At 61.9% G+C, this 57,171-nt stretch carries 51 protein-coding genes and 3 pseudogenes (2 of these 54 only partly in view); 32 read left to right on the top strand and 22 right to left on the bottom strand.

Annotated features, from left to right (window positions below; genetic code table 11):
• The 4 genes in view from OYT13_RS18745 to OYT13_RS18730 are tightly spaced (at most 34 nt apart) and all read right to left on the bottom strand, a layout consistent with a single transcriptional unit that may run on beyond the window.
• Positions 1-218, bottom strand: partial view of a type I restriction endonuclease subunit R gene (locus OYT13_RS18745; RefSeq protein ID WP_268566803.1) — the start only. The gene continues 2,863 nt to the left of window position 1, outside the view; 218 of the gene's 3,081 nt are visible here — the first part of the coding sequence; its start codon is at positions 216-218; the stop codon falls past the left edge of the window.
• Positions 219-224: 6 nt separating this feature from the next.
• Positions 225-1,268 (bottom strand): restriction endonuclease, encoded by a 1,044-nt coding sequence (locus OYT13_RS18740; protein WP_268566802.1) that lies wholly within the window; start codon positions 1,266-1,268, stop codon positions 225-227.
• 34 nt (positions 1,269-1,302) lie between these two features.
• Positions 1,303-2,631 (bottom strand): restriction endonuclease subunit S, encoded by a 1,329-nt coding sequence (locus tag OYT13_RS18735; RefSeq protein WP_268566801.1) that lies wholly within the window; start codon positions 2,629-2,631, stop codon positions 1,303-1,305.
• Entirely contained in the window at positions 2,621-4,177 is a 1,557-nt protein-coding gene (locus OYT13_RS18730) for a class I SAM-dependent DNA methyltransferase (protein ID WP_268566800.1), read from the bottom strand. Before OYT13_RS18730 ends, OYT13_RS18735 begins: the two co-directional genes overlap by 11 nt.
• Positions 4,178-4,281: 104 nt before the next feature.
• Here OYT13_RS18730 and OYT13_RS18725 point away from each other — a divergent pair, with 104 nt between their 5' ends.
• The 4 genes and pseudogenes from OYT13_RS18725 (at position 4,282) to OYT13_RS18710 (ending at position 7,885) form a co-directional block, all read left to right on the top strand.
• Positions 4,282-5,208, top strand: coding sequence for an endonuclease NucS domain-containing protein (locus OYT13_RS18725; protein WP_268566799.1), 927 nt, complete (start codon positions 4,282-4,284; stop codon positions 5,206-5,208).
• A gap of 41 nt (positions 5,209-5,249) precedes the next feature.
• Positions 5,250-5,679, top strand: a pseudogene (locus tag OYT13_RS18720) (DUF3293 domain-containing protein).
• Positions 5,680-5,794: 115 nt separating this feature from the next.
• A complete protein-coding gene (locus OYT13_RS18715) occupies positions 5,795-7,144 on the top strand; it encodes a PDDEXK-like family protein (protein ID WP_268566798.1) in 1,350 nt (449 codons plus the stop codon).
• A 129-nt stretch (positions 7,145-7,273) separates the two neighbouring features.
• The gene (locus tag OYT13_RS18710; protein ID WP_268566797.1) at positions 7,274-7,885 is read left to right on the top strand and encodes a 3'-5' exonuclease; all 612 of its coding nucleotides are present in this window, start codon (positions 7,274-7,276) and stop codon (positions 7,883-7,885) included.
• Between the two features lie 185 nt (positions 7,886-8,070).
• Here OYT13_RS18710 and OYT13_RS18705 read toward each other — a convergent pair.
• Positions 8,071-9,185 (bottom strand): IS3 family transposase gene (locus OYT13_RS18705; protein ID WP_268566796.1). Its coding sequence is split into 2 segments (ribosomal slippage): positions 8,071-8,927 and positions 8,927-9,185, totalling 1,116 coding nucleotides; the frame shifts between segments, so codons are not numbered across the junction.
• A gap of 99 nt (positions 9,186-9,284) precedes the next feature.
• On the opposite strand from OYT13_RS18705, the pseudogene OYT13_RS18700 reads away from it, so the two are divergent.
• Positions 9,285-9,401, top strand: a pseudogene (locus OYT13_RS18700) (transposase); the annotation flags it as partial.
• 228 nt (positions 9,402-9,629) lie between these two features.
• Here the strand turns inward: OYT13_RS18700 and OYT13_RS18695 are convergent.
• Positions 9,630-10,643: an IS110 family transposase gene (locus tag OYT13_RS18695; protein ID WP_268566701.1), complete on the bottom strand. Its 1,014-nt coding sequence runs from the start codon at positions 10,641-10,643 to the stop codon at positions 9,630-9,632.
• A gap of 64 nt (positions 10,644-10,707) precedes the next feature.
• On the opposite strand from OYT13_RS18695, the pseudogene OYT13_RS18690 reads away from it, so the two are divergent.
• Together OYT13_RS18690 and OYT13_RS18685 are read left to right on the top strand one after the other, a co-directional pair.
• Positions 10,708-11,690, top strand: a pseudogene (locus tag OYT13_RS18690) (IS3 family transposase); the annotation flags it as partial.
• A gap of 161 nt (positions 11,691-11,851) precedes the next feature.
• Entirely contained in the window at positions 11,852-12,574 is a 723-nt protein-coding gene (locus OYT13_RS18685) for a LysR substrate-binding domain-containing protein (protein WP_268566795.1), read from the top strand.
• A gap of 47 nt (positions 12,575-12,621) precedes the next feature.
• On the opposite strand, the gene OYT13_RS18680 is transcribed toward OYT13_RS18685, so the two are convergent.
• Positions 12,622-13,380 (bottom strand): IclR family transcriptional regulator, encoded by a 759-nt coding sequence (locus tag OYT13_RS18680; protein WP_268566794.1) that lies wholly within the window; start codon positions 13,378-13,380, stop codon positions 12,622-12,624.
• A gap of 243 nt (positions 13,381-13,623) precedes the next feature.
• On the opposite strand from OYT13_RS18680, the gene OYT13_RS18675 reads away from it, so the two are divergent.
• From OYT13_RS18675 to OYT13_RS18655, 5 genes are all read left to right on the top strand, one after another.
• Complete coding sequence (locus OYT13_RS18675) at positions 13,624-14,937, top strand: MFS transporter (RefSeq protein WP_268566793.1); 1,314 nt, start codon at positions 13,624-13,626, stop codon at positions 14,935-14,937.
• A 7-nt stretch (positions 14,938-14,944) separates the two neighbouring features.
• Positions 14,945-15,964: a ketopantoate reductase family protein gene (locus tag OYT13_RS18670; RefSeq protein WP_268566792.1), complete on the top strand. Its 1,020-nt coding sequence runs from the start codon at positions 14,945-14,947 to the stop codon at positions 15,962-15,964.
• Positions 15,961-16,713 (top strand): SDR family NAD(P)-dependent oxidoreductase, encoded by a 753-nt coding sequence (locus OYT13_RS18665; RefSeq protein ID WP_268566791.1) that lies wholly within the window; start codon positions 15,961-15,963, stop codon positions 16,711-16,713. The genes OYT13_RS18670 and OYT13_RS18665 overlap by 4 nt, the downstream gene beginning before the upstream one ends.
• A 37-nt stretch (positions 16,714-16,750) precedes the next feature.
• Positions 16,751-17,659 (top strand): polysaccharide deacetylase family protein, encoded by a 909-nt coding sequence (locus OYT13_RS18660; RefSeq protein WP_268566790.1) that lies wholly within the window; start codon positions 16,751-16,753, stop codon positions 17,657-17,659.
• Between the two features lie 108 nt (positions 17,660-17,767).
• Entirely contained in the window at positions 17,768-18,886 is a 1,119-nt protein-coding gene (locus tag OYT13_RS18655) for an NADH:flavin oxidoreductase/NADH oxidase (RefSeq protein WP_268566789.1), read from the top strand.
• 81 nt (positions 18,887-18,967) lie between these two features.
• On the opposite strand, the gene OYT13_RS18650 is transcribed toward OYT13_RS18655, so the two are convergent.
• The 4 genes from OYT13_RS18650 to OYT13_RS18635 all read right to left on the bottom strand — a co-directional run bounded on the left by OYT13_RS18650 (position 18,968) and on the right by OYT13_RS18635 (position 23,396).
• Positions 18,968-19,777: a fatty acid hydroxylase family protein gene (locus OYT13_RS18650; RefSeq protein WP_268566788.1), complete on the bottom strand. Its 810-nt coding sequence runs from the start codon at positions 19,775-19,777 to the stop codon at positions 18,968-18,970.
• Positions 19,778-19,859: 82 nt separating this feature from the next.
• Complete coding sequence (locus OYT13_RS18645; RefSeq protein ID WP_017233933.1) at positions 19,860-21,242, bottom strand: MFS transporter; 1,383 nt, start codon at positions 21,240-21,242, stop codon at positions 19,860-19,862.
• 130 nt (positions 21,243-21,372) lie between these two features.
• Positions 21,373-22,638, bottom strand: a complete 1,266-nt coding sequence (locus tag OYT13_RS18640; protein WP_017233932.1) for an iron-containing alcohol dehydrogenase — start codon at positions 22,636-22,638, stop codon at positions 21,373-21,375.
• Positions 22,635-23,396, bottom strand: a complete 762-nt coding sequence (locus OYT13_RS18635) for an alpha/beta fold hydrolase (RefSeq protein ID WP_083902299.1) — start codon at positions 23,394-23,396, stop codon at positions 22,635-22,637. Before OYT13_RS18635 ends, OYT13_RS18640 begins: the two co-directional genes overlap by 4 nt.
• A gap of 314 nt (positions 23,397-23,710) precedes the next feature.
• Between OYT13_RS18635 and OYT13_RS18630 the strand changes: the two genes are divergently transcribed.
• Positions 23,711-24,346, top strand: a complete 636-nt coding sequence (locus OYT13_RS18630; protein WP_017233930.1) for a GntR family transcriptional regulator — start codon at positions 23,711-23,713, stop codon at positions 24,344-24,346.
• Positions 24,347-24,404: 58 nt separating this feature from the next.
• Here OYT13_RS18630 and catC read toward each other — a convergent pair whose 3' ends face one another.
• The 4 genes from catC to OYT13_RS18610 all read right to left on the bottom strand — a co-directional run bounded on the left by catC (position 24,405) and on the right by OYT13_RS18610 (position 27,965).
• Complete coding sequence (gene catC, locus OYT13_RS18625; protein WP_017233929.1) at positions 24,405-24,680, bottom strand: muconolactone Delta-isomerase; 276 nt, start codon at positions 24,678-24,680, stop codon at positions 24,405-24,407.
• 116 nt (positions 24,681-24,796) lie between these two features.
• Entirely contained in the window at positions 24,797-25,633 is an 837-nt protein-coding gene (gene pcaD, locus OYT13_RS18620) for a 3-oxoadipate enol-lactonase (RefSeq protein ID WP_261938089.1), read from the bottom strand.
• A 154-nt stretch (positions 25,634-25,787) separates the two neighbouring features.
• Positions 25,788-26,933: a muconate/chloromuconate family cycloisomerase gene (locus OYT13_RS18615; RefSeq protein WP_268566787.1), complete on the bottom strand. Its 1,146-nt coding sequence runs from the start codon at positions 26,931-26,933 to the stop codon at positions 25,788-25,790.
• 105 nt (positions 26,934-27,038) lie between these two features.
• Positions 27,039-27,965, bottom strand: a complete 927-nt coding sequence (locus OYT13_RS18610; protein ID WP_026131948.1) for a LysR family transcriptional regulator — start codon at positions 27,963-27,965, stop codon at positions 27,039-27,041.
• 182 nt (positions 27,966-28,147) lie between these two features.
• On the opposite strand from OYT13_RS18610, the gene catA reads away from it, so the two are divergent.
• The 10 genes from catA to OYT13_RS18560 all read left to right on the top strand — a co-directional run bounded on the left by catA (position 28,148) and on the right by OYT13_RS18560 (position 39,063).
• Positions 28,148-29,083: a catechol 1,2-dioxygenase gene (gene catA / locus OYT13_RS18605; protein ID WP_017233925.1), complete on the top strand. Its 936-nt coding sequence runs from the start codon at positions 28,148-28,150 to the stop codon at positions 29,081-29,083.
• A gap of 107 nt (positions 29,084-29,190) precedes the next feature.
• Positions 29,191-30,549, top strand: a complete 1,359-nt coding sequence (locus OYT13_RS18600; protein WP_268566786.1) for a Rieske 2Fe-2S domain-containing protein — start codon at positions 29,191-29,193, stop codon at positions 30,547-30,549.
• Positions 30,546-31,034, top strand: a complete 489-nt coding sequence (benB, locus tag OYT13_RS18595; protein ID WP_017233923.1) for a benzoate 1,2-dioxygenase small subunit — start codon at positions 30,546-30,548, stop codon at positions 31,032-31,034. Before OYT13_RS18600 ends, benB begins: the two co-directional genes overlap by 4 nt.
• A 40-nt stretch (positions 31,035-31,074) precedes the next feature.
• Positions 31,075-32,097: a benzoate 1,2-dioxygenase electron transfer component BenC gene (benC, locus tag OYT13_RS18590; protein WP_268566785.1), complete on the top strand. Its 1,023-nt coding sequence runs from the start codon at positions 31,075-31,077 to the stop codon at positions 32,095-32,097.
• Positions 32,094-32,867, top strand: a complete 774-nt coding sequence (gene benD / locus OYT13_RS18585) for a benzoate diol dehydrogenase BenD (RefSeq protein ID WP_017233921.1) — start codon at positions 32,094-32,096, stop codon at positions 32,865-32,867. The genes benC and benD overlap by 4 nt, the downstream gene beginning before the upstream one ends.
• A 172-nt stretch (positions 32,868-33,039) precedes the next feature.
• Positions 33,040-34,002 carry an AraC family transcriptional regulator gene (locus OYT13_RS18580; protein WP_268566784.1) on the top strand — a complete coding sequence of 321 codons (963 nt, stop codon included), beginning with the start codon at positions 33,040-33,042 and terminating at the stop codon, positions 34,000-34,002.
• A 201-nt stretch (positions 34,003-34,203) separates the two neighbouring features.
• The gene (locus OYT13_RS18575; protein WP_268566783.1) at positions 34,204-35,667 is read left to right on the top strand and encodes a benzaldehyde dehydrogenase; all 1,464 of its coding nucleotides are present in this window, start codon (positions 34,204-34,206) and stop codon (positions 35,665-35,667) included.
• A gap of 81 nt (positions 35,668-35,748) precedes the next feature.
• A complete protein-coding gene (locus tag OYT13_RS18570; RefSeq protein ID WP_268566782.1) occupies positions 35,749-37,479 on the top strand; it encodes a GMC family oxidoreductase in 1,731 nt (576 codons plus the stop codon).
• Between the two features lie 63 nt (positions 37,480-37,542).
• The gene (locus OYT13_RS18565; RefSeq protein ID WP_268566781.1) at positions 37,543-38,487 is read left to right on the top strand and encodes a transporter; all 945 of its coding nucleotides are present in this window, start codon (positions 37,543-37,545) and stop codon (positions 38,485-38,487) included.
• A gap of 117 nt (positions 38,488-38,604) precedes the next feature.
• Positions 38,605-39,063, top strand: coding sequence for a YaiI/YqxD family protein (locus tag OYT13_RS18560; protein ID WP_017233919.1), 459 nt, complete (start codon positions 38,605-38,607; stop codon positions 39,061-39,063).
• Positions 39,064-39,094: 31 nt separating this feature from the next.
• Here the strand turns inward: OYT13_RS18560 and OYT13_RS18555 are convergent, their stop codons facing one another.
• Positions 39,095-39,967 carry a LysR family transcriptional regulator gene (locus tag OYT13_RS18555; protein WP_026131947.1) on the bottom strand — a complete coding sequence of 291 codons (873 nt, stop codon included), beginning with the start codon at positions 39,965-39,967 and terminating at the stop codon, positions 39,095-39,097.
• A 302-nt stretch (positions 39,968-40,269) separates the two neighbouring features.
• On the opposite strand from OYT13_RS18555, the gene OYT13_RS18550 reads away from it, so the two are divergent.
• From OYT13_RS18550 to OYT13_RS18525, 6 genes are all read left to right on the top strand, one after another.
• Positions 40,270-41,547, top strand: a complete 1,278-nt coding sequence (locus OYT13_RS18550; RefSeq protein WP_268566780.1) for an efflux RND transporter periplasmic adaptor subunit — start codon at positions 40,270-40,272, stop codon at positions 41,545-41,547.
• Between the two features lie 2 nt (positions 41,548-41,549).
• Positions 41,550-44,687, top strand: coding sequence for a multidrug efflux RND transporter permease subunit (locus tag OYT13_RS18545; RefSeq protein ID WP_268566779.1), 3,138 nt, complete (start codon positions 41,550-41,552; stop codon positions 44,685-44,687).
• Complete coding sequence (locus OYT13_RS18540; RefSeq protein ID WP_286798697.1) at positions 44,684-46,144, top strand: efflux transporter outer membrane subunit; 1,461 nt, start codon at positions 44,684-44,686, stop codon at positions 46,142-46,144. Before OYT13_RS18545 ends, OYT13_RS18540 begins: the two co-directional genes overlap by 4 nt.
• Positions 46,145-46,254: 110 nt before the next feature.
• A complete protein-coding gene (locus OYT13_RS18535; RefSeq protein ID WP_017233914.1) occupies positions 46,255-47,148 on the top strand; it encodes a LysR family transcriptional regulator in 894 nt (297 codons plus the stop codon).
• Between the two features lie 148 nt (positions 47,149-47,296).
• A complete protein-coding gene (locus OYT13_RS18530; RefSeq protein WP_017233913.1) occupies positions 47,297-48,064 on the top strand; it encodes a LuxR family transcriptional regulator in 768 nt (255 codons plus the stop codon).
• A 269-nt stretch (positions 48,065-48,333) separates the two neighbouring features.
• Entirely contained in the window at positions 48,334-48,594 is a 261-nt protein-coding gene (locus tag OYT13_RS18525) for a DUF4148 domain-containing protein (RefSeq protein WP_017233912.1), read from the top strand.
• A gap of 212 nt (positions 48,595-48,806) precedes the next feature.
• On the opposite strand, the gene OYT13_RS18520 is transcribed toward OYT13_RS18525, so the two are convergent.
• The 6 genes from OYT13_RS18520 to OYT13_RS18495 all read right to left on the bottom strand — a co-directional run bounded on the left by OYT13_RS18520 (position 48,807) and on the right by OYT13_RS18495 (position 54,686).
• Positions 48,807-50,318, bottom strand: a complete 1,512-nt coding sequence (locus tag OYT13_RS18520; protein WP_268567900.1) for an efflux transporter outer membrane subunit — start codon at positions 50,316-50,318, stop codon at positions 48,807-48,809.
• A 17-nt stretch (positions 50,319-50,335) separates the two neighbouring features.
• Entirely contained in the window at positions 50,336-51,301 is a 966-nt protein-coding gene (locus OYT13_RS18515) for an efflux RND transporter periplasmic adaptor subunit (protein WP_017233910.1), read from the bottom strand.
• Positions 51,298-51,507, bottom strand: coding sequence for a DUF1656 domain-containing protein (locus tag OYT13_RS18510; protein ID WP_017233909.1), 210 nt, complete (start codon positions 51,505-51,507; stop codon positions 51,298-51,300). Before OYT13_RS18510 ends, OYT13_RS18515 begins: the two co-directional genes overlap by 4 nt.
• Complete coding sequence (locus tag OYT13_RS18505; protein WP_268566778.1) at positions 51,504-53,513, bottom strand: FUSC family protein; 2,010 nt, start codon at positions 53,511-53,513, stop codon at positions 51,504-51,506. Before OYT13_RS18505 ends, OYT13_RS18510 begins: the two co-directional genes overlap by 4 nt.
• A 3-nt stretch (positions 53,514-53,516) precedes the next feature.
• Positions 53,517-53,990, bottom strand: a complete 474-nt coding sequence (locus OYT13_RS18500) for a MarR family winged helix-turn-helix transcriptional regulator (RefSeq protein WP_017233907.1) — start codon at positions 53,988-53,990, stop codon at positions 53,517-53,519.
• 180 nt (positions 53,991-54,170) lie between these two features.
• Entirely contained in the window at positions 54,171-54,686 is a 516-nt protein-coding gene (locus tag OYT13_RS18495; protein ID WP_268566777.1) for a MarR family winged helix-turn-helix transcriptional regulator, read from the bottom strand.
• A 180-nt stretch (positions 54,687-54,866) separates the two neighbouring features.
• Here OYT13_RS18495 and badH point away from each other — a divergent pair, with 180 nt between their 5' ends.
• The 3 genes from badH to aliB form a co-directional block, all read left to right on the top strand.
• Positions 54,867-55,634, top strand: a complete 768-nt coding sequence (gene badH / locus OYT13_RS18490) for a 2-hydroxycyclohexanecarboxyl-CoA dehydrogenase (protein ID WP_017233905.1) — start codon at positions 54,867-54,869, stop codon at positions 55,632-55,634.
• 108 nt (positions 55,635-55,742) lie between these two features.
• Positions 55,743-56,525 carry a 2-ketocyclohexanecarboxyl-CoA hydrolase gene (badI, locus tag OYT13_RS18485; RefSeq protein WP_017233904.1) on the top strand — a complete coding sequence of 261 codons (783 nt, stop codon included), beginning with the start codon at positions 55,743-55,745 and terminating at the stop codon, positions 56,523-56,525.
• Positions 56,522-57,171, top strand: the 5' portion of a protein-coding gene (gene aliB, locus OYT13_RS18480; protein ID WP_017233903.1) for a cyclohexanecarboxyl-CoA dehydrogenase. 523 nt of this gene lie beyond the right edge of the window; only the first 650 of its 1,173 coding nucleotides appear in the window; it begins with the start codon at positions 56,522-56,524; its stop codon lies beyond the right edge, outside the window. Before badI ends, aliB begins: the two co-directional genes overlap by 4 nt.

Raw genomic sequence — 57,171 nt, 5'->3', positions numbered from 1 at the left:
TTGAGAACTTGGCGAAGCGCATCCTCCCGTGCCGACTGTGGAATGGCTGGGTTCAATCGATTGATCGCATTGCGCAGTCGATCGGCAAGTAGCACCTGACGGTAGTCGCTCCGTTCCGGCGAGTCGCTATCGGGAGCGATTTCGGGGCCGTAAAGGTGCGTGTATCCGATGTCGCTGAGCCAGTCGATGGCTTCTTGTTCGAGTTGATCCTCTGTCATCCCCGTTCACTCCTCTGGGTTCGCTACGGTCCAGATCCGCTTCAGCGGAAGTTCTGCCCGAATGTCTTGATCTATCTTGTCGTAGTTCTCGAGAAGCTGCTCAATCAGGTCGTCCCGGTTCCAAATTCTGACCTTAAAGAACTGTGTGGGTAGTTCTTTAAGCACCGTCGCCTTGAATCCCGACCATGACACAAACAAACCTTGATCAGCGCTAACACCTTGCATCGCACCGATGAGCTGAGTGAACTCCGGTCGATCGGATGGCGTGTCGCCAGACTTTACCTGCACGCAGATGCGTGGGCGGTCAAACCCGAATGCACCACCGGCAGCCAGAATATCCACGCCTTTGTCCGGCCCTTCCGGGCTGAGATAGGTGGTGAAGCCCTGAGCCTTAAGAATTGCTTCGACTAGACGGGCCATGCCGTGCCCCTTGAACTTCTGCGTGATGACTTTGGCGATGGCGTCCCGCCCGACCTCTTCAAGGTCGACCTCGGCGTCCTCCGTCGCTAAACCGTTACTCTGCTCTTTGGCCGTGACGGTGGGCTGCGTCGACGGCACTGCCTCCCATCCCTTTTTGCCCATTGCACGAACGCGCTTTTCGGCGTCATTTCGCTTGATCTCGCAAACAGTCAGGAACGCACCAAAGGAATACAAAAGGTCCTGATCGAAAGCGCTCCGCGGAACATCGGTGTTCAGCCACTGCACCTTACGGTAGTGCCGGTACATGACCGGGGCCGTCAGGTCGAATTCGTAGCCGCCCAGAATCTCACCAATCGCAATGGTTCCACTGTGCTTCTTCGGCACGATCACCCAATCGCCGACCTTCATCCCCAACGCAAACGCCCAAACTTGCCCTGACCAATTGATGACGCGCCGGACCGGCTCACTCGGGTAATGCTCCAACATCAACGCTTTAATACTGGCGTAGTCGGAAGCGACAGCGAGGTTCGTTTTCGTCAGCGCATCCCATGTGAGGTAAATGCGGTTGTCTTCGAAGAACCGTTGCTCGTGTTCTGCATATTTACCTGCACGGACCAGCCAAAGAGCCATGATTGTCGTCTTCTTCTAGTGAGTCTTGGTTCTCTTACGTTGCGTCGTTCACCGTCGCCTCGGGATCGGGGAGACGCAGTTGACCAGAAATTAGGCGGGGGAGAAGCGTGTCGCGGAGTTTGGCGAGGGTCTGAATTTGACTTAGGTTACGATCGAAACGGTCCCGTAGCGGTTGAACGAACGAATCGAATGCATGCAATACGTTTGCCGTTGGCAGGATCAACTTCAGTCCGGCAAGTTTGCTTCGGCTCAATTCCGTTTGCCCAGTTGAGCCCTCGCCCAACTGCTCTATCTCTGACTGGCGCCGCAGCATTGCCAGCCCAATGTAGTTCGGCGTGACCGTTGCGCCAGCACGAACAACAGTGACATGGGAGTCGACAATGGCCGATTCCTCTACACTCAGGAGCTGAGCAACTCTTCCAAGCGTTCCTACCCCCGTGGAATTGACGAGAATGTCTCCAGCGGCGATCTCCCGTCCAACAATTTTTCGCTGAGCGGGGTCGTGCCTCCTCGCTTTGCTGAGGTCAACGATGTTGTCCCGGATGCACTTCTGGTTGATGACGATGATGCCACCCGCCTCCACGTACTTTGGCGAAATGCCACGATTGATATAAGAACAAACGTCACCAAGAGTGCCAACGCCCCACCCATTCGGCACTGGCCCCAACTCCGACTCCTCGAACCCATCCGAGAACAGCGCAGCAGTGTCCGCGTCAAGCCCCTCAGGCTCACGGCCTCCTGCATTTGCTCGAACCGGGTCGAAGTCAACGAACCAGGACTTGAATAGCGCCTGGGCGATGGCTTCGAGCGTGGTGTTGGTTTCACGAAGCAGGGCGATGCGGTCATCGAGAGGCTTCAGACATTCCACGACCGCTATCTGCTCCTTTAGCGGTGGAATTGTCACGGACATGCGGCGCTGATCTCGCAGGCTGACGTAGTCGGCCATGTCGGTCTGCCCTTTCAAATAACCTACTTGGTGTAAGAACTCCTCACTATTCATCCAGTAGTAAAGGTACTCTGATCGGATCGATGACTCGTCTAGAGTGCGCCAATAGCAAAGCTGAGGCGAATACACAAATCTAGGGCTCTGCGCACCGACCAAGGCAAAACGACCCACGGTGCCTTTTGACGTGAAAACGACGTCGCCGGATCGGCTAACCTTACCGCCCACCTTCCACAGTTCACTCTCTGGGAAATGGTCTGCATCTGCGAACTTGAACCCGTCATTGATGTTACCGGCTCTTGCAAAGGGGATTCCGGTCTCTGACAGCTCGGAATTCTTTGCTCGATAGCCGTCACCGATCTCCAGCTTGCTGGCCCGGATTAGGTCATCGACACGATAAGTACCAGGTTCAAAGCTCATACCCGAGCCCCCCCAACTTCGTCCGAATAAGTGCATCCAGCTCGGCCCCCTTCGCCATCTGCTCAGCCAGCTTCTCGGTCAGCTTCTGCATCTTCTCGGCAAAGTCTTCGTCATCGTCCTCGACGTCTTCTGCGCCAACATAACGGCCAGGCGTCAGCACATGACCGTGCTCAGCAATCTCCGCCAAGCTCACGCTACGACAGAACCCAGGAACGTCTGCATAGGTCGACTTCGCTTCGGTATCGCCACGCCATGCGTAGACCGTGTCGGCAATCTTGGCGATGTCTTCGTCGGTCAACTCGATTTGCACACGACTGACGGATTGACCTAGCTTACGAGCGTCGATGAACAGCACCTCGCCCTTCCGGGTCGTCTTCTGTTTGGCGAGGAACCAAAGGCAGGCAGGGATCTGCGTGTTGAAGAACAACTGACCGGGCAATGCGACCATGCACTCGACCACATCAGCTTCGACCATCGCAGCCCGAATTTCACCCTCGCTGTTCTGGCTTGAGCTCATCGAACCATTTGCCAGAACAATACCGGCACGACCGGTTGGCTTCAGGTGGAAGAGCATGTGCTGAAGCCAGGCATAGTTCGCATTGCCTTGGGGAGGTGTACCGTAGACCCATCGTGGATCACCTTCAAGGCTGCCGTGCCACCAATCTGAGACGTTGAACGGGGGATTGGCCAATACGAAGTCGGCACGCAGATCGCTGTGCTGGTTGCGAATGAATGTATCCGCCGGCTCTTTGCCAAGATTGAAGTCAATGCCACGAATCGCCAAATTCATTGCTGCCAGGCGCCAAGTGGTCGGATTCGACTCCTGACCGTAGATCGACACGTCACCTAGCTCGCCGCCGTGGGCTTCGATGAATTTTTCGGATTGAACGAACATGCCACCGGAGCCACAGCAGGGGTCGTAGACCTTACCGTGGTGCGGGGCTAGGACTGCCACCAAGGTCTTGACGATACTGGCAGGCGTGTAGAACTGGCCGCCCTTTTTGCCTTCTGCGCTGGCGAACTGGCCGAGAAAGTACTCGTAGACCTGCCCCAGGATGTCACGGGCGATGCTGGCATCGTTGCCGAAGCCGATCTTTGAAACGAGGTCGACGATTTCGCCAAGCTTCCCATCCGGCAATTGAGCTCGGGCGTAACGCTTATCGAGGATCCCCTTAAGCTTTGGGTTCTCGGCTTCGATGGCGGTCAAGGCCTCATCGATGCGCTTGCCGATGTCGGCTTGCTTGGCCTGAGCACGCAGGCTCTCCCAACGGGCAGCTTCCGGCACCCAAAAGGCATTCACCTCCCGATAGTAGTCCCGGTCCTCAAGCTCAGATGCGATCAGGTCGTCATCAGCATCAGGGACGAAATACTCATCGTTCGAATCGAGGAAGCGCCGAGTGAGCTCGTCACGCCGGGCCTGAAACGTGTCTGAAATGTATTTGACGAAGATGAGGCCGAGCACGATATGCTTGTACTCAGCCGCATCCATGTTCGCCCGGAGCTTGTCAGCCGTCGCCCAAAGTGTTTTTCTGATGTCTTCGATCATCGGTAGGATCTTCTGCTAAATTTGGTCTTGGGCGATATTATGACGCGTTCAGATCGCACGCGGACTGCCCGCTACGGCAAAAGAGATACAACAGCGAAAAGATCATGAGAAAGTACTACCGAGTCATGCTGGGGCGACGTTGCGCACATGCTGCAGACTGCTTTGAGGGCGGTTTCATCGGTGCCGACTACGGTATCGAACAAGATTTGAGCCAAGCTTTGCCTGCGGAATGGCGTACCTTTAACGCCACATTTATCCCTGTGTACTTGGCGATTCATCCCGAAAAAACGAAGATCGGGGCTGGCTTGGCTTGCGGAGCACTGTGGACCATCTGCAAAGGAATAGAAAAGGGTGACTTCGTTTTGTGTCCCGATGGTGGTGGTACCTACAGGGTTGGTGAGGTCTGTGGCGACTACGACTACCATGCTGGCGGCATACTGCCTCATCGGCGTTCAGTGCAGTGGCTTTCGCACTCCATATCCCGTTCAGATATGAGCGAAGCCTTGCGAAACTCCGCAGGCTCCATTGGAACTGTCAGCGACCTGACGAAGTATCGAGACGAAATTGAAACCCTGCTTGGGGGCACGTCGGTCCCAATTGTCGTCTCGACAAACGCTGAAATCGAAGATGCTGCGCAGTTTGTACTCGAAAAGCATTTGGAAGATTTCCTCGTCCAAAACTGGGCGCAAACTGGCCTTGGAAAAGACTACGATATTTTTGAGGAGGATGGCGAGCGAGTCGGCCAACAGTACCAAACCGATACTGGACCGATGGATGTACTCGCTATCAGCAAAGACAAGAAGAGGCTGCTCGTTGTGGAGTTGAAAAAAGGACGAGCTAGCGATGCCGTAGTGGGGCAAGTATTGCGCTACATGGGGTATGTCCATCAAGAATTAGCGGAGCCAGGTCAGACTGTCGGAGGGGCGATCATCGCCCTGGAAGATGATCAGCGAATTCGTCGAGCGCTAGCCGTTACCCCAGGCATCTCCTTTTATCGTTACGAGATCAATTTCAAATTGCTGAAGGCATAGGATGAAACGGCATAGCGCTTTTAACTAGCAGGGAAACCCACATGAATTCCGCGTCATCAATCGATCCCGACACCATCAAGGCCTACCTGGAAACACATTACTGCGTCGAAGGCGGTTTGCCGATGACGTTGCGGGTAAGTGTGCAGAAACCCCTCGCTGGTCGTCCTGCACGAGGCTGCACACGCTGAGTCGAGAGCTTTCATTACGGCTTGCAATCCGTTTAGTCACGCCTGTGACGATGCGACCAATGCTCAGCGCCAGGATGCCTTGGCGCAGGAGCTGACTCAGCTCAGCTTGAGATTTTTCGATGGCATCGGGCAGCATCCGTCAAACGCGTGGCCGGGTGAACCCAGTTTTCTGGTGTTAGGGATTTCGCTAGAATCCGCGAGGGACCTTGGCGAACGCTACGAGCAAAATGCAATCGTCTGGGCAGGGGCGGATGCAGTGCCGCAGTTGGTGTTGCTGCGGTGACTTGCGTGACGTGGATCAACTTGGCTTTTTGTTAGCCCGCATCATTTTGTAAGTCGCAGCCATCGGCAAACAGTGAATCTACAGCCTCCTACGTTGGGGCGCGGAAAGAATAGCAATGACTGCAGAAGAGTTATATGATTTTTTGTCGGATCCGATGCTTGTCGATTTGGTCGAACAGGTGAAAGTATCCGACGATATCCTCGATGTAATTGACCTTTCCGAAAATCAACATTCGGACATGCTGGCTTGGTGCCTGACTCCTAGCGAGGGACACGGCCAAGGCGACGCGGTAATCAAAGACTTCTTGATCGCAGCATACGATGCAGCACAGGGCGCCGCGACTTTCGATAACAAGAAGTTCTTCGCAAAATGGACGCCAGGTCGTATCCGTACCTCCAGTTTTGGCTCGGCATTCCTAACCCGCGAGTTCGCTATCAAAGTTGACGCCGCGAGGCAAAACGGGCGCCTGGATTTGTTCCTTGTCGATCCCAGCAATAAGATCATCGTTGCAATTGAGAACAAAGCCGGCGCCAAGTTGACTGAGGGTCAACTGAGTAGCTATTACGATGCCGTAAGCCGGGAGATCGGGTATCGACCGGTATTTGCTCAATATTCCTTTGCCTTCGTTGTCTTAGACAGAGACCTCGACGGATACGATGAAGATACCTTGGCCGCGCTGGGCACCAAGTGGGCCCTACTCGACTATAGTTGGCTTCGTGCCTCCGCTAAGCGGGCCAAGCACCACTTCGAGCGAAACAATCAAGCGGTTCAACTGCTGTTGGCATATTGCCAAAAGCAGACAGCCTGGGAGAAACCTGCCGAAAAAATCCTCTCCGAGTTGGCGGCAGAAATCGCTATTCGGCACGAGGGCGTCGTTGGCCAGATACGTCAACTGATGAAGCACAAACTGCCCGAGTGGACGCCGGGTACGCTCGCCGGTTGTGACGGGGAATTGTTGCTTTTTTACCATCAAAACCGCCAGTTGTGCCGCCATCTTATTCAGGCACGCGGGATTGGTGCTGTCACAGTTCGCCTGAAAAAGGCGCTCCTCAGCCTCGAGCCCGAGCAATTGGAAAAGGGGCGCACTTGGCTCGCCTTTATAACTGGTGAGCTTCAAACACTGATGAGAACGAGCGACGACGCCGAGTGGCCGTTGTACGTGGGCATTGTGCGGGAAGCGAAGAACAACCCCGATGTTTCAAAGTTCTCAGTCCGCCTCGTATGGCGAAAAGACCATTTTGATGAAACGTGTGATGTTGAGGGGTTGCGGCACCACTTTTACAAGAAATTTCCCGAACTCCGCAAGTTTGGGGGCAGTGACGGACGTCGTGTTGTGATGGGCAAGGGCCTAGACGCAGAGTCCGCAGTAAAGGCGGCAGTGAGTTTGGTGCAAGATGTGGAAGCACTCTTGAAAACGGCGCGGGAGAAGCGGCTGATCATCCGAGACGGAAATGAGCTTTCCTAGCCGCGCACGCGGAACGCTTACAACGGATTCGTGCACCAGTTCCGGCACACGTCATAACAGATCCAATCGACAGCAAGTCTGACGGCTGTTCGCCGCGGCGAGCTCCGTTGACTGATCGTGAAATGCCTTATGCAAACCGTTGCCATTCTCGACTTTGAAACTACAGGCCTTTCCCCTACACAAGGCGACCGAGCGACAGAAATTGCGGTCGTGCTTTTGCGTGACGGGCAAATCGTCGATCGCTACCAGAGCTTAATGAATGCGGGAAGACGCATCCCATCCGATGTCGCAAATCTGACGGGTATCACTAACGAAATGATTGCGTCGGCACCTTCCGTGTCGAAGGTCATGCGTGAAGCGGCGAAGTTCGTCGGTAAGCACCCAGTCGTGGCTCATAACGCAGGCTTCGACAGACGGTTTTGGCAGGCGGAGCTTGCGCTAATCGGGGAGGCGTCAGATCAGTCCTTCGCCTGCACGATGCTCGCGTCGAGGCGTATTTACCCTCACGCGCAAAGTCATCGGCTATCGAATTTGGCAGAGATGTTGCGATTGCCGAAAACCGGTCGTGCGCACCGAGCAATGGTTGATGCGGAAATGACGACGCATCTCTGGTGCCGACTGCAATACGATATTGCACAAACTTACGGCGTGGGTCGAGTCGATCACGACCTGATCTCACGTGTGCAGGTTACCAGCAAGGAAAAGGTTCCGGCGTTGTTGCGTTCGCTGGCTGGCGGGTAGGCGAAGCTCAGGGTGGCGGTATTCGCCGTTGCGGGGTGAGACGAGCACTGCGTATTTGAAGTTTCGACAGTGCCCGGCGCATTTGGCGCTTGATTCTGAAACCACAAAAGGAAAAATCAATGACGATGCAAGCAATGCCCATCCCGAAGAATGGCTCCTGTCCCGACGTCCTCCCGCCTTCAGTATCACAGAGCTTTAGAGTCCGGGGGGTAATGTAACGCTTTCTCGGCCAGTTTTCGGGCGTAGGATGCGGGCGTTAATCCGCCCAGTGATTTCTTCGGCCGCTCCTCGTTATATTCCCGCCGCCAGGCTTCGATCACGACCTTGGCGTGCGACAGGCTGGTGAACCAATGTTCGTTCAGGCACTCATCCCGGAAGCGCCCATTGAACGACTCAATGTAGGCATTCTGGTTTGGTTTGCCTGGCTCGATCAGGAAAAGCTTCACGCCACGCCCGTGCGCCCAGGTCAGCATCGCCCGACCGCAAAATTCCTTGCCGTTGTCGGTCCGAATCGCCTGCGGCAGACCGCGGTGCAATGCAACTCGATCCAAGATGCGCGTCAGCACGTGCCCGCTGATGGCTCGCTCCGGTACGATCGCGACCGCTTCATGCGTCGCATCATCGACTACGGTTAGGCTCTTGATCACACGGCCTTCGGCCGTTCGGTCGAACACGAAATCCATCGACCAGACCTGATTGGCCGCCGACGGACGCCCCAGTGGCTGGCGATCCGAAATCGGTACCTTCTTGCGCTTGCGACGGCGCAACTGCAGTTTCTCTTCCGCATACAACCGCTCAATGCGCTTGTGATTGACGGTCATGCCCGATTGCCGAAGCTTCAGGTAAATCATTCCTGAACCGTAGCGCCGATGCCGTTGAGCCAGCGCCACAATCTGCGCTCGCAAGGCTAGGTTGCGATCCGGTGCCGGCTTATAACGATAGGCACTGGCGCTCATGCCGATTACCCGCAAGGCTCGGCGTTCGCTCAAGCCACACTGAGTCATGTGACGCACCACCTCTCGGCGCGATGGTGCGCTCACCACTTTTTTCGCAGAGCCTCGCGAGTCACCTCGTTTTCCAGCAGCGATTCGGCCAGCAGCTTCTTCAGCCGAGCATTCTCCGCTTCCAGCTCCTTCAGACGTTTCGCGTCGGGCACGCTCATGCCACCAAACTTGCTGCGCCACAGGTAGTAGCTGGCCTCGGAAAAGCCGTGCCGGCGGCACAGATCCTTGATCGGGATACCCGTCTCAGCTTCCCTCAGAAAGCCGATGATCTGTTCTTCGGTAAATCGCTTCTTCATGTCCAATCTCCTGACTACTGACCTCCCCCCGAAAAACCGTAGCATCCAAAACTAGAGATTTCTGGCAAATTTGAAGCCCTGACGGGCAGGGGATTTGCAATGAAAAGATCGAAGTACACCGAAGAGCAGATTGCGTTCGCACTGAAGCAAGCCGAAGTGGGTACCACAGTGGCAGAAGTGTGCCGGAAGATGGGTATTTCGGAAGCCACGTTCTACATATATGGACTGCCCTAGATAGCAAGTTGATGTTTTGATTAGCACGGGAGTCGATTGCGTACATATATCCGGCGTCATGGAAAAGTCCTGCGCCTAACTGGAAATCCGCACGAACAGGCCTCAACAACTGGAAGACCTCAAGGGCCGTCATAAAAATCAGGTTCCCTGCTCGCCGGATCGACCGGTGTGCCACTGTCAATCATCAACGCATCGTCGGTGGAGGTAATGTTACGCAGGACGGTAAGGCTGGCCTGAGGCGAGTATGGCCCAGATGGTACGAGCCATCTTGTTGGCCATTGCGACGATCGCACGATTTGCGCCACGCCGCTGTTGAAGCGCCAAAGCCCAGGTATGCTTTTTATCCTGTTTGGTGGGGGCAGTTCGAAGTACCGCACGTGCGCCATGAATCAGTAGTGTTCGCAGATGTCGATCGCCGCGTTTGCTGATTCCCTGGAGTCTCGTTTTGTCGCCGCTTGAGCACTGGCGAGGCACCAAGCCCAGCCATGCGGAGAAATGACGCCCGTTTTTGAAGTCTTTGGGGTCCGAGACAGCGGCCACAATGGCGGTGGCCGTTTTGGGGCCGACGCCTTCGATCTTCGCGATGCGCTGGCACGTTTCACTGGCCTTGAAGACCGCATCAATGCGCTTGTCAAAACCGGAGATTCGACCGTCAAGCTCACGCAACTGGTCCATAAGATCGGACAGCATTTCTCGCGCGAGCGGTGTGAGCGCATTGCCGGTGTCAGCAACAATAGTTGGAATCTCCCGACGCGCCCGCGTGATTGACTGAGCAAACACGATGCCACGCTCGGCCAAGATGCCTCTCATTTGGCTTACCAAGCCAGTTCGATTGTTGACCAAGCGACTGCGAGCACGATGCAGACTTTGAACATCCTGCTGCTCAACAGACTTTACGGGAACAAATCGCATTGAGGGGCGTTGTAATGCCTCGCATATGGCCTCTGCATCATTGCTGTCGGTTTTGTTTCCCTTGACGAAGGGTTTGACGAACTGCGGACTGATCAACCGAACCGCGTGGCCCAGCTTCGCGAACTCCCTGGCCCAGTGGTGGGCGCTACCACATGCCTCCATGCCGATGGTGCACGGCGTGAGCCTCAGAACAGCTTCCATGAGTTGCGACCGCGCGACACGGCGTCGTAGCATGATTTTCCCAGACGCGTCGACGCCGTGCAGTTGGAACACATTTTTTGCCACATCGATTCCGAGAAAAGAGATTGCCATGATGGCCTCCGAACACGAGATGAGTCATTAGCACGATACCCCTTCGGGGGCAGTCCATCCCATTAACTGGAAGAAAAAGTACGGCGGCCTCGGCGTTTCCGAGTTGCGGCGGCTGAAACAGCTGGAAGAGGAAAACGCACGGCTCAAGCGCATGGTGGCCGACCTCAGTCTGGACAAGCAGATGCTGCAGGAGGTGGTGCAAAAAAAGCTGTGAAGCCGGCCCGTAAGCGCGAGCTGGCTGACTTTTTGATGCAAGCGTATCGGGTGAGCATTCGGCGCGCGACGGCGGTGCTGCAGTTGCGTCAGGCCACGTATTTTTATCAACCTCACCCGCGCGATGACCGTGCTGAGCGGCGGCGTATCCGGGAGATCGCCCAGACGCGAATACGTTACGGCGTGGAGCGCATTCATGTCCTGCTGCGACGCGAAGGCTGGCTGATCAATCACAAGAAGACGTACCGGATCTACTGCGAGGAAGGGTTGAATCTGCGGCGTAAGCGACCACGCCGTCGTGTTGCCGCAGCACATCGCATGGAGCGCCCTAAAATCTCTACCGTGAATGCCTGTTGGAGCATGGATTTCGTGGCCGATCAGCTGTTCAACGGGCAGAAAATCCGGGCCTTAACTGTGGTCGATAATTTTAGTCGGGAGAGCTTGGCGATTACCGTCGATTACGCCTTGAAGGCGGCAGATGTGGTGGCCACGATGGGGCATCTGAAAGCGCTGCGCGGTACACCGAAACGCATACAGGTCGATAACGGAAGCGAATTCATTTCGCATGTGCTAGATCACTGGGCGTATGAAAATGGCGTAACCTTGGATTTCTCTCGGCCAGGCAAACCCACGGACAATCCGTTTATCGAGTCGTTCAATGGCAGTTTCCGGGATGAATGCCTGAACGTGCATTGGTTCCTGTCATTGGACGACGCTCGTGAAAAGATCGAGGACTGGCGACAGGACTACAACGACTTCAGACCGCATAGCTCGCTAGGCGATTTGACTCCGGGCGAGTTCCGACTCGCACACCTTGACGCCGGAAATCTCTAGGTCAAGGTGCTCGGTTAAGCGGGGGGAGGTCAGACGCCGGAAATCTCTAGGTCAAGGTGCTCGGTTAAGCGGGGGGAGGTCACTACGTGATTGGACTCTAAATCGTCGCACTACTCAAATCGGGGGAGACGTCGCGGCTGGAACTCACCCCGGTGGGAGAAATGCTGACACGTCGTGCCCGCGAGATATTCCATCAGATCGAGCAGGCCCGATTTGAAGTTGACACGCTGACGTCCGGCCTGTTCGGCCGTCTTGCGATCGGTGCGGTGGCGACCGTGTTGCCGGTGGCCGCCCCCGACGTGGTGATGGAGATCAAGAAGCGCGCGCCGCAAGTGACCGTGACGCTTTTCGAAGCGACCAGCGATCGACTGTTCCCGATGCTTGAGGACGGCGCGCTGGATTTTGTCTTGAGCCGCAGCGGGCCGCCGCCGACGACGGCGGCGAAGTTTGCAGCGCGCGAGTTGCTCACGGATCCGATCGTGATCGTGTGCGGACGCGATCATCCGCTCGCGGATCGCCGACAGGTTCAGCCCGCCGATCTCACCGGCCTGCCGTGGATTCTGCCGCCGCGTGAGGCGCCGGTGTATCTGACGTTGCAGATATGGTTACAGTCGATGGGCATTGCGTTGCCTGACGGTTGCGTGCATTCGATATCGCACGAAACCAATGAGGCGTTGTTGCGCGGCTATCCGTTTCTCGGTCTCATGCCGACAGCCGCAGCCAAGCGTGGTGAGGCGCGCGGCAGCCTGCGAATCGTGCGCGTGCCCGACACGACATTTCTCGAGACCGTCACGTTGTACTATCGGCGCGATGCCGAGAGCGAGTTGATGCGCACGGCGCTCGAATGTTTCGACATCCTGGAGGATCGGCTGCGCGCGAGCTGACGTGCTAGCCGCATGAGAGGCAGCCAGCATGAATATCCCGGGGCCGGTCAGTTCCCCATCGCCGCACGTAGTTGCGTTGCCTCTCGCAGCAAGGCGGCGATCACGCGCTCCCGCTTCTCCGGAAAACGCGCCGAAATACAGGAAACGTTCAATGCGACGATCGGCAGCGTCGGCGCGACCGACAGCCACGTTGCCACGCCCGTCCCGCCAAGATCGGACTCGTCCATGAGCACGCAATACCCGTCCTGACCCGCCTGACGGATGATCTCCCGCACCTTGAGCGGATCCGTCACCGTCATCGGCGTGAGCGCTTCGAACGTGCACGCCGAAAGCACCCGCTCCCGATGCGTTTCCGACACCATGGAAAGCAGCACACGTCCCATCGCCGAGCAGTAAGCGGGATACGAACCGTTGACGCGCGCCTCATACCGGATCGGCTGATTCGTCAGCGCCTGTTTCAGTAGCCTGACCTGACCGTCGTCATGCAGCCGCCCGAGACTGACTGTCTCGCCCAACTCCATCGCCAGCCGCTCCATGACGGGCTCGATCAGCGCCGACCACCGCGCGACATAATCGCCCCCCCAACCAAACCCGTGCTCGCGGAAGTAGGCATTCAGCGTGTACTGCCCCTGTTCATCGCGCACCAGATAGCCGCGCGCGCACAACGTGCGCAGCAAGCCAAACGCACTGCTCTTCGGCATGCCGAAAACAGTGGTCACCGTGGCCAGAGTCGCACTGCCGTGCAGCCCGGCGAAATATTCAAGCATGTCCAGCACACGTGCTGCGGACCGTACAACGTCACTCATCGTCTCCCCACCTTCGGTTTCGGCTACGCAGGATGCAGCCGGAAATCATACGCGAATGCATAAATCGGTCGCATTGGCGCCGAACGGGTTTCCGCCGATCACCACGTTAACCCCAGTAGTCGCTCAATTTTGCTCGTGAAACCATGTTTGCAAATGTGAACCGTGTTCGCATATACGAACGATATCAAAAATCCGCATCGCCTGCACGAACTGTGCGACGTGGTGCCTTTGACAGGTGACTTTATGACTCGCGCTCAAACTTTATCGGCCGACGCTCTCGACATCCGCCCGGCCGTGCGAGTGCAATCCCGCAAGCAACTCGCGGCCGCCATGATCGGCAATGTCCTCGAGTACTACGATTTCATCGTCTACGCATTCCTCGCATCCGTCCTTGCGCGCAAGTTCTTCCACGACGACGCCGTGTCCGGCCTGCTGGCGAGTTTCGCGACGTTCGGCGTCGGCTTTCTGGCGCGGCCGCTTGGTGGCGCACTGATCGGTCGAATCGCGGACACCGCTGGGCGGCGCGTGGCGCTGCAACTGACGATTTTCGGCATGGCGCTCGGGACGATCGGCATTGGCCTGCTGCCGACGTACGCCTCCATCGGCATTGCCGCACCGATCCTGCTGGTACTGCTGCGCTTGCTGCAAGGGCTTGCCGCGGGGGGCGAATGGGGCAGTTCGACGTCGTTGATCGTCGAGTCGGCGCCAAGCGGCAAGCGCGGCGTCTACGGCGGGTTCGGCCAGGCGTCGATCGCGTCGTCCAGCCTGCTGTCGAGCGTCGTGGCGACGGCCGTGATCGGCTACTTCTCTGCGCAACAGGTAGACGACTGGGCGTGGCGCGTGCCGTTTCTGCTCGGCGGCATCCTGTTTGTCGCCGGTATCTACATGCGACGAACGCTGGAGGAAACCCCGGCCTTCGAGGCGGCACAAGCGGCCGAACAAGCCGGCACGGCATTGCCCGACACCGGCGCATCCCCGATCAAGTCGATGGCGCGAGCGTTCGGATTCACAATCATCTGGACCGTCTCGTACTACATCATGCTGTCGTACATGCCCACGTTCCTGACAAAGGAAGCGGGGCTCACGCAACCGCAGGCGCTGACGTCGAACTCTGTCGCCCTTGTGGTCGTCGTTGTCTTGACCCCGTTCTTCGGCTGGCTGTCCGACCGCATTGGCCGCAAGCCGCTGCTGCTGGCCTGTTGCGCCGTCTTTGCGCTGCTGTCCTACCCGCTGTTCTCGATCATTCTGAGCCGCCCGGGCGTGATGACGGTGATGGCGATCCAGTGCTTCTTCAACGTATTCATCGCGGCGTTTTCGGGCGCAGCCCCGGCGGCGTTGTGCGAGCTGTTCCCGACACGCTCGCGCACGACGCAGCTGTCCATCGGCTACAGCCTGGCGACGGCGATTTTCGGCGGCTTCGCGCCGTTCATTGCGACGGGCCTCATTCAGCAAACCGGATCGTCGATTTCCCCGACGTACTACCTGATTGCGGCAGCCGTCATTTCCGGAGCGGTCGTCGCAGGGATGCGCGAGACCGCACACGACACACTCAAGTAAGGCAAACATGGAACGAGACATTCTCATTTGGGGGGCCGGCGCGATCGGCGGAACCATCGGCGCCTGGCTGCACCGCGCAGGCTATGCCGTGACGTTCGTCGACATCGATTCGGCGCACGTGGAGGCGATTCGCGATCCGTCGCGCGGTCTGTCGATCATGGGGCCCGTCGATGCGTTCACTCTCAACGCACCGGCGTTCACGCCCGCCGAACTGAAGGGAGGCTGGCCGCGCGTCTTCCTGGCCGTCAAGGGGCACCACACGCGTGACGCCTGTGCGGCACTGCTGCCGCACCTCGCTGACGACGGTTACGTGCTGTCGCTGCAAAACGGCTTGTGCGAGCCGGTGATCGCCGACGCCGTCGGCGAAGCGCGCACCGTCGGGGCCTTTGTCAACTTCGGCGCCGACTGGATCGCGCCGGGCGAGATCCACTACGGTAACCGCGGCGCGGTCGTCGTTGGCGAAACGAATGGCGCCGACACGGCTCGCATTCGCACGCTCTTCGACGACATCCGCCATTTCGAGCCTGACGCGATACTGTCCGACGACATCTTCGCGTACCTATGGGGCAAGCTGGCCTATGGTTCGCTGCTGTTTGCGCAGGCCGTTGGCCAGTTGGGCATCGCGGACTGCCTGGCGCGTCCGGAACTGCTGCCGCTGTGGCGCGGCCTGGCCGGCGAGGTGCTGGAAGTCGCCGATGCGCAGGGCATCAAGCCGTGTGGCTTCAACGGCTTCGATCCTGCGGCGTTCAGGCCGGGCGCCAACGAGGCGGCCGCCCGCGCGAGCGTCGATGCGATGGTCGCCTTCAACCGGCCGAACGCCAAGACGCACTCGGGCGTGTGGCGCGATCTTGCCGTGCGCAAGCGTCGCACCGAAGTCGACATGCAGATCCAGCCCGTGGTCGACACGGGCCGGGCGCATGGCATCGACTGCCGCAAGCTCGACGCGCTGTGCCGCACTATTCGAGAAATCGAAAAGGGCGAGCGCGCGCTGGCCGACCACAACCTCGACGAACTGCTTGCCGCATGAACCTCTCCTTTGAACACCAGGTCGTCGCGGTGAGCGGCGCGGCCATCGGCTTCGGGCGCGTCATTGCGCAGACGTTTGCGTCCCTGGGGGCGCACGTCTATGCCTGCGACATTCGCGAGGAGGCACTTGAAACGCTCACTTCGCCGCGCATCGACACACGGGTCGTCGACCTGACGGATCGATCGGCGGCAACGGGCTGGATCGGGCACATCGAGTCGCAGCAGGGCCGGGCGATCGATGTGCTGATAAATAACGCCGGCGGTGTGGCAGGCCAGGCGCCGCGCGCGCTCGAAAGTGTCACCGATGCCGAGTGGGATCGTGTCGTCGAGATCAACCTCGGCTCGACGTTTGCATTGAGCCGTGCCGTCGCCGCCGGCATGAAGCGGGCGGGGCGTGGCGCAATCGTCAACATCAGCTCGGGGGCGGCGCTGCAGGCGTCGCTCACGGGCGTGCAGGCTTACTGCGCGGCCAAGCATGCGGTGCTCGGGTTGACCCGCCAACTGGCGCACGAACTGGGGCCGTTCGGCATTCGCGTGAACTCGGTGGCGCCGGGCTTCGTCCGTACGAACGAGGCGACCGAAAAGCAGTGGGCCGCGATGGGCGAGGTAAAGCAGAAAACCTTGCTTGATGGCATCGCGTTGCGCCGCTTCGGCACGGCCGACGACATTACCCGCGCCGTGATCTTCTTTGCGTCCGAGCTGTCCGGGTTCGTCAACGGACAGATTCTCTGCGTTGACGGCGGACGCTGAACGCGGCTGGACGCCGCGACTTACCTTGGAACACCCTATGAATCCCGCAGATACCCCGCAGCAAACACTCGAACCGTGGCAATGGCCGGAAGCCACGTGGCGCGCGGCAGTCAACCATACGCGTGCCGGGCGTACGCTCAAGCCGAAGCAATGGCCTGGCAACGCGCGCTGTGCCGTGGCGCTGTCGTTCGACAGCGACCATGAAACGAACGAACTACGCGACGGCGGCAAGTCGATTGGCCGACTGAGCTGGGGCCAGTATGGCGCGCGCGTCGGCATGCCGAGAATCCTGGAGATCCTGGCGCGTCATGACGTCAAGGCCAGCTTCTACGTGCCTGCGGTCGCCGCGCTGTTGCATGAAGACGAGCAGCGCCGCGTGATCGCCGAAGGCCACGAGATTGGCATTCACGGCTGGATCCATGAACTGAACTCGGTGCTGCCTTACGAGGCTGAGCGTGACCTGATGTTTCGCGCGGCGGACACGCTGGAACGCGTGACGGGCGTACGCGCGGTCGGCATGCGCACACCGTCATGGGACTTCAGTCCGCACACGCTGCGCATCGCCAAGGAGATGGGGTTGCGCTACGACTCGTCGCTGATGGCGGACGAGGACTGCTACGAGCTGCTGCTCAACGGCGAGCCAACCGGCGTGGTCGAGTTGCCCGTCGAGTGGATACGCGACGACGCAGTCTACTTGAGCATGCAGCGCTTTCAGTCGCTGCGCCCGTACACGTCGCCGGAAGACGTCTTCAACATCTTCCGGCGCGAGTTCGACTACGCGTACGAGCACGGCGGCATCTTCCAGTTGACGATGCATCCGCACGTCATCACGGCGCGCTCGCGCATCTGGATCCTCGACGAACTGATTCGTCATATGAAGACGAAGGACGTCTGGTTCGCGACGCACGAACAGGTGGTCGATCACGTCATCGCGCACGCGGTCTGAGGCATATGGGCGGGCGGCAAGGAGCCGCCCGCCCATGCTAGATTAGGCGTACGAGGCGACCGACGGTGCGGTCGCGATGCATTTCCCGACGGTAGCACTTCAAACTTCATGACCAGTCTTCTGTTTTCCCCGTTGCAACTCGGCAATGTTCGCGTGAACAATCGGATCGTGGTGGCCCCGATGTGCCAATACAGCGCGAACGACGGTTGCGCCAACGAATGGCACCGTATGCACCTGATGCAACTGGCGATCTCGAACGCCGGGCTGGTCATGCTCGAGGCGACGGCCGTCGAGCGCCGGGGCCGCATCACGCACGGATGCCTGGGTCTCTACGACGACGCGAGCGAGGCCGCGCTGGCCGCGGTCATGACCTCCGCTCGCGCCATCAATCCCGAAACCCGTTGGGGCATCCAGTTGGGGCATGCAGGTCGGAAGGCATCGGCGCAACGTCCCTGGGAGGGACGCGGCGCATTGTCCGACGCGGACGAACCGTGGCCGACGGACGCGCCGTCCGCCATTGCATTCGCCGATGACTGGCACGTACCGCGTGCGATGGATGAGGGCGCCATGCGCCGGGTGCGCGACGCGTTCGTCGCGGCCGCGTTGCGCGCGGCGCGCGTGGGGGTCGACGTGGTGGAAATCCATGCGGCGCACGGCTATCTGCTGCACCAGTTCCTTTCGCCGCTCGCCAACGATCGGACCGACGACTTCGGCGGATCGCTGGACAACCGTATGCGCTTCCCGTTGGCCGTGGTGCGCGCGGTACGCGAGGCCTTGCCGGCAAGCGTCTCGATGGGCGTTCGGTTGACGGGTAGCGACTGGCGCGCGGATGGCGTGACCCCCGACGAGGCGGTCGCGTTTGCACAGGCGTTGGACGCGTTCGGCGTCGATTATGCGTGCGTAACGTCGGGGGGCGTCGCACCGGCGACGATTCCGGTCGAGCCGGGGTATCAGGTGCACCTGGCTGCCGAAGTCAAGCGCCGCACCGGACTCGTGACGCGGGCGGTCGGCCTGATTACGGATCCGCGTCAGGCGGAACGGGTGCTGACCGACGGCGCGGCCGATTGCGTGGCGTTGGGCCGCGCGTTCATCGACGATCCGCGCTGGCCGTGGCATGCTGCCGAGGTGCTCGGTGAGATAAACCGCATCCGCTACCCCGCGCAGTATGAGCGGGGTGGTGCGATCTTGTGGCCTGGCGCGGCGCGGCGTCAGGGGGGCGGTCGATAACTGCGCCGTTCAACGCGGTGGAAAACGAACGAGTGCTCAAGGGCATTTCGCCGTTCCCCACGCGCCGCAGACTTCAAGACCTCAAATCGCCGTCATCGCTTTTTGTTCTTCCGCCGTGAGAATGGGACCATCCAGGGTGACTTGCGAGTGGTCGTCCTTGAACTTGGCGATGATCGGCTTCAGCTCGCTCTTGATGTGCTTTTCGCTGTAGCCGTTGAACAGGTGGCCGAGCAGGCCTCGACGCAAGTCGCTGCTCCCCATGTACCAGTCGGCAATCGGGAACGTCAGGTTCATGTTGTATTTCATCATGATGCCCATGTTGTGGTGGGCGGTGTGATGCCGGCGAATCGTATTGATGAACGGCATGTTGCGCACGAACCAGTTCTCATGACAGTGACAGCAGTAATGGAACGTCTCGTAGATCACATACTGGCCGACCATCGTCAGAAAGACCATCCAGCCGGCATTCGGCCGCAGAATCAGTGAGGTCAGATAGCCGAGGGCACCGCCGCCAACGCCCAGCGTCATCAGCACGCGCCACGGAAAGAAGACGATGCGAAATTCGCGCGTCGTGTCGATCGTCGACAACTGGTCGCTGAAGTATTGGTGGTGCTGGCGAGTGTGGCGGTTGTAAATCTCGCGCAAGCCCCAGACATTCACGCGACGATGCATCACGAAGCGATGCATGAACCACTCCACGAAGTTGCCTGCCAGGAAGACCGGAATCATCAACAGCCATTCCCAGGTCGGATGCTGCAACCGGCTGACGGCATAGACGACCGCACCGATGGCCACGATATACATCACGACAATGTGCAACAGGCCGTTGTACATCGGGCTGATGTCGGATTTGTACTGCTCTCGGAATTTCAATTGACGCTCGGTAATCACGGGTTGTCTCCTGCGTTTAAATCAATCGGATGGCGCTCGTGGAAGGGGTATCGGCGGGCAGGATTGCCCACCGATCAGCGCGTCAATGCGAAACGTCTTCAAGCGATCGGCCTTTGGTCTCCACGCCCAGCAGCAACACGGCGAGCGCTGCAATGACGAAGGAGAGGGCGCCCAGGGTGAAGACGCCCGCCTGTCCCCACGAGGGAAGCAGTACGCCAATGGCAAAGGGGCCCGCCAGGGAGCCGACGCGTCCGATGGACGACGCGAAGCCGGAGCCTGTCGCGCGCGTGCGGGTCGGATAAAGCTCGGGCGTGTAGGCGTACAGCACCGACCACATGCCGAACAGGAAAAATTGCATCATCAGTCCGGCGGCAATCAATTGTTCGATAGGGGCCTTGGTGCCAGCGGCCTGACCGTAAAGGTATGCGGCTGCCGCACTTCCCAGCAGCATCAGTGCGCACGTTGGCTTGCGGCCCCATTTCTCGAGCAACCACGCCGAGAACATGAACCCGGGAATCCCCGCCAGTGAGATGTAGACCGTGTAGAGAACCGATTTGGTCAGCTCATAGCCGGCCTGTTGGAGCAGCGCGCCCAGCCACGTCGTCAGTCCGTAGTAGCCGAGTAAGGCGAAGAACCACGTGGTCCAGAGCATGACCGTCCGTTTGGCATAGATGCCGGTCCAAAGCTCGGCGAAGAGCGCCTTCCTGCCGGTTTGGGCGCGAGGCGCGCTCGGCGTCGATGTGGGCGCGGGCAACTTGCGTCCGTAGGCTTTCTCCACCTTGGCCTCGATGCTATTCATCACGTCCGAGGCTTCGGTCATCCGTCCAGTGTCTTCGAGCCACCGAGGCGACTCGGGCACCACGCGCCGGATGACGAACACAAACACGGCCGGGACCGACAAGGCGATGAAAATGCCACGCCAGCCGATGACCGGAAGCATGAAGTAAGAGAGCGCGCCGGCAACGATGAACCCGATGGGCCAAAAACCTTCCAGGATTGCTACATACTTGCCACGGCTTTTGGCCGGCACGATCTCCGAGACCATCGACAGGCCGATGGGGAACTCCATGCCCATGCCAAAGCCAAGCACCACCCGGTACAACATCAGCGAATCGACGTTGTGCGCGAAGCCGCACATCAGACTACCGACGCCCCAGAAAATCATGCTGATCTGGAAGACCGGCTTTCGGCCGAATTTGTCCGCGAGCAGGCCCGCTATTGCAGCGCCGGCAAACATCCCAAGGAAGCTGGCGCTGGCCAGTAGTCCTGTTTGCGAGGCCGAGAGGCCGAATTCCGTCTTGATCGACCCCAGAACAAAGGTCATCAGACCCAGGTCCATGGAATCGAAGAACCAGGCGGTGGCAATGATCGAGAACAGCGTTCTCTGGTAGCGGGTCATCGGCAGCCGCTCTAGACGCGCGGCAACCCCAACACCCAGCCGCGAAGCGGCGACGGACATATCCATATTTGTGTCTCCTCCAATGTATGTTGCTGATAATCAGCTAACATGTTAGACATCGAGGCGCAAAGAGGCCGGTAGGCCCGGCCGAATTCTAGTGGTGTCTTTGCGTCGCTACAGCGCCGGGCAGAAAGGCTCAGTCTGCGGCGAGTCTCGCTGTCGTCTCGTCTTGAAGACGGTTATGCCACGCGTTATTGATAATGTCCGCATAGCTGTCTTCAATATTCCCAACCGGGAACGCTTTCGCCAACCGAGTCACGCCAAGCGAATCGGTGAGCAATTCCTGTAGCGATGTCCGCGTGACGCCAAACGCGTTGAGATCGGTGGGAATCCCAAGCTTGCCGACCAGTTCGCGTAATTGGTGCGGTAATGCGCGCACCGCCTGGACTTCGTCGGCCGTCTGAATGCCGAACATTCGGGCGACCTCCAGAAGTTCGGCATGTCGGGACTCGCGCAGGGCGTCGATGACATAGGGCAAGACAACGGCATTCGTCGCCCCGTGGGATTGGTGCGTCAGAGCGGCGACGCCGTAAGCAATGCCATGCACCGCATTCAGCCCTGCGCTGCCGTAGGACATCGCCGCATAGACGCTCGCATAGCACATGCCGACCCGTGCCTCGACATCGTGTCCGTCCTGATAGGAACGAAGCAGATACTGGGCGCAAAGCCGGATGGATTCGCGCGCAAACATCATGGTCAAGCCGCTGCGACCGCTATAGCCCGGGTCGACGTTGCCGCCTCGCTCGAACCGGCTTGAGTCAAGGGTGACAAACGACTCGAGCGCATGCGTCAGGGCGTCGATGCCGGATTCCGCCGTGACTTTGGGCGGGCAGGTGAAGGTGAGTTCGGGGTCGATGGCGGCGATGACCGGGCGAAGCCGATTGTCCATCACGGCGGTCTTGATACCGGTGGACGTGTCGAACAGAATGGTGCCGGGGGTCAGCTCAGAGCCCGTGCCCGCCGTCGTGGGCACCGAGACGTGGTCGATGACCGGTGCATCGCTCGTGATGCCGGCACTGAAGTCGCGAATGGGCCGCCCTGCAGTCAGGGTGACGCACAGCGCCTTGGCCAGATCGATGTTGCTGCCGCCGCCCAGGGAAACGATGTGGTCGGGCAGATGACCGTCAAGATGGACGCGCAGTTCGGCCGTCGCACGGTCGCACAGGTCGGTCGTGGGGTCGGGTTGGCCGCCCGCAAAGACATCGACGTGAATACCGAGGCGTTCGCAGGCGCTCACGTAGTCGTTCACCCAAGGGGTTCGATCCGAAAAGAAGCGATCGGTGACGAGCAATCCTCGCCGATAGCCGATGCGCTGCAAAAGATGGGGAAGCTTTTGACGGTAGCCACGCTCGATGATCAGTCGGGAGGGGGCACAAAAGTGGATGCAATCGTCAAGCCTCATGAATTTGTCTCCGGGGTGCTCGGGCATCGGGATGCCGTGCTGTATTGCGTGAGAAAGTGGCGCATGGCGACGCAGACCGCTTGCGTGTTCTGCGTCAGGATCGAGTGGCGCGCGCCCGGAATCACTTGCAGCGTTGCGCAGCGAATTCCCTCTCGCACGCGATGTGCGTGCTCGATGGGACAGTCTTCGTCGTCGCTGCCGTGGATAAGCAGCGTGGGCACGTCGACGTGCACCAGATGCCGGAGGTGGGACATCCGCTTCAGCGCATTCCATGTCCACGACACAGTGAGCGGATCCGCCGCGTGCGTCAGACCCAAGCGCATTTGCCTGTGCCGAATTTCGTTGAGTAGGGCGGTCTGTTCGGATGCCTTGAACCAGGCAACCTCGTCCAACTGCGCGGTGCCGGACAACAGCACAATGGCCGCCGGCGGGTGATGACGTGCCGTGCCGTTCGCCAACTGCGCCATCAACTCGAGGATGACCGATACCCCCATGCTCCAGCCGGCCAGCGCATAAGGACGAGCGCCGACTTCCTGTTCAATCGACAGGCTGGCAATCCGCGCGAAGTTGTCGGCGCTGCATGCCTTTGGCCCGCTTGGCGATTCGGCGTCGCCGCGACCGGGCATGTTGGGCAAGACGAAATGGAATGCGTCTCCCAATGCGGTCGCGACAGGAATCCAGGAGTCGCTCGTGCCTTGAATGCCATGCAGGGCGACGACCGGAAAGCCCTCGGGCATTCCCACATGGCGAATATCCATCGCGTGCCCCTTCTGTTAGTAATATATTAGTTGATTAATAATAGCATGTTAGTTTGTGAAAACAAGTCGTCGACAACGAGGGAAAACTCGGGGGGGTAGGCGAGGGGCGAGCAAAAATGGTGAGGTGATGTGGCACTGCGCACCGCAGACGTACAGCGCGCGGCGCGCCGTCGAAGCCTTGAGAGCAGGTGATATACAATTAATATTTGCTCTGAAGCATCGACCCAATGGCGACAAAAAAAGCGACGCAACGCACGGGGAAACCAGTGCCCCATGTCCCGGATGACGCACGGGAAGCCATCCCGCGAGGTCGCATGGTCGATATGGCTTACGAGTGGATTGAAGAGGCGATCGTGACGCTGCGGCTCGCGCCGGGGTCGACCTTGTCGGAACTGCAACTGAGCGAGATGACGGGCTTCGGCCGAACGCCGATCCGGGAGGCCGTGCAGCGACTGGCCCGCGAGCATTTGATCGTGGTGTTGCCGCAACGAGGGTTACTCATCCCGCCGATGGACGTCGCCAAGCAACTGCGCTTGCTGGAGACGCGACGTGAGGTGGAGCGCTTGATTGCGCGAAGCGCAGCAAAGAAGGCGACGGCCGAACAGCGCGAGCATTTCACGCGTCTGGCGAAGGCATTCAAGAGTTCGGCCCGCAGCGGCAAGGATGTGGAGTTCGTGCGCGCTGACCGCGAGTTCAACGAATTGTGCCTCGTGGCCGCGCGCAACGAGTTCGCCGAGGGCGCGATGCGTTTGTTGCACGGACTGGCGCGTCGCTTCTGGTACTACCACTACAAGGAAGCGGCCGATTTGCCCACCATGGCACGCCTGCATGCGGAAGTCGCGGAAGCGATTGCCGCGGGCGAAGTGAAGCGCGCAGGCGACGCCCTCGATGCGCTGTTGGACAATATCGAGGCATTCACGCGAGCCACGGTGCTGGGCGAGCGAGCCTAGTGGCGGAATTTCCCCTGGCTTGTCCGACGAAGGCGGCGACAGGCGCGCCGCCCCAAACTCAAATCGCCGACGGGTGGCGCGCCAGCGGCGTCACCGAGATGTCCATGTACGGAAACAGGGGCAACTGGCTCAGCAGCGTGTGCAGCTCGTCGTTGCTCTCGACATCGAAGATGCTGTAGTTGGCATATTCCCCGACCACGCGCCAGATGCTGGGCCACTTTCCCGAGCGTTGCAACGATTGCGAATACTCTTTTTCCGCCGCCTTGATACGCGCAGCCTCTTCCGCCGGCACCGTATCGGGAATCCGAACGATCATATGAACCAGATACAGCATTTCACTCTCCTTGAAGCGCGGGCGAAGTGCCCTTGACAGTCACAGGTGGGGCCACGCCACGACGACTGTGATATGAATCGCGCGGAGATCGGTTGCGACCTCCGATGCGCCTCGCGTCAGGCAAGCGCCCTGGCGAGGAACTGGACCAGCGCGGCCTCGAACTGCGCCGGCGCCTCGATGTTCGACAGATGCGAGGCCGGCACCGACACCACTGTCGATCCGGCGATGGCGCGTTGCATCGCCTGCGCATCGGCCGCCGTCGTCACCGGGTCGAACTCGCCGGCGATCAACAGTGTCGGTACCTTGATCGCCGAGATCTCGTCTCTGAGGTCAGAGGTCGCCAGGGCGTCGCAGCACGACGCGTAGCCTTCCGGCGCAAGCGCCGCAATCCCGGCCTGCGCGAGCGCCACGCGCGCCGGCTCGCGCGCGATGAAGCCCTCGGTAAACCAGCGCGACGGCGAGGATGCGGCCAACGCCGCCATCGCAGCTTTTCCATCTGTACGGACCTGCGTGGCGCGGGTCGTCCACCCCTCGATCGTCCCGATCCTGGCGGCGCTGTTGCACACCGCAATCGCGTTGAAGCGCGTTGGCGCATGCAGACCCAGCCACAAGCCCGTATGCCCGCCCATCGATACGCCGCAGAAGCTCGCGCGAGGCACGTCCAGCGCGTCGAGCAGCGCGACGACGTCATCGCCCAACTGGTCGAACGTATAAGGCCCCTGCGTGACGATGCTGCCGCCGTGTCCTCTCGTGTCGTAGCGCACGACACGGAAGTCGCGCGCCAAACCCGGCACCTGCGCGTCCCACATCTCCAGCGTCGTGCCGAGCGAGTTGCTCAGCACCAGCACCGGCGCGGATACCGGGCCGGAAATCGCGACGCGAAAGCGGCCGTTTCTCGTTTCGATATACGTGTCGCCGGGCGTTTCAATCGCCGTGTCGAGGATGGCGGACATACGGTGTCTCTCTCAGGTCGGCGGGAATGGCGGCACGTGCGTGCCGCCATTCGGTGCGCCATGGGGTTTGGATGGAAGGCGATGGGCATGCACCCGTGTCGTTCGGCGCAACACCCGGCGGGCCGCAGTGCGCAGGTCGCTCGCGGAACCTGGCCTATCGCGCGCCAGTGACGACGCGCTGCGTGTCGCGACGATAGTGGGCGAGCTTGTCCTCGTCGATCGTGACGCCCAGGCCCACGCCGGTGGGCAGGTGCAGCGCGAACTCGCGGTAGGTCGGCCGCTCGACGACGATATCGTCCTTGAGCAACAGCGGCCCGAACAGCTCGGTACCCCAGGCGAGTTGACGAAGCGTGCAGAAGCAGTGCGCCGCCGCGATCGAGCCGATCGTGCCTTCGAGCATGGTGCCGCCATAGAGCGCGACACCCGCGGCATCGCCAACGGCGGCGGCACGCAGCGTGCCGTAAAGACCGCCAGCCTTGGCGATCTTCAGAGCGAACACATCGGCACAACCGCCGCGCACGAGTTCAATGGCGTCCTCGGCACCGAGGATCGCTTCGTCGGCCATGATCGGCACGACAAAGCGAGCCGCCAGTCGTGCCAGGCCGGCGCGCTGGTCGCGTGGGATCGGTTGCTCGATCAGGTCGACGCCGGCGGCTTCGAGCGCGGCGATGCCCGTGGCCGCTTCCGCTTCGTTCCATGCCTGATTGACGTCCACCGTGACCCGCGCACGGTCGCCCAGGGCGCGCTTGATCGCGGCAACGTGGGCCACGTCATCGCTTACGGCCCGCCGCCCGATCTTGAGCTTGAAGGTGTTGTGACGGCGCTCGGCCAGCAGGCGCTCAGCCTCGTCGATGTCGCGTGTGGTATCGCCACTGGCCAGCGTCCAAAGCGTCGGGAGCGTTTCGCGCACCGCGCCGCCCAGGAGCGTGACGAGCGGCACGTCAAGACGCTTCGCCTGGGCATCGAGCAAGGCCGTTTCCAGCGCAGACTTGGCGAAGCGATTGCCGCGCGCGACCTTGTCCAGGCGCACCATGGCCGCGTGCACATTGGTGGCGTCGACCTCGCTCAATGCGGGCGCAAGATAGGTGTCGATCGCGAGCTTGATGCCCTCCGGGCTTTCCTCGCCGTAGGACAACCCACCGATCGTGGTGGCCTCCCCGATGCCTTCGATGCCGTCGCTGCAACGCAGCCTGACGATCACCAGTGTTTGCTTCTGCATCGTCGTCATCGCGAGCTGGTGCGCGCGAATGGTCGGCAGGTCGACCAGAATGGCCTCGATGGAGCTGACGGTTGGTTTCATACCCGGGAGATACAGTTGGACAGTGAATCGCAGTATGCAAGCCGCGTTATGTCGCTGTCCAAGACCGATGGCGTCTTGTTCAATACCTGCCGGGTATGGTGTCGATTAGGGTGAGCCGAGGTCCGAGGGCGGGAGGTGCTCCATGTTCCCCTCGACGTAGAGGTCGTAGATCAATTCGAGCATGGCGCGAATATCGGGCGACTCGTCGAGCAATCGCATGCTCAGGATAATCGGCGATACAAGATTGGGATCGTCGAGTTCCTTATAGGCGATGTCGTCGCGTTTGAGGCCATTGACGCTCTGCGGCACGATGGCGATGCCTTCGCCAGCCGCGACAAGCCCGAGCGCAATCTGCAACTCCCGTGTCTCGTAGATGCGCTCCGGCTTGAGCGCACGATCGTGGAAGGCTGCAAGCACCTGATCGGCATAGCTCGGGCGAGGGGCTTGGGGAAAAATGATCAGCGTTTCCGACACGAGGTCGTGCAGCGACAGAACTGGCTTGGTCTCGATCAACGGATGGCCGAGCGGCAGGGCGACGATCATGCGTTCCTCGCGCAGCACCACGCGACGAATGCTCGGGTCTTCGTGACGAATGCGGCCGAAGCCGACATCGATGCGGCCTTCCTTGAGCGCCTGGATCTGATCCATTGTCGACATCTCGTGCAGACTCAGTGCAACCGTGCTGTTCTCCCCGCGAAAACGCCGGATGATCTTCGGCAGCATGCCGTAGAGCGTCGAGCCGACAAAACCGACCGACAGGCTGCGATCGATCTTGCCCACGCGCCGCGTCATCGATTCGAGTTCGGAGGTTTGCGCGAGCAACTGCACCGCGTGCGAATAAAAAAAGCGCCCCGTGTCGGTCAGTTTGAGCGGACGCGAGTCGCGCTCGAACAGTTGAACGCCGAGCAACTCCTCGAGTTGCTGAATCTGGCGACTGAGCGGCGGCTGTGCGATATGCAGCCGTGCGGCGGCGCGCGTGAAGTTGCGTTCTTCAGCAACCGCCACGAAGTAGCGCATATGGCGCAACTCAATATTCATTTCATACCTTTCAGATATCGCGCCGATACTAAATCAGTGTTGGACGGTGCTATACCCCGTCATTATCCTGACTTCATGCTCTGCATCAGTGCTCGATTATACCTATCGCGTATGGACGACGAATGCTTGGTGCACGGGTTAACCCCAGCAAAATTCGAATAGAGGTAGGAGAAGACATGAGCGTGAAAGTATTCGACACGAGCGAAGTGCAAGCGCTGTTGAGCGCCGCTGCCAATCTCGGAAATCCGACCGGCGATACGCGCACCAAGCAAATCGTACATCGCTTGCTGAGCGACCTTTTCAAAGCGATCGACGACCTCGATATTACGCCGGATGAAATCTGGGCCGGCGTCAACTATTTCAACAAACTGGGCCAGGATGGCGAGGCGGCACTGTTGGCCGCCGGCCTCGGCCTCGAGAAGTATCTCGACGTGCGCATGGACGCCGAGGACCGGGCCGCCGAGATTGAAGGCGGCACGCCGCGCACCATCGAAGGCCCGCTCTACGTCGCTGGTGCGCCGCTGCGCGACGCGGTGTCGAAGATCGACCTCGATGCAGATGCCGACGCTGGCCCGCTGGTGATTCGCGGCAAGGTGACCGGCCCTGACGGTCAACCGGTGGCGGGCGCTGTCGTCGAGTGCTGGCATGCCAACTCGAACGGCTTCTATTCACACTTCGATCCGACGGGCGCGCAATCGCCGTTCAATTTGCGCGGCGCCGTGCGCACCGATGCGCAAGGCAAGTACGAATTCCGCACGCTGATGCCGGTGGGCTACGGTTGTCCGCCGCAAGGCGCCACGCAGCAACTGCTCGACGCGCTGGCCCGACACGGCAACCGTCCGGCGCACGTGCACTTCTTCGTGACCAGCGAACAGCATCGCAAGCTCACGACGCAAATCAACATCGAGGGCGATCCGCTGATCTGGGACGACTTCGCCTATGCCACGCGCGAGGACCTGATCCCGCACGTGGTCGAGAAGACCGGCGGCGCTACGCTCGGCCTGAAAGCGGACGACTACAAGGAAATCGAATTCGATATCCAGTTGAGCCCGCTCACGCATGGCAAGGACAACCAGATCGTCCATCGCCTGCGCGCTTCGGCGGCGGCATAACCGCCCGCCACGGCGGCGGCGCCAGTGCGCAGCCGCCCATCTCATCGTTCCACCTTTGATACCGACGCGATCGCTCCCCGGTGGGAGCACGCGCGGGGAGAGCCCCCATGTCCTCCATCACCCAAACCCGCTCGCCACTGGATGCGCTGCTCGATACGGCCGTTCAGGACGACAAGCAGGCCGGCGTCTTCCGCTGCCGTCGCGACATTTTTACCAATGCCGAGTTGTTCGAACTCGAGATGAAGCACATCTTCGAGAGCAATTGGGTCTATCTGGCCCATGAAAGCCAGATCCCGAACAACAACGATTACTACACGACGTGGATCGGTCGCCAGCCCGTGGTCGTCACGCGCGACAAGAACGGTGAGCTGCACGCGGTCATCAATGCCTGCGCGCACAAGGGGGCCATGCTGTGCCGTCGCAAGCACGGCAACAAGGGCAGCTTCACATGCCCGTTCCACGGCTGGACGTTCTCCAACACCGGCAAGCTGCTCAAGGTGAAGGAAGAGAAGACCACGCAGTATCCGGTGCAATTCAATACGCACGGCTCGCATGACCTGCGCAAGGTCGCGCGCTTCGAGAGCTATCGCGGTTTCCTGTTCGGCAGCCTGAACCCCGATTCGATGCCGCTCGCGGACTATCTCGGCGAGACCCGCGTGATCATCGACCAGATCGTCGATCAGGCGCCGCAAGGGCTGGAAGTCGTGCGCGGCAATTCCTCGTACGTCTACGACGGCAACTGGAAGATGCAGATGGAGAACGGCTGCGACGGCTATCACGTCAGTACCGTTCACTGGAACTACGCGGCGACGATGGGCCGACGCAAGGAGGAGGGCACGAAAGCCGTCGACGCCAACAGCTGGAGCAAGTCGGTGGCAGGTGTCTACGGCTTCGAGCACGGGCACATTCTGTTGTGGACCAACACGATGAATCCGGAAGTTCGCCCGGTCTACGCGCATCGTGACGAAATCAAGGCTCGCGTCGGCGACGTCAAGGCCGATTTCATCGTCAACCAGACGCGCAACCTCTGCCTCTACCCGAACGTGTTCCTGATGGACCAGTTCAGCACGCAGATTCGCGTGGTACGCCCGCTCAGCGTGGACAAGACGGAAGTTTCGATCTTCTGCTTTGCGCCGAAGGGAGAAAGTGCCGAAGTGCGCGCCCACCGCATCCGCCAGTACGAGGATTTTTTCAACGTCACGGGCATGGGCACGGCCGACGACCTGGAAGAATTCCGTGCCTGCCAGGCGGGGTATGCCGGTACCACGGCGCTGTGGAACGACCTGTCTCGCGGTGCGCCGCTGTGGATTGAAGGGCCGGACGACAACGCCCGCAAGATGGGCCTGACACCGCGCCTGTCCGGCGAGCGCAGCGAAGACGAAGGATTGTTCGTCTGCCAGCACGAATACTGGGTCGAAGTGATGCGCGACGCCCTGAAGAAAGAACAGACGGAGGCCACGGCATGAACTTCGATTACGCAACGATTTGCGCCACGCTGTATCGCGAAGCCCGTCTGCTCGACGACCGTCAGTGGGACGAGTGGCTGGCGTGCTATGCCAACGACGTCACGTACTGGATGCCGGCGTGGGACGACGACGATCGCCTGACCGACGACCCCCAGAGCCAGATCTCGCTGATGTACTACGCGGACCGTGGGGGATTGGAGGATCGCGTGTTCCGCATCAAGACCGAGCGTAGCAGCGCCTCGATGCCGGAGCCCCGCACCGCGCATACCGTCGCGAATGTGGAAGTGCTGGCGCAACGCGACGACGAAGTCGACGTGCGCTACAACTTCAGCACGCTCAGCCATCGTTACAAGGCGACCGATCAATTCTTCGGCACGATGTTCGTCACGTTGCGCCACGACGGCGATGCGCTGTTGATCGCCAAGAAGAAGATCGTTTTGAAGAACGACTATATCCGTCAGGTACTCGACGTTTATCACGTTTGACGTTGACTATCGCATCAGGACTGGCAGTCGAGGAGGCTATATGTCCAGCTACAACGTAGCGCTCAATTTTGAAGACGGGGTGACCCGCTTCGTCGAATGCAAGGCCGGCGAGAAGGTGCTCGACGCCGCCTTCCGCGCCAAGATCAATCTGCCGATGGATTGCTCCGACGGTGTGTGCGGCACTTGCAAGTGCCGTGCCGAGAGCGGCAGTTACGACATGGGCGACGACTACATTGAAGACGCCCTGAGCGCGGACGAGAAGGACAGTGGCCTCGTCCTCACATGCCAGATGGTGCCGCAGAGCGACTGCGTGATTGCCGTGCCGGCGTCGTCAACGGCGTGCAAGACGGAGCAGAGCCGATTCGCCGCGACCGTCACCAAAGTCGAGACGCACAACGACGCGGCGGTCGTGCTCGAACTCGATGCGGGCGCCGCCGCGCCCGTATTCCTGCCCGGCCAGTACGTCAACATCGATGTACCTGGCAGCGGTGTGCGTCGCTCGTATTCGTTCTCGTCCGCGCCGGGCGAATCGCGCATCGGATTCCTCATCAAGAAGATTCCGGGCGGGGCCATGAGTTCGTGGCTCGATCATGCGCAACCCGGTAATGCGCTCGAGATGACCGGCCCGCTCGGTAGCTTCTATCTGCGCGCCGTCGAGCGCCCGTTGCTGTTCCTCGCGGGCGGCACGGGGCTGGCGCCGTTCCTGTCGATGCTCGAAGTCCTCGCGCGCACGTCGTCGCAACAGCGCGTGCATCTGATCTACGGCGTGACGCGTGATCTCGATCTGGTCCAGGTTGAGGCGATCGAGGCCTACACAGCCAAGCTGCCGAATTTCACCTTTGCCACGGTGGTGGCGGACGCCGAATCGGAACACCCGCGCAAGGGCTGGGTGACGCAACACATCCCGGCGGAGGCGCTCAACGATGGCAACGTCGACGTGTATTTGTGCGGGCCGCCGCCCATGGTCGATGCCGTGCGCAAATACTTCGATGACAACGGCGTGAGGCCCAAAAGCTTCCATTACGAGAAATTCACGCCCAACGTCGCAATGGTGGACGCATGACAACGCAACGATTTGCCGGCAAGGTCATGGTCGTGACCGGTGCGGCGCAAGGCATCGGTCGGGGAGTCGCGCTGCGCGCGTCGGCCGAAGGGGCGAGGGTGGTCTTCGTGGATCGTGCCGAATTCGTCGCCGAGGTCGCGGCCGAAGCGGTCGGCGAGTCGGCCGGCTTCGTGGCCGATCTCGAGACCTACGAAGGTGCCGCCGCAGCCATGGCGTTCGCCAACGAGCGCTTCGGGGGCATCGACATTTTGATCAACGGCGTGGGCGGGGCGATTCGTATGCGTCCGTTCGCCGAGTTCGAGCCGGCGCAGATCGACGCGGAGATTCGCCGCTCGCTGATGCCAACGCTCTATACCTGCCACGCGGTGCTGCCGTACCTGCTCAAGCGTGGTGGCGGCACGATCGTCAACGTCTCGTCGAATGCGACTCGGGGTATTCGACGCGTGCCTTACTCCGCAGCGAAGGGCGGGGTGAACGCCATCACGCAATCGCTGGCGATGGAATACGCCGAGCACAATATTCGCGTCGCGGCGACTGCGCCGGGAGGCACCACGGCGCCGCCCCGTCGGATTCCACGTAACGCCGCGGGCGACAGCGAACAAGAGATCGCCTGGATGAACGAGGCGGTCGCGCAGGTGACCGAATCGACGTTCTTCAAACGTTACGGCACCCTCGACGAGCAAGTCGCGCCCATTCTTTTCCTGGCCTCCGACGAAGCCGGATACATCACCGGTACGGTCTTGCCGGTCGCCGGCGGCGATACGGGCTGAGGCCGGGCGCAGCGGGATCGGGAGATCCGGCTCGCAGCACGCGGTCCCGACGCCGCGCTCGTCGTATACCCGAGTTCACGCGGAAATTGCACAGGAATGCCTTTTAATTAAGGAATGTGTGCACTATATTGCACAAAAACCTAATCGCGTGACCCGGGTTTGAGGAGTCGGTATGGCCGTGGATTTGGCAACGCTGCATGGCCCGTCGCAGGTTTTGCAGGGCTCGCAGGCATCGTGTGCGCAAGACATGACGTTCTCGCATTGGCGGGACGTCTTGGAGAAGAGCTACGGGTTGCATTGCGAAACCCGTCCCGGCCATCGCTGCGAGGTCGATCTGGACGCGCGCGATGTCGGCGAGATCCGCATCGCCGAGGTGCGCATGAGCGGGCAGACGATTTCGCCGCGCTGCCGCATGGAGCCGGCCGAGGATCAGGTGTACATCAAGCTGGTCCTGGGCGGGGTGGCCATGTTCGAGCAGAACGGCGAGCGACACCTCGTGACGCCCGACAGCCTGATCGTCATCGACCCGGGACGCCCGTTCGTCGAGTGCGTCGATGCGTCGACGCGCATGATCGTCGTGACCTGCCCGAAGTCTGCACTGCGCGAGCGCGGGTACATCAGTCATTTCAAACATTGGGTGGCACCTGACATGGCCTCGCCGGACGTACGCGTCGTGCAGGATATGGTGCGGCTGATTGCGTCGAGCCGGCATGGGCTGCGAGACAGCACCCGAGAGATGCTGGGGACGCAGTTGCTCGATCTCGTCGAGGTGCTGACCCGCGTCGGCACCGGCACGCCAATCAGCCACACGGCGGCAGCACGGTTTCGCGTCAAACGCTTTATCGCTCAGCACCTGGGGGACGAGAGGCTCGACGCAACGGCCATCGCCAACGGCGTGCGTCTGTCCGTGAGCTATCTGAATCGTCTGTTTCGCGAGGAAGACACGACGCTCATGCGATACCTCTGGGCGCAGCGCGTCGAGCGCGCTTACCCGTTGCTCGAAACCTCCCGGCGCGATGGCCTTCGCGTGGAAGAAATTGCGTGGCGCTGCGGTTTTTCGAGCCCTGCGCACTTCAGCCGTCTGTTCCGTCAGCGCTACGGCATGACGCCGCGTGAATTGCGCGAGCGTGTCTAGCCGCGCCGACGCGTTCCGCGTCAGCGCTGCCTTGCCGGCAAGCTGATGCGTTGCAGCACGCAAGAGGATCGTCGCAGACAAGAAATCGTCGAATCCTGGATAACAACCGTCGACCGAGTTCACTCATCATAGGCACGCCAACGCATCAAGTCCTGAGCGTTGGCAACGTGCCAAAAAACATAAGAGAACTCGGAGACGAACATGACGCAAGCCGCGAGCCCTGCCGGCTGGCAGGGCAAATTATTTCTTGGCGAATGGGTGACGGGCAGGGGCGGCACGGCCGCCGTGCTCGAACCCGCCACCGGCAATGTGCTCGGCGAGATCGGTGTTGCGATCGCCGCGGACGTGGTGGCGGCGGCCCTGCGTGCGCAGCAGGCGCAACGCGCCTGGGAGGCGTTGCCGTTCGACAAGCGTGCGGCGGTGCTGCACGAGGCGGCTCGACTGCTCAAGGCGCGCTCCGCACAGTTCATCGACTGGAATGTGCGTGAGTGCGGCTCGATCGTGCCCAAGGCGCAGTGGGAGCTGGACGCCACTTACGAGCAACTTCTGATGTCGGCGGCGCTGCCCATGCAACCCAACGGGTTGTTGTTCCCGTCGGCGATGCCCGGGCGCACCAATGCCTGGCGTCGCGTGCCGATCGGCGTCGTCGGCGTGATTGCGCCGTGGAATTTCCCCTTGCTGCTGGCGATGCGATCCGTCGCGCCGGCGCTGGCCCTGGGCAACGCCGTCATTCTGAAGCCCGACCCGCAAAGTGCGATCACCGGCGGCGCGTTGATTGCCGATCTGTTTGCCGACGCCGGCTTGCCGGCGGGCGTGCTGCAGGTACTGCCCGGTGCCGCCGAGGCGGGGGACGCCCTGGTTCGCCACCCGGGCGTCGACATGATCTCCTTCACCGGTTCGACGGCCGTGGGTCGCCAGATCGGCGAAATTTGCGGCCGCATGCTCAAGAAGACCGCGCTTGAACTGGGCGGCAACAATCCGCTGATCGTTCTGGCTGATGCCGATCTCGACAAGGCGGCATCGTCCGCCGCCTGGGGAGCATTCCTGCATCAGGGACAGATCTGCATGCAGGCGGGGCGCCATCTCGTGCATCGCAGCGTTGCACAGGCCTACATCGACAAACTGGCCGCGCGTGCCAAGCGTCTCGCGGTGGGCAACCCGGCGACCGAGCCAGTACATATCGGGCCGTTGATCAATGCGCGTCAAGCCGAGCGGGTCGAGCGCATCGTGGCGGAATCAGTCAGCGCCGGGGCCGTTATCGCCGCCGGTGGCAAGCGTCGCGACAACTACTTCGAGCCGACCGTGCTCGCCAACGTCACCGCCGGGATGTCGGCGTTCAAGGAAGAAATTTTCGGGCCGGTCGCACCGGTCACGATCTTCGACACGATCGACGAGGCGATTGCCCTGGTTCACGCCAGCGAGTATGGCCTGGCCGCCGCCGTGCATTCCGCTTCCATGACAAACGCGATGGCGGTCGCGCGGCGTTTGCGTAGCGGCATGGTGCATATCAACGATCAGACGGTCAACAACGAGTTCCATGTGCCGTTCGGCGGGATGGGAGCGTCGGGGAACGGCGGCCGATTCGGCGGGCCGGCCAATATCGACGAGTTCACCAAGACGCAGTGGATCAGTGCGATCGACGCACCGATCGAGTATCCGTTCTGACCGTTTGCGAATGCAGCACAGTGCCGCCGTCGCGCCGACGCAGCGCGCCGCGCAGGAATAAGACAAAGTAAGGAGACAACCATGTACGACCAAGACAATCGCGACGCCGCGTGCGACGTCGATCTCACGAGCGCCGAAGACGCGCTCATGCGGGGCCGCATGTCGCGCCGTAACTTCATGCGGATCGCGGCGGCGGCAGGGCTGTCCGCGGCGGCCGCGACCAGCTTTGCGGAGCAGGCCGGCCGCGCGGTGGCGGTGCAGCGTCGCAACACACGGGCGCTCAAGGTCAGCTACGACTACGTGATCGTGGGCGCGGGCTCGGCGGGCTGCGTGGTCGCCTCACGTCTGAGCGAAGACCCGAGCGTGAGCGTCCTGCTGATCGAGGCGGGCGGCTGGAACGACACGAAGAGCGTCGAAGATCCGGCCCAATGGCCCACCAACATCGGTACGACGCGCAGCTATGTGTATCCGTACACGGATGCGCGGCACTGTAACGGCCGCACGATCCCGTTGCCGATGGGGCGGGGGATCGGGGGCGGCAGCGCGATCAACGTGATGGTCTGGGCGCGTGGGCACAAGGCCAACTACGACGAGTGGGCCGACATCACCGGGGATGCCGGCTGGAACTACGACTCGGTGCTCTCGATCTATCGACGCATCGAAGACTGGCAGGGACCCGCGTCACCGTGGCGTGGCAAAGGTGGCGAAGTCTATGTCGACAAACTGTCCGGGACCAACCCGATTGCGCCGGCCATGGTCGCGGCCGCCGCGAAGATCGGCATTCCGGCCACCGATGACCTGAACGGCAAGACGATGGAGTCGGACGGCGGCTGCGGCATCGCGCAGGCGTTGATCAAGGACGGACGCCGACACACGATTGCGGCCGCGTACCTGCATCCCGCGTTGTCGCGTCCCAATTTGACCGTGCTCACCGATGCCAACGTCGTCGGCCTGGACATGGTGGGCGATCGCGCGAAGGTCGTGCGCTTCGTGCAAGCTGGTGTCGCGCGGCGCGTCGAGGCCGGCAAGGAAATCGTACTGTCGGCCGGCACGGTCGGCACCCCGAAGCTGCTGATACTCTCCGGTATCGGGGACCCCGCCGAGTTGCATGCGCTGGGCATTCCCACGCGCGTGAAGTCGCCGAACGTGGGCAAGAACTTGCGGGATCACATTCTGCTGGGCGGATGCGTGTGGGAGTACAAGGACGCACAGCCGCCGCGCAACAACCTTGCCGAGTGCACGCTGTTCTGGAAGAGCGATTCCCGTCTGCGGGCGCCCGACCTGCAGCCGTTCCAGATCGAAGTCCCGTTCGTGACCGACACCACGGGCAAGCAGTTCGCGGTGCCGAAAAATGCCTGGACACTGGCGCCAGGCCTGGTTCAACCGAAAAGCCGCGGCAGCGTGAAGTTGGTATCGAGCGACTATCGGCAGATGGCCGTCGCCAATCCGAACTATCTGGCCGAGCCCGAGGACATGACGGCGCTGATGCGCTGTGTCGAGCTTTGCCGCGAAATTGGCAATTCGCCCGAGATGGCCGAGTTCGTCAAGCGTGAAGTCATGCCGGGACGTTTGGGCGGTGCCGCGATGGAAGACTTCATTCGCAACGCGACCGGCACGTACTTCCACCTGGTCGGGACTTGCGCCATGGGCAGCGATCCGTCGAGCGTCGTCGACGCAAACCTGCGCGTGCGCGGGGTGAGAGGGCTGCGAATTGCGGACGCCTCAGTGATGCCCAACCTGACGACCGGCAATACGATGGCCCCCAGCGTCATCATCGGCGAGCGACTCGCGCAACTCGTCAAAGCCGCCTGACGACCGTCCACAACCCGGTCGATCGCCAAGCGTCGACGGGGAGATGCATAAGGAAAAGATAAAATGATTCGTAATACTAATTTAATGAAAAGCGGAAAATCCGCAGAAACCGCGGGTCGGACGTCGGTTGGGCGTGGTGGGTGGGGCAAGTGGGGGCGAGTGTTCGCCGCGCTGGCCGTGGCGGGGGCGGTGCCGTCGGCGCATGCCGTCGTGGAGACGGATCCGGGGGATTATGTCCCCTTGCCGGCGGGCACCAACCTGGCGATTCTCTACTATCAGCATGCGTATCGCACCAGCCTCTACAGCAGCGGCAATCGCCTGGATACTCCGTTCAAGCTCTCCACGGACGTCGCCCTTGCTCGCTATGTGCATTACTTCGACGTGGCAGGTTTTCGCGCGAACGTGCAAGCGATCCTGCCGTTCGCGAGCGTGCGCCTGCAGGCGCCGGTGGCATCGAGCGCGAATGGCGTGGGCGACCCGATGCTCGGTGCTGTCGTCTGGATGTTGAACCATCCCGATACGCAGCGCGCACTGGCGCTGAGCGCATTCGTGAGCCTTCCTGCCGGCAGTTACGACGCCAGCAGGGGATCGATCAATGTGGGCGAAAACCGCTGGAAGGGCGTTTTCCAGCTGACATACACGCAGCCGATTGCCAGCCGATTGTATTTGGATGTGACAGGCGAATATGCCGTGTACGGAAAAAACAACGATTTTGCTGGCCTCAACTATCAGCAGAAGGCGAGCTACGAGGTGCAGACGCACTTGCGCTACGTCGTGACGCCGCGGACGACGCTGGGCCTGAGCTACTACCAGACGATGGGGGGGCGTAGCACGCTGGGCGGTGTCGATCAGAACAACCGCATCAATACCGGGCGTTACTTGGTGACGTTGGCACACTTCGTCACGCCGACTTGGCAGCTCCAGGGACAAGTGGGCCAGGATCTGCACGTGTCCAACGGACCCAAGGAGAATTTCCGCGTCAATTTGCGTCTGGTGAAGGTGTTCTGACACCGGGCGGCCCGCGACGTGGTCGTGTCCGGGAACAACAGTCACGATGCTGCGCATGGGAAGGCCGACGGTTGGCATATGATGGAAGGCCTTTGACTCCCCTGGAACGACCTTTCCATGCAAGTTTTTGTCGACGCTGACGCCTGCCCCTTTGCCATCAAGGAGATATTGTTCCGGGCCGCGCGACGTGAGGAGGTGCGGGTGACGCTAATCGCGAATCAATTCCTGCGCACGCCGCCGTCACCGTTCATCAAGGCGATTCAGGTGCCGGCAGGCTTTGATGTGGCCGATGCCCGCATCGTCGAACTTGTCGTCCTGGGCGATCTGGTGATTACCGCGGACATCCCGCTTGCCGCCTTGGTGCTCGACAAAGGGGGCTTGGCGCTCGATCCACGCGGGAATTGGTTCACGCGTGAAAACATCGAGGAACGACTGAGCATGCGCGACATGATGGATCAACTGCGCAATGCGGGCATCGAGACCGGCGGTCCTGCTCCCTTCAGCGCGCGCGACAGTCAATCGTTCGCCGGGCAACTCGATCGCTTCCTCGCCCGTCATCGCGCGTCGCGCCGGTAAGCGGTCCGCGCCGGAACGCGCCAAAACGGGCTTACTCCGCTTCCGAACTCGCCCGCAACAGTTCGCCAAACCGAGTGTTGCACCATTGCATCACGTCGTTGGGCTCTCGCCCAAAACGCCAGAGCATGCGCACGGGGAGTTGCGGCAGGCCGAGGTCGTCGCAGCGCAGTTCGTGAAGTTCATCGTACTTCGCAATGTCGATCGGCAGCACGGCCCAGCCGAGTTTGTCGAGCACCATGCTGGCGATCAGGTATGAACTGTCCGCCCGCCAGATTGACGGGCTCAATTGCCACGGTGTGAAATCGTCCATCTGCAGCAGAATCTGGCGGTACTTGGCCAAATCGCCGCGCGTGACCTGATCGCGGTAAGCGAGCGGATGATCGCCAGCGACAAATACGCCTTGCACGGCCGACCCAACATATTTGTGTCCCAGCGCCAACGAGATCGCGCCACGATCCACGTGAAAGCCAATGTCGGCGCGCTGCTTCTCCACATACTCGGCCACTTCCGTCGAGGTCCCGTTGAGTATCGTCAGCTCCAAATAAGCGAACTGGTACGCAAGATCGCGGACCAGTTCGCTCACGACTTGATACGGCAACGCTTCGTCGATTGCCAGCGACAATTGCGGCTGCTCGCCGAACGCCAGCGCATTCGCCCGATGGTTCAAGCCCTCCGCCTGACGCAGCAACTCCTTCGCCTCGAGCAACATCACCTCCCCCTGCGCGGTGAGTCTCGCGTTGCGACGGCTACGGTCGAATAGTTCAAATCCCAAATCGGCCTCGAGCAGCGAAATCGCCGAACTCAACGCCGACTGGGCTTTGCCGAGTCTTCGGGCGGCAGCCGATATCGATCCTTCCTCCGCGGCAGCCACAAAGTAGCGCAATTGCTCTATTGTCCAGTTCATTCATCCATTTTATCGATAGGTTCCAACTTTTTCTAACAGAAATTTCGCGGCAGAATCGCGATTCTCCAATGTAGGACGCCAAATTGAATCGCCAACATAGGCGAGGCGGCAGACGACCGGATCTTCCGGTCCGGTGGTCTCGGGTACTGACCCCTTCGCGCAATGCGCACCTGCCACCCACGGCGAGCCTGGAGAGATGCGGGCCCCCGGTACCCCATCCGTGGCTGCGCCATGGGTCGACGTCGCGCACTGAGCGCGGTCTCGACACCCCCGACCGGTTGTCGTCAATCCAACGTACTTACATGTCATCGAATATTCATTACCGAACTCGCTTCGGACGGCTAGCCGGCCTGTCAGCCAGCCTGATCGCCAGTATTCTCGTGCTCGCCGCCTGCGCCGACCGAGATCCAAAGGACGAGGCCGATGCGACACCGGAAGCGGTCGTGCGCATCGTCGAGCGCCGTGCACAGACCCTCACTACGCAGCAGCCGGGACGATTGGCCGCCTACCGCAGCGCCGACGTGCGTGCGCGTGCGGGCGGAGTCGTCGTCGAACGCCGATATCAGGAGGGGCAGACCGTTGCCAAGGGCGACGTGCTGTTCCGCATCGACCCACAACCGTTGTCGGCTGCGCTGGACGCCGCGCGCGGTGCACTCGCCAAGGCAAACGCTGAACACGACGCGGCGCGCGACAAGGTCGAGCGATATCGCGGCCTTCTGGAAGTGCGCGCCATCAGCGCCCGGGAAGACGCCGAGTCTCGCTCGGCCGAAGCGCGTGCGCGCGCGGAGGTGCTGGCCGCTCGCGCGGAAGTCCGCAAGGCGGAACTCAATCTCGGCTATACGCGCGTCGTCTCACCCATTGCGGGGCGCGTGCGCGGTGCCGAAGTCACGGAAGGCGCGCTGGTCGGTCTCGACTCGGCCACGCTGCTCACACGCGTTGAGCAGATCGATCCGATCTACGTGAACTTCTCGCAGCCGGCCGCGGAGGTGTATGCGATGACGCGCGATTTGCGCGCCGGCAAGCTGCAGCACCGCAACGCGTCGGCCGCGCCGCCGGTGCATGTGACGCTGCCCGACGGCCGTGAATACGCGCTACCGGGCCAATTGCTCTTTACCGATCTGGCGGTCGATCCGGGCACGGACACGATCGCCATGCGCGCCGTGCTGCCAAACCCCGACGGCGTATTGCTGCCCGGCGCGTTCGTGCAGGTGTGCCTGCAGGGGGCGGTGAATCCGAACATCGTGCGCGTGCCCCGCGAGGCGCTCACGCGCACGGCCAATGGCGCCGTGGTGCGCGTGGTCGACGCACAGGGCACGGTGCGCGACACGAAGGTGCATGCGGATAAGATCGACGGCCGCGATTGGCTCGTCACGGAGGGCCTTGCGGGCGGCGAGACGATCATCGTGCAGAACGTCGCGCAGTTCTCCGACGGCATGCACGTCAAGGTCAAGGCCGAGGCCAAGCAGACGGACGACACGAAGGCCAAGCCGGTGACGTCCCGCGACGCGAAGCCGAAAGACAATGGCGGACCGGTCGAGCCTGCGCGCGCCGGACCGGCCTCCCACGCGGAGACGCAATAATCATGGCTCGCTTCTTTATCGATCGCCCGGTCTTTGCCTGGGTGATCGCCCTGTTGATTACGCTCGTCGGCGTGCTCGCGATCCGGGCGCTCCCCGTTGCGCAATACCCCGACATCGCCCCGCCGACGGTCAGTGTCTGGAGCAGCTATCCGGGCGCGTCGGCCAAGGTGGTCGAAGACGCCGTGACGGCGATCATCGAGCGCCAGATGAACGGCGCGCCGGGGCTGATGTATACGTCGGCGTCCAGCGGCAATGGTCGTTCGTCGGTCAATCTCACCTTCCGGCAGGGCACCAATCTCGATCTGGCCGCCGTCGAGGTGCAAAACCGCTTGAAGACGGTCGAATCGCGTCTGCCTGAAGTCGTGCGCCGCGATGGCGTCGTGGTCGAGCGCGCGGCCGACAATATTCATATGGTGGTCACGCTGGCGTCCGCGAATCCGGCGATTGGCGAATCCGATCTCGGCGAGATCGCCGCGGCGCAGGTCATCAACCAGCTCAAACGCGTGCCGGGCGTCGGACAGGTGCAGTTCTGGGGCACGGAGAAGGCGATTCGTATCTGGCCCGACACAGCGAAGCTCGTCGCCCTCGACCTGAGTGCTTCGGACATCGTCTCAAAGATCCGGGCCTACAACGTGCGCGTAACCGTCGGTGATATCGGCGCAGGCTCGACGCCCGCGTCGGCCCCGATCAACGCCAACGTGGTGTCGGAAGGCTCGCTTTCCTCCCCCGAAGCCTTTGCCGGGATTCCGTTGCGCGTGCGTGCCGACGGCTCGGCGATCCGGCTCGGCGATGTCGCTCGCGTGGAATTGGGGGCGGCCGATTACGCCTATTCGTCGCGCGTGGACGGCATGCCGGCCACCGCGATGGGCATCAAGCTGGCCGCCGGCTCGAATGCCGTCGCGGTGATGAAGGCGGTGCGCAAGGTGATGGACGAACAATCGGCGCTGTTTCCGGCCGGTGTTTCGTACCAAATTCCGTACGAGACCGCGTCGTTCGTCAAGGTTTCGATCCAGAAGGTCGTGAAGACGTTGCTCGAAGCCGTGGTGCTGGTGTTCCTGGTGATGTACCTGTTCATGCAGAACCTGCGCGCCACGCTCATTCCCACACTGGTGGTGCCGGTCGCGCTGCTCGGCACCTTCGGCGTGCTGCTGGGACTCGGCTATTCGATCAACACGCTCACGATGTTCGGCATGGTGCTGGCCATCGGCATTCTCGTCGACGACGCGATCGTCGTCGTGGAGAACACCGAACGCATCATGGTGGAAGAGGGACTCTCGCCCTATGCCGCCACGGTCAAGGCGATGAAGCAGATCAGCGGGGCCATCGTGGGGATCACGGTGGTGCTGGTCGCGGTGTTCGTGCCAATGGCGTTTTTCCCCGGTGCGGTGGGCAACATCTACCGTCAGTTTGCAATCACGCTCGCGGTGTCGATTGCCTTCTCGGCGTTCCTTGCCCTCTCGCTCACGCCCGCGCTGTGCGCCACGCTGCTGCGTCCAATCGCGGCCGGCCATCACGACAAACGCGGTTTCTTCGGTTGGTTCAATCGGACTTTTGCGCTGGGTACCGAGCGCTACACACGGACCGTAAGCAAGACGTTGCGCCGTCCGTGGCGCGCGGTGCTGGTGTATGGCGCGGTGCTGATCGCCGTGCCGCTCGCGTTCATGCGTCTGCCCTCGTCGTTCATTCCCGACGAGGACACCGGCAGCTTCATGGTGATGGCGTCCGAGCCGCAGGGCGCCACGTTGCCCGAGGCGATGTCGGCGCTCGAGCGCATCGAGCAATACCTGATGCGGCACGAGCCGGTCAAACACGTCTTTGCGCTGGGCGGATGGAACGAGTTCGGTTCGGGCCCGGGCGGCGGCATGCTGTTTGTCACGCTCAAGGACTGGCACGAACGCACATCTGCACACGACGAGGTGAGCGCCATTGTCGAGCGCGTCAACGCCAAGTTTGGCGGTCGGCCCGATCGCATGGTGATGGCGATGAACAGCCCGGCGCTGCCGGAACTGGGTTCGTCGAACGGCTTCAATCTGCGCTTGCAGGACCGGGCCGGTGTGGGTAAGGACGCGCTCACCGCCGCGCGCGATGCGCTGCTCAAGAAGGCGGCGCAAGATCCTGTGCTCAGGAACGTGATCTTTGCCGGTCAGGGCGACGTGCCTCAAATCGACGTCGCCATCGACCGGCACAAGATGGAAGCGCTCGGCGTCAAGATGGACGACGTCAATACGACGCTCGCGACGATGTTCGGCTCCGACTATGTCGGCGACTTCATGCTGGGCGCGGAGAGTCGCCGCGTGATCGTGCAAGCGGACGGACGTCAGCGCGTGTCGCCGGAGGACGTCGGCAATCTGCGCGTGCGCAACGCGAATGGCGAAATGGTGCCGCTTTCGGCATTCGTCTCGCTCAAGTGGAAACTCGGCTCGCCGCAGCTCAGGCGATACAACGGTTACCCCTCGTTCACGATCCAGGGCGAATCGGCACCGGGCAAGAGCAGCGGCGAGGCGATGGTGCGCATGGAGCGACTGATGGCCGACCTGCCCCAGGGCATCGGTTACGAGTGGAGCGGCCAGTCGCTCGAGGAGCGCATCTCGGGCGCACAGGCGCCGGTGCTGTTCGCCTTGTCGGTGCTGGTCGTGTTCCTCGCGCTCGCGGCGTTGTACGAAAGTTGGGCAATTCCGGCGGCCGTCGTCATGGTGGTGCCGCTCGGTGTGATCGGGGCGCTCGGCGCGGTGAGCTTGCTGGGCATGCCCAACGACATCTACTTCAAGGTGGGGTTGATTGCGACCATCGGCCTGTCGGCGAAGAACGCCATCCTGATCGTGGAAGTCGCCAACGATATGACGAAACAGGGCATGGCCTGGCTCGATGCGGCGGTCGAAGCCGCGCGTTTGCGCCTGCGCCCGATCGTGATGACGTCGCTGGCGTTCGGCTTCGGCGTGGTGCCGCTGGCCATTGCCTCGGGCCCGGCGTCGGGCGCGCAGCGCGCCATCGGTGTGGCGGTGCTCGGCGGGATCGTGACGGCCACGGTGCTGGCGATCTTCCTGGTGCCATTGTTTTTCCTGTGGGCCGGCCGCTTCGTGCGCCGGCCAAAGACGAATGCGTCGGGCGATGCCGCACCGGCTATCGAGGGGAAGGTATGAAGACGTTTCGACCCCGCATGCGCGGGATAGCTGCGCCCGGCGTGTGTTTGCTGGCATTGGTCGGCGGATGCACGTTGGCGCCGACCTATGAGCGCCCGGCGGCACCGGTGCCGACCACGTACGAGGCGGCACCGTCGGGCACAGGTGCGCGTCTGGCGCTCGCCGAGCCGCTCGCGGCAGACGCGGATTGGGCCGACGTATTCACCGATCCCGCCTTGCAGACGCTGATTCGCCGCTCGCTCGCGCAGAATCGCGACTTGCGCCTGGCGTCGCTACGGGTGCAGGAAGCGCGTGCGCTGTATGGCATCGAGGCGGCCAATCTGCTGCCGAGCGTGCAGGCAGGCGGCGCATTCTCCCGTCAGCGGTACTCAGGGGCCGCGGGCCAGCCTGAGGGCAGGGGCACCGCCGCAGGTTACGTCGCCAACGACTTACGGGCGACGCTGGGCGTGAGCGCCTTTGAACTCGATTTCTTCGGGCGCGTGCGCAGCTTGAGCGACGCGGCGCTGCAATCGTATTTGGCGAGCGAGGAAGCGCAACGGGCGGCGCAGGTGAGTCTCGTGGCGGAAGTAGCCACGTCCTACATTGGACTCGTGGCCATCGACGAACAGATCGCCTACGCGCGGGAGGTGCTGGCGGCACGCGAGGAGGGCATTCGCGTGGTTCGCCTGCGCGCCGAGCGCGGGCTGATCGACGATCTCGACCTGAATGCCGAGACCACGCAGGTCGAAGTCGCGCGCGCAGCACTCGCCGAGCGCGAGCGGCAACGCAGCGAGATCGTGCACGCGTTGCAGGTCCTGACCGGCGACGTGAGTGCGAAGCCAGTCGCGGCGGCATCGCTCGACGACGCATTCGTCATGCCCGTGGCCGCCGGATTGCCGTCCTCGTTGCTGATACGTCGTCCGGATATTCGGCAGGCGGAGGCGCAACTGCGTGCGGCCAACGCGGATATCGGCGCCGCTCGTGCGGCGTTCTTCCCGTCGATCAAGTTGACGACGGATGTCGGCACTGCCAGTGCGGGGATTGCGGATCTGTTCGGCGCCGGCACCGGTGTATGGTCGTTCCTGCCGCAGATTACCGTGCCGATCTTTACGGGCGGGCGTCACCGGCAAGGGTTGAATCTGGCGAACGTGCGCAAGGAGATGGCCGTTGTGTCGTACGAGCGTGCGATTCAAACGGCGTTTGCCGAAGTGGATGACGCCCTGACCGCGCAAGGGCTGCTATCGCGCCAGTTCCAGGCGCAAAAGCGCGTGTCGGACGGCGAGCGCGAGCGGCTTCGTCTGGCCCATCATCGCTATACCAACGGCGTGGCGAGCTACCTCGAACTGCTCGACGCGCAGCGCAGCGCATTTCACGCGGCGCAACAGTTGATCGATGTGAAGCAGCGAGTACTCGTGAACCATGTGGCGCTGTACCGAGCGTTGGGCGGCGGATGGCAACCGGAGAGCGGCACGTCCTGAGACGGTGGGCGGCGGGACCGCATGGCGAGCAACGCATTGACATGGCGCATCGATAGCGTCTCTTGGTAAAGTCTTGACATGCCCCTACGGTTCATAAGGAAAACTTTGAGATGCGCCGCCTGAATCTGGATCAGCTTCACACGTTTTCCGAAGTCCTCGACGCGGGGAGTTTCTCCGCGGCCGCCGCGCGGCTCGATCTGTCGCAGCCCGCCGTGAGCTTGCAGGTTCGTCAGTTGGAACAGCGATTGAACGTCCGGCTGGTTGAGCGCGTGGGCAAGCGGCTCAAGCCGACGTCCGCCGGGCTGACGCTGCTGGACCATGCCCGCCGCATCGATGCTGTCGTCGAAGACGCCATGCATGCGCTGTCCAGCCATGCGAGCGGCGAAGTCGGTGAAGTGGCGATCGGAACCGGAGCGACCGCCTGCATTCATTTGTTGCCGCCGATACTGCGAGCGATGCGCAAGCGCCACCCGATGCTCGACATCCGCGTGAGCACCGGGAACACCGACGACGTGGTCGCCGCGGTGACCGAGAATCGGCTCGATATCGGTCTTGTCACCTTGCCCACTGCCGGGCGCAGCCTGCATATCACGCCCGTATTGCGCGACGCGTTCGTCGCCATCGCGCCCGCCGGCGACTCGCACTGGGCGACGGAGGTCACGCCGCAGATGCTCGCCGCGGCACCGATGGTCGCGTTCGAGCCGGGGAGCAGCACCCGGTTGTTGATCGATGAATGGTTTCTCCAAGCGGGATTGCGTGTGCGGCCAGTCATGGCGCTGGGCAGCGTCGAAGCCATCAAGGAAATGGTGGCGGCCGGCTTGGGTTACAGCATCGTGCCCAGGCTTTCCGTCAACGCGGCGCACTACCGGCGGGGCTTGCGTGTCTCGACGCTCACACCGGGGTTGACGAGAACGCTTGCGGTCGTCATGCGCCGCGACAAACCGCTGACACCGGGATTGCGCAGGGTCGCATCGGCACTTGAGGCGTTGGGCGATGCCGCCTGATGGCAACGCGGAAATGATTGGTAATTCACAGTAAATCAGTTTGCGGCCCGGTCACGTAGAATTGCCAACCGTGACCGCATAAAGATAGGACTACCATGCGAGAATACGGGAAATTTTCCGGAAATCATGGAGAAGCGCGCAATTCGCAATGCATCATCCTCTTTATCGATATGAAGGGCTGCTCGGTGCCCGCTCGGTCGATGCACTTGACGCCGAGTTTCAGAAACTGACGCAATCCCTGGGATATGAAGCGTTGTTCTATGCGCCGCTGTCACCGCGTCGCGAACGGGAGGCGGCTACATTCCAGATGGGGGACCAGCGCATTACCTCGCAGGGAATGCCCAGCCGGCACATTTTCACGACGTTTCCGGCCGCCTGGATCGAGCGCTATCAAAGCGTGGGATATGCCGAAGTGGATCCCGTATTGATTGCCGCGAATTTGTCGCCGCTGCCGATTCTCTGGCGAACCTTCCTCGCACAGGCGCAGCCGCACCCCATCTTCGCGGACGCGCGCGCGCACGGCCTCGGGTCCGGGGTGTCGATTCCGATCTACGGTGCGACCGGCGAGCGCGCGATTTTCAGTGCGGCGACGGCCGCGTCGCCGGAAGCCTCGGCCGAGCACGAAGCGCGCATGCTCGGAGAGATTTATCTGACGGCAGTGTATTTTCACCAGGCGATTCAGCAGCTCGACATGCAATGGGTGGCGAGTCGCAGCACCGGCAAGCTCAGCCCGCGTGAGATCGAAAGTCTGCTGTGGGCGGCACGCGGCAAAACGGCGTGGGAGATCGGTTTGATTCTGCGCATCTCCGAGCATACGGTGACGTTTCACCTCAATAACGCCAAGCGCAAGCTCGGTGCGGTCAATCGGCACCAGGCCATTGCCGCGGCGATCAGCAGCGGGGCGATATCACCCTGAGGCATCGTCGATGCCGTCATCTCCCGTGAGCGTCCTCGACGTAACGCTCGCGCGGCCGCTTCGCCTGCCATCCCCGCCCCGGTTTTGTTTCGTTTTCGCGTAATTCCTTCATCGGATTGCGAGGATTTCACAGCGTTTGTGAAACAGTGTGTTGTCGCTTTAGGGCTGGTTCATTAATGAGGGAAAACTATAATTTACCTATGGCGAAAACTGATTGAGTGCGGTTTTCGTGTCCATGCGTAACCGATGAACGATAAAAGGAGTTTTCCATGAAAAAGAACCTGTTGAGCGCTGTCGCCCTCGTTGGCTTGACGATCGCTGCCGGCTCGGTATTCGCCGAAGGGCAGGCGCAAACGACCGGTGTCACCCGCGCCCATGTGCGCGCCGAACTTCAGGCAGCCCGTGAACTGGGTCTCTCGCCGGTGACGGAATTTAACTTCCCGTACACCTATGAGCAGTCGGTCCAATTGCAGAACCTGACGGCCCAGATCGAAGCGCGCAATCAAACGGCGACCCCGGCCGCCAACTGAAGGTGATGCGATAACCGTCGACAGGTTATCGATGACAGTGCCTGGATTCGCCGACGGCCCGCCTGACTCGCCACCGAGTCCCGCCTGCGCCGTGCGAATCACCCCACCGACGCCGCAGCGCGTCCTATCACAGCCCCGCCCGAGGATTCGTTCCCGACGGGGCTTGTGTGTTTCTGGAGGCGCGGCGTCGCGAAGACGCCACCTGCCTCATCTCAACGGGTGGATACTGAAGATGCCGTGGAGGTTGCCGGCGTGTTGTTGCTGCCGGCCGTCTCATGGGATGCCGTCGGCGACGCCTTGTCGTGACTTGCATTCGCGGCACTCGATTGCCAGCCACCGCCCAACGCCAGGAACAGATTGACCTGGTCCAGCGCGACTTGTGTCTCGGAGGCGGCCAGCGCGGCCTCGGCACTGGCGTGCGTGCGCTCCGCGTCAAGACTCGTCAGATACGGCGCGCGACCGGCCTGGTAGAGCTTGTGGTTCTGTTCGGCGGCGGTGCGCGATTTGTCGCGGGCATCGCGCAGGGCGTCGTCGCGCTGCAGCTCACGCGTGTATGCCGAGAGTGACGTCTGTGTTTCTTGCAGGGCCTTGAGCACGACGCCGTCGAAATGCGCGAGCGCGGCATCCGCCCCGGCTTCCATGCCCTTGATGTGTGAACGCACGCCGTTGGTCGGCAGCGACCACGTGATCATCGGTCCCACGCTCCACTGCTCGGTGCGGCCTTGCCCGAAGTGTTCCAGGACACCGCTCGCCCCGATCGACGCACCAATGCGGATCGACGGATAGAGGTCTGCCGTGGCGACACCGATCTTTGCCGTGGCGGAGGCGAGTTCGCGCTCGGCCTGACGCACGTCGGGGCGGCGCTTGAGCAGCGCCGTGCCGTCGCCGACCGGCAGCGGTTGCGCGAGTTGAGGAATGCGGCGGCATTGCGCCGCGCTTGCGTCGAGCGTGCCCGGCACCTTACCGAGCATGACGGCCAGTCGGTACGTCGCCGCGTCGTGCTGCGCCTGGAAGCGCGGCAGGGCGGCACGCAAGGTGTCGGCCTGCGCTTGCGCTCGCAGCAGATCGGTCGGCTGATCGCGCCCGGCGTCGACGAGCTTGCGCGTAATCGCGACGCTCTTTTCCTGCAACGCCAGTTGTTCGTTGGCAACGTCGAACTCGTGGTTGGCGGCGCAGCCTTGCACATAGGCGCGCACCGTTTCGGCGGCCACGCTCACACGCACGACGTCGAGGGCCGCCTGACTGGCTTCGGCGGCGGCCAGCGCGGCTTCATCGGCGCGCGCGAGTTTGCCGAAGAAGTCGATCTGATACGAGATGGACAGGGCGGCGGCGGCCAGATTGACCACCGGCAATTTTTCTTCCTTCAGGAAGCTCTCGCCGGAGATCTGCGCGCGGGCGGCTTCGGCTTGCACGCCGCCCTGCGGCAGATTCTCCGATTCGACTTCGTGGTACATCGCGAGCGCGCGCTGCACGTTGGCGGCGGCCACGCGAATGTTCGTGTTGGCGGCCAGCGCCGTTTTCACGAGTGCGTCGAGCTTGGGGTCGTCGTAGAGTTGCCACCAGTCGTCGGGCACGGCACCGATCGAGACACCGCGCTGCGCTGCGTTCGCGATGGGGCCATTGGCTTCGGGCGAGCGCATGAGCGCGTGGTCCGGAAGATGATAGTCAGGCCCGACGGTCGTGCAACCGGCAACGAGCGCGGCGGCCACTGCCACGGCGCTCATCAGGCATACGCGTGATTTCACCGCTGGGCTCCCGGTTGGGCGGACTTGGCCGACGTGGCCGACGTGACCGACGAAGGAGATGGCGTCGTCGGTTGCGATTGACCGGCGGTGTCCTGCTGACCTTCCACGACCGTCACGGTCGCGGTGCGCCCGGCGACCAGGCGCATGTCCTTGGGCACATCGTCGAGCGCAATGCGCACCGGAATGCGTTGGGCGAGACGCACCCAGTTGAAGGTCGGGTTGATGTTGGGCAGCATCGACGCACCGCTCGTGCGGTCGCGATCCTCGATGCCGGCGACGATGCTCTGGACATGACCGTGCAGCACCTGGCGCTCGCCCATCAAACGCACCTCGACCTTGTCGCCGATGTGGATGCCGCGCATCTTCGTTTCTTCGAAGTAGCCTTCCACGTGCAGCGAGTTGGCATCGACCATAGAGAGCACCGGGCGGCCGGTGCTGACGTAGTCGCCAACCCGTGGCAGGCGATCGTTCAGGTAGCCGTCGGCGGGCGCGAGCACCCGGGTGCGCGCGAGGTTGAGTTTCGCCAATCGCACGGCGGTTTCCGCCTGGGCGACCGCCGCCTCGCCCGATTCGACCTTGGCCTGGCCGGCTTCGACGACTTCCTTGGCGACGACTTCCGTCAACTGATGGTTGCGCGCATTTTCGCGGCGCGCCTGTGCGAGCGTGGCGCGCAGCGCCGCGACGTTGGCCTCGGCCTGCTGCACTGCCAGCGTGTAGCGGTCGGGGTCGATCACGAACAGCAGATCGCCACGGTGCACCGGCTGATTGTCCTTGACCTCGACATCGGTGATGAGGCCGGAGACGTCGGGGGCGACCTGCACGATGTCGGCGCGAATGCGGCCGTCGCGTGTCCAGGGGGCGACGGTGTAGTAGTCCCACAGATGCAGCAGAACGAACACCGCGATGCAAGATACCGCGAGCGTCAGCGCGACGGGGCCGATGGAGCGAAATTTCAGTTTCATGGTTGGCAAGCGTGAGCGATGGCGACAATGCCGCCCAGCGCGATGATGTACACCGCAAGGTTAAACAGGGAACGGTGCCAGACGAGCTTGTAAAAGCCCAGGCGCGCGAGTACGAAGCGCAGCGCGCCGGTCAGGACGAAAGCCACGACCATCAGCACGAGCAGCGTCGGTACGAACACGCCGTAGATATCGATCTCTCCGCTCATTGAGCACTCCCGGGGCGTGTGGTGGGGAACAGCGCGACGTGGATGTCCATGAGCGACGCGCGCGCGCTGCGCGACGCCTGGTCGGTATGCGCCACCATCGAACGCACGGCACCCAGCAGTTTGTCTTGCAGCGTGGCGTCGGGGATGCTGACCGATTCGTCGAGCCGCGCCTGATAAAAGCGCGCCACATCGGTGAGCACGGCCTCAACGGCGTCGCGCTGCGATGCACTGAGATGCGGCAACTCTCGCTGCAACGCCAGCGCCGAGAGTTCGACGCGCACTTCGGTAAAACCATCGCTCGACGTTTCGCTCTCGCTCGCAGCCAGGCGCGGCACGAGCTGGCCCAACCGATCGAGCAGACGCGTGCGCAGACGGTTATGTTCGGCAACGGAGCGCCCGAGCGCGTTGCGCGCGATGTCACGCCAGCTCGAATGAATCAGTCGGCGCATGGCAACGCGCGTACCGAACGGGCGCGTCTGAAGTGTCCAGAGCAAGGCGAACAGCACGCCGGCCAGTCCGGCGAGATTGCCGTTGAAGAACGCCTGGAAGTCGGCGCTGTATCCGCCCTGAATGCCCACGAAGCTCGCCGTATTCACCGCGACGAGCATGGCCACCATCGTGAAGCGCGGTTGTGGAATCAGCGTGCCCAGCAACAGATACGGAATGGCGAACAGCGCGACGAGCAGCCCGAAGTCGTGCGCATTCGTCAGGATGAAGAAGACGTACACAGCGGCGAACACCACGCACACGGCGGTCGCCCAGAAAAACGAGCGGATGAACGGCGCGGGCTCGTCCATCGCGGCGAAGAAGCAGCAGGCCACGGCACCGAGCGAGACGCCGGCGGCGCCATCGTTCCAGCCGGTGTAGATCCACGCCATGCCCATGAGGAACGTGCACAGTGCTGCTGACACCGTCGAGAACAGCAGGAGTCCGTGGTCGTAGTGACGCGCGCCGCCGAGCTCCCAATGCTGGAAGGCGGGCGTCCATTCACTCTCGCCCTCGTGATGCTCGCGCTGACCGAAGCGGCGCTGCAGCGACGCGCAATCCTGCCAGAGCTGTACAAGCGAGCGCAGACGGTCTTCGGTGGCTGCGACCAGGGCACCATACCAGTCCGAGGCCTCACCGGCCGATGGCGCCGGACTCAGTAAATGCGCCGGGGCGGGCATCGGCGCACCGCGACGCAGCCAGGCGACCACGTCGGCCATCTTCGCCTCGAGCGTCCCGGGCGCGCCGCTCGGATGCTCGCGCAATGCCTGCACGAGCGACGCGACTGTCGAGAGCACGGGCATCATCATCGTCATGCGCCCGCGCAATTCCTGCGCATCGCGCACGCGTTCGGACGTGTCGGCGTCGTACGAGAGCTGGCTGATCAACTGGTCGAGGGCCAGAATGTCGGCGGCCATGCGGTGCCGGCTCATGTGGCGCGTTGCCTTGCCGTCGGGGTCTGCCGAGAGCATGTCGGTCGTCCAGCGCGCGGCGTCGGTCAGCCAGCGCGCCGAGCGGTCGTGCAGGACCTTGGCCACGCTCGTGGGCAGGACCACGGCGCCGACCACGCTTGCACAGACGATGCCGAGGATGATCTCTTCGGAGCGCGCGACGGCGATATCGAAGATGACGCCAGGCGTGTTGACGGCCGGCAGGGCGATCAGCGGCAGCGTGTACGAGGCGAGCAGGAACACATAGCTGCGCGGCGAGCGATGCAGCAGCGAAATATAGAGCAGCGTGCCGGTCCACAGCCCGACGGCCGCCATCAGCAGCTCGGGCGTGTTGACGAGCGCCGGCACGAAGACGACGGACGCCGCGGCGCCGAGCAGCGTGCCGAACACGCGATACAGTGCCTTGGAGCGCGTGGCGCCCGTGAGCGGGTGCGACACGATATAGACGGTGGCCATCGCCCAGTACGGACGCGGCAGGCCGAGCGCGAGCGCGATGTAAAGCGCCAGCATCGAGGCGAGGAACGCCTTGATCGAGAAAATCCAGTCGCGGGAGGAAGGCCAGGTGAGCACGGTTTACTTCTTGGGGGGAGCCAGTGCGAGGATGGACCCATCGGGGCCCGCTGCGCGAGAGAGCACTTCGAACACGCGCAACACCGCTTCGAAATCCTCGCGCGGAATGTCGGCGAACACCTTCGCGCGCAACTGGCTGAGTTCGATTTCGAGCTTTTCGGCGAGCGCTTCGCCCGCCGCGGTCAGTCGCAGCGCATTGGCGCGGCGGTCGCTTGCGTCGACTTCGCGCAGCACGAGACCGGCCCCGCACAACTGATCGAGCAGCCGTACCAGCGACGCGCCTTCGAGCCCGACATATTCGGCAAGCTCGACCTGACGCACGCCCTGACCCAGCCGGCGGATGAACAGCAACGGGCCGGCGCTCGCCGCCGAAATACCGTATTCGGCGATCGCGCCTTGCGATAGCTGGCGCCATTGTTTGCCGGCCAGCAGCAGATGGCTCGTAAAGACAAAGCGGAGCGATTCCAGGGAGGTCATGAGAAAGATTATATGTTAACTAATAATTAGCATGCTAGTTAATAGGGTATTGCGTGTGATAGCGATGTCGCGGGAAACCCAAGCCTGTATTGGGTTTTCGGGAGATCGTCGCGCGCCTTGACGGCGCTTCGGCGGACGATTTCGGCGCCGTTCGCCTGTTTTATTTTTGGTGAAGCGATTTCAGGCGCCCTGGCGAGCGTGCCCGTCGTCTGCGCGTTCTCCCTCGCTTTCTCCATCGGGCGGGCCGCCTGCCGCCTCGTCGATCCGCTTCATGTTGTCGAGCAATTTGAGCAGATAGTGCAGCGTGTGCGTCATGTCTCCCGTCGAGAATTCATCGAGCGCCTGCGCGTAATAGTCATGAATACGCGGGACCGCCTCGCGGTGCCAGACCGCACGCCCATGCTCGGTCATGGTGATGCGGCGCGATCTCCGGTCACGGCCGTCCGGTGCGCTCGCGATATGGCCGTCGCGCTCCATACGGCCGATCAGGCCCGACAGATTCTGGCGACTCACCATCAGATAACGCGCGAGATCGCCCACACTCATGCCGTCGGGCACCTCCGGGCGCGAGAGGGCACCGAGGACGGCCCATTGCTGCGTCGTCAGGCCCAGACTTTCCACCGCTCGTGTACCTGTTTTGTGCAACATGTTGGCGCATTGATAGAGTCGGAAGAACAGCCGGTTTGCCAGCTCCATGCGCGTTATTTTCGTATTATTGCTAGGGTTTTCCATATCAATTTCTCCGCTTTCGCGTGCTTGCGCATCGTCGAGGTCGCGTCTAGTATACGTCAACATATTGACGTAATTTTATCGATGGGCCGGGATCTCCAAGGTCAACAAGGATACCGCGCCCACCTGTGACTCTGGAGGCGAGACATGCGGCGATTCGAGGGCAAGACGGTCATCGTGACGGGCGGTGGGGGCGGGATAGGCGGGGCGACGTGTCGCCGTTTCGCCAGTGAGGGCGCGGCGGTGGCGGTATTCGACCGCGATCTTGCGGCGGCCGAGCGCCGGGCGGGCGACATTGTGGCAGCGGGCGGACGTGCCCAGGCATTCGCATGCGACATCACGGTGCGTGATCAGGTCGATGCCGCCGTCGCTGCGGCATCGGCGGCGTTGGGGCCGGTGGATGTCCTGGTCAACAACGCCGGTTGGGACATTTTCAAGCCCTTCACCAAGACGACCCCGGCGCAATGGGAGTCGCTCATCGCGATCAACCTTGTGGGCGCGCTGCATATGCACCACGCGGTGTTGCCCGAGATGGTGGCACGGCGCAGCGGACGCATCGTAAACATCGCGTCGGACGCGGCGCGCGTCGGGTCGTCGGGCGAAGCGGTGTACGCCGCGTGCAAAGGTGGGCTCGTCGCGTTCTCGAAGACGCTTGCCCGCGAGCACGCGCGCCACGGCATCACCGTCAACGTGGTGTGCCCGGGGCCGACCGATACGGCGCTCTTTGCCGATTACAAGGAAGGCGCGGGCAATCCGGAAAAGCTGGTGGAAGCGTTCACCAAGTCCATTCCGCTCGGCCGCATCGGCCAGCCGGACGACCTGCCGGGGGCGATTGCCTTCTTCGCGAGCGACGACGCCTCGTTCGTCACCGGTCAGGTGCTGAGCGTATCGGGCGGCCTGACCATGTGCGGTTGATCCCGACTATTTCCCGATCTCTCTTATCGATATCACCATTGGCGCGCGTCGCGGCTTTCAGCGATACCCCACGACAGCGAGCGACGCGCAGCGGCAAGGAGCGACACCATGCAATACGAAGACATCCTGTATGAAGTGCGCAACGGCGCGGCGTGGATCACGATCAACCGTCCGGACAAGATGAACGCCTTTCGCGGGCGTACCTGCGACGAACTGATTCATGCCATCAACAAGGCCGGCTACGACCGCGAGATTGCCAGCATTGTGCTCGCCGGCACAGGCGAGAAAGCATTCTGCACCGGGGGCGATCAGTCGGCGCACGAGGGGCAGTACGACGGACGCGGCACCATCGGGCTGCCGATGGAGGAACTGCACAACGCCATTCGCGACGTGCCCAAACCCGTCATTGCCCGCGTGCAAGGCTATGCCATCGGCGGCGGCAACGTGATCTGCACCTTGTGCGACTTCACGATTGCGTCCGAGAAGGCCGTGTTCGGGCAGGTCGGCCCGAAGGTCGGCTCGGTTGATCCGGGCTTCGGTACCGCATTTCTCGCGCGCGTCGTCGGCGAGAAGAAGGCGCGTGAGATCTGGTATCTGTGCCGTCGCTATCCGGCGACGGAAGCGCTGGCGATGGGTCTCGTGAACACGGTCGTGCCGCACGATCAACTCGACGCGGAAGTTCAGAAATGGTGCGACGAGATTCTGGAGCGCAGCCCGACGGCGATTGCCATTGCGAAGCGCTCGTTCAACATGGACACGGCGCAACAGGCGGGCATCGCGGGCATGGGGATGTACGCGCTCAAGCTCTACTACGAGACGGAGGAGTCGCGCGAGGGCGTGCGTGCATTCCAGGAGAAGCGCAAGCCCGAGTTCCGTAAATACGCCAAATGAGCGAGGCGAACGCGATGCAGAATCCGTATCTCGACGACGATCTCGTTGCGCTGGCCGAGCACACGCGGCGATTCGCCCAGGCGCGCGTCGCCCCCGGCTTTCTCGAGCGTGACAAAACACGCGTGCTCGATCGCACGCTCATGCGCGAGATGGGGGAACTTGGCCTGATCGCGCCGGAGCTGCCGGAAGCCTTCGGTGGGCAGGGCATGGGGCGTCTCGCGGCGGGCGTGATACACGAAGCAATTGCGCGCGCGGACCTGAGCCTGTCGTATGTCAATCTGCTGGCCTCGCTCAATGGCCAGATTCTCGCGGCGCATGGGCAGCCTGAAGTCGTTTTGCCTTGGCTGCGCAAGCTCACGCGCGGCGAGACGTTGCTCGCGATCGCACTCACCGAGCCGCGCGGCGGGTCGGACGCCGCCAACTTGCGCATGCGGGCCGAATTCGACGGGACACATTACGTGCTCAACGGAGAAAAGACCTCCATCTCCGCCGCCGATCAGGCCGACGCCGCCGTTGTGTTCGCACGCACAGGCGACGTGGCGTCGGGTGCACGCGGCATCTCGGCGTTCCTCGTCCCGCTCGACTTGCCGGGTATCACTCGGCAACGCTTCGATTGCCATGGGCAGCGTGCCATCGGCCGCGGCTC

Source organism: Pandoraea sp. XJJ-1, assembly GCF_026802345.1.
Taxonomy (GTDB): domain Bacteria; phylum Pseudomonadota; class Gammaproteobacteria; order Burkholderiales; family Burkholderiaceae; genus Pandoraea; species Pandoraea cepalis.
This window is presented reverse-complemented; position numbering and strand designations above follow the sequence as displayed.

Excerpts from the sequence above, each read along its gene's own strand:
- OYT13_RS18740 (WP_268566802.1), bottom strand. The coding sequence starts at position 1,268 with ATGGCTCTTTGGCTGGTCCGTGCAGGTAAATATGCAGAACACGAGCAA.
- OYT13_RS18735 (WP_268566801.1), bottom strand. The coding sequence starts at position 2,631 with ATGAGCTTTGAACCTGGTACTTATCGTGTCGATGACCTAATCCGGGCC.
- OYT13_RS18730 (WP_268566800.1), bottom strand. The coding sequence starts at position 4,177 with ATGATCGAAGACATCAGAAAAACACTTTGGGCGACGGCTGACAAGCTC.
- OYT13_RS18725 (WP_268566799.1), top strand. The coding sequence starts at position 4,282 with ATGAGAAAGTACTACCGAGTCATGCTGGGGCGACGTTGCGCACATGCT.
- OYT13_RS18715 (WP_268566798.1), top strand. The coding sequence starts at position 5,795 with ATGACTGCAGAAGAGTTATATGATTTTTTGTCGGATCCGATGCTTGTC.
- OYT13_RS18710 (WP_268566797.1), top strand. The coding sequence starts at position 7,274 with ATGCAAACCGTTGCCATTCTCGACTTTGAAACTACAGGCCTTTCCCCT.
- OYT13_RS18695 (WP_268566701.1), bottom strand. The coding sequence starts at position 10,643 with ATGGCAATCTCTTTTCTCGGAATCGATGTGGCAAAAAATGTGTTCCAA.
- OYT13_RS18685 (WP_268566795.1), top strand. The coding sequence starts at position 11,852 with ATGCTGACACGTCGTGCCCGCGAGATATTCCATCAGATCGAGCAGGCC.
- OYT13_RS18680 (WP_268566794.1), bottom strand. The coding sequence starts at position 13,380 with ATGAGTGACGTTGTACGGTCCGCAGCACGTGTGCTGGACATGCTTGAA.
- OYT13_RS18675 (WP_268566793.1), top strand. The coding sequence starts at position 13,624 with ATGACTCGCGCTCAAACTTTATCGGCCGACGCTCTCGACATCCGCCCG.
- OYT13_RS18670 (WP_268566792.1), top strand. The coding sequence starts at position 14,945 with ATGGAACGAGACATTCTCATTTGGGGGGCCGGCGCGATCGGCGGAACC.
- OYT13_RS18665 (WP_268566791.1), top strand. The coding sequence starts at position 15,961 with ATGAACCTCTCCTTTGAACACCAGGTCGTCGCGGTGAGCGGCGCGGCC.
- OYT13_RS18660 (WP_268566790.1), top strand. The coding sequence starts at position 16,751 with ATGAATCCCGCAGATACCCCGCAGCAAACACTCGAACCGTGGCAATGG.
- OYT13_RS18655 (WP_268566789.1), top strand. The coding sequence starts at position 17,768 with ATGACCAGTCTTCTGTTTTCCCCGTTGCAACTCGGCAATGTTCGCGTG.
- OYT13_RS18645 (WP_017233933.1), bottom strand. The coding sequence starts at position 21,242 with ATGGATATGTCCGTCGCCGCTTCGCGGCTGGGTGTTGGGGTTGCCGCG.
- OYT13_RS18640 (WP_017233932.1), bottom strand. The coding sequence starts at position 22,638 with ATGAGGCTTGACGATTGCATCCACTTTTGTGCCCCCTCCCGACTGATC.
- OYT13_RS18635 (WP_083902299.1), bottom strand. The coding sequence starts at position 23,396 with ATGGATATTCGCCATGTGGGAATGCCCGAGGGCTTTCCGGTCGTCGCC.
- OYT13_RS18630 (WP_017233930.1), top strand. The coding sequence starts at position 23,711 with ATGGTCGATATGGCTTACGAGTGGATTGAAGAGGCGATCGTGACGCTG.
- catC (WP_017233929.1), bottom strand. The coding sequence starts at position 24,680 with ATGCTGTATCTGGTTCATATGATCGTTCGGATTCCCGATACGGTGCCG.
- pcaD (WP_261938089.1), bottom strand. The coding sequence starts at position 25,633 with ATGTCCGCCATCCTCGACACGGCGATTGAAACGCCCGGCGACACGTAT.
- OYT13_RS18615 (WP_268566787.1), bottom strand. The coding sequence starts at position 26,933 with ATGAAACCAACCGTCAGCTCCATCGAGGCCATTCTGGTCGACCTGCCG.
- catA (WP_017233925.1), top strand. The coding sequence starts at position 28,148 with ATGAGCGTGAAAGTATTCGACACGAGCGAAGTGCAAGCGCTGTTGAGC.
- OYT13_RS18600 (WP_268566786.1), top strand. The coding sequence starts at position 29,191 with ATGTCCTCCATCACCCAAACCCGCTCGCCACTGGATGCGCTGCTCGAT.
- benB (WP_017233923.1), top strand. The coding sequence starts at position 30,546 with ATGAACTTCGATTACGCAACGATTTGCGCCACGCTGTATCGCGAAGCC.
- benC (WP_268566785.1), top strand. The coding sequence starts at position 31,075 with ATGTCCAGCTACAACGTAGCGCTCAATTTTGAAGACGGGGTGACCCGC.
- benD (WP_017233921.1), top strand. The coding sequence starts at position 32,094 with ATGACAACGCAACGATTTGCCGGCAAGGTCATGGTCGTGACCGGTGCG.
- OYT13_RS18580 (WP_268566784.1), top strand. The coding sequence starts at position 33,040 with ATGGCCGTGGATTTGGCAACGCTGCATGGCCCGTCGCAGGTTTTGCAG.
- OYT13_RS18575 (WP_268566783.1), top strand. The coding sequence starts at position 34,204 with ATGACGCAAGCCGCGAGCCCTGCCGGCTGGCAGGGCAAATTATTTCTT.
- OYT13_RS18570 (WP_268566782.1), top strand. The coding sequence starts at position 35,749 with ATGTACGACCAAGACAATCGCGACGCCGCGTGCGACGTCGATCTCACG.
- OYT13_RS18565 (WP_268566781.1), top strand. The coding sequence starts at position 37,543 with ATGATTCGTAATACTAATTTAATGAAAAGCGGAAAATCCGCAGAAACC.
- OYT13_RS18560 (WP_017233919.1), top strand. The coding sequence starts at position 38,605 with ATGCAAGTTTTTGTCGACGCTGACGCCTGCCCCTTTGCCATCAAGGAG.
- OYT13_RS18555 (WP_026131947.1), bottom strand. The coding sequence starts at position 39,967 with ATGAACTGGACAATAGAGCAATTGCGCTACTTTGTGGCTGCCGCGGAG.
- OYT13_RS18550 (WP_268566780.1), top strand. The coding sequence starts at position 40,270 with ATGTCATCGAATATTCATTACCGAACTCGCTTCGGACGGCTAGCCGGC.
- OYT13_RS18545 (WP_268566779.1), top strand. The coding sequence starts at position 41,550 with ATGGCTCGCTTCTTTATCGATCGCCCGGTCTTTGCCTGGGTGATCGCC.
- OYT13_RS18540 (WP_286798697.1), top strand. The coding sequence starts at position 44,684 with ATGAAGACGTTTCGACCCCGCATGCGCGGGATAGCTGCGCCCGGCGTG.
- OYT13_RS18535 (WP_017233914.1), top strand. The coding sequence starts at position 46,255 with ATGCGCCGCCTGAATCTGGATCAGCTTCACACGTTTTCCGAAGTCCTC.
- OYT13_RS18530 (WP_017233913.1), top strand. The coding sequence starts at position 47,297 with ATGCATCATCCTCTTTATCGATATGAAGGGCTGCTCGGTGCCCGCTCG.
- OYT13_RS18525 (WP_017233912.1), top strand. The coding sequence starts at position 48,334 with ATGAAAAAGAACCTGTTGAGCGCTGTCGCCCTCGTTGGCTTGACGATC.
- OYT13_RS18520 (WP_268567900.1), bottom strand. The coding sequence starts at position 50,318 with ATGAGCGCCGTGGCAGTGGCCGCCGCGCTCGTTGCCGGTTGCACGACC.
- OYT13_RS18515 (WP_017233910.1), bottom strand. The coding sequence starts at position 51,301 with ATGAAACTGAAATTTCGCTCCATCGGCCCCGTCGCGCTGACGCTCGCG.
- OYT13_RS18510 (WP_017233909.1), bottom strand. The coding sequence starts at position 51,507 with ATGAGCGGAGAGATCGATATCTACGGCGTGTTCGTACCGACGCTGCTC.
- OYT13_RS18500 (WP_017233907.1), bottom strand. The coding sequence starts at position 53,990 with ATGACCTCCCTGGAATCGCTCCGCTTTGTCTTTACGAGCCATCTGCTG.
- OYT13_RS18495 (WP_268566777.1), bottom strand. The coding sequence starts at position 54,686 with ATGGAGCTGGCAAACCGGCTGTTCTTCCGACTCTATCAATGCGCCAAC.
- badH (WP_017233905.1), top strand. The coding sequence starts at position 54,867 with ATGCGGCGATTCGAGGGCAAGACGGTCATCGTGACGGGCGGTGGGGGC.
- badI (WP_017233904.1), top strand. The coding sequence starts at position 55,743 with ATGCAATACGAAGACATCCTGTATGAAGTGCGCAACGGCGCGGCGTGG.